Source organism: Stenotrophomonas sp. GD03930 (assembly GCF_029839665.1).
Lineage (GTDB): Bacteria > Pseudomonadota > Gammaproteobacteria > Xanthomonadales > Xanthomonadaceae > Stenotrophomonas > Stenotrophomonas forensis.
Window position 1 is genome coordinate 2,205,421 of record NZ_JAOCAV010000001.1, and the last position, 57,671, is coordinate 2,263,091.

At 68.4% G+C, this 57,671-nt stretch carries 41 protein-coding genes (1 of these 41 running past the window's edge); 4 read left to right on the forward strand and 37 right to left on the reverse strand.

The features are described from left to right. Positions 1-36: 36 nt before the first annotated feature. The 7 genes from nrdR to N5C18_RS10010 form a co-directional block, all read right to left on the reverse strand. On the reverse strand, positions 37-558 hold the full coding sequence (gene nrdR, locus N5C18_RS09980; protein WP_053509815.1) for a transcriptional regulator NrdR: 522 nt from the start codon (positions 556-558) through the stop codon (positions 37-39). Between the two features lie 94 nt (positions 559-652). Beyond that, positions 653-1,084: a hypothetical protein gene (locus N5C18_RS09985; protein WP_279944436.1), complete on the reverse strand. Its 432-nt coding sequence runs from the start codon at positions 1,082-1,084 to the stop codon at positions 653-655. A 113-nt stretch (positions 1,085-1,197) separates the two neighbouring features. Then, complete coding sequence (locus tag N5C18_RS09990; RefSeq protein ID WP_154582890.1) at positions 1,198-1,635, reverse strand: hypothetical protein; 438 nt, start codon at positions 1,633-1,635, stop codon at positions 1,198-1,200. 96 nt (positions 1,636-1,731) lie between these two features. Next, positions 1,732-2,154 carry a hypothetical protein gene (locus tag N5C18_RS09995; RefSeq protein ID WP_053509810.1) on the reverse strand — a complete coding sequence of 141 codons (423 nt, stop codon included), beginning with the start codon at positions 2,152-2,154 and terminating at the stop codon, positions 1,732-1,734. A 27-nt stretch (positions 2,155-2,181) separates the two neighbouring features. Then, on the reverse strand, positions 2,182-2,598 hold the full coding sequence (locus N5C18_RS10000; RefSeq protein ID WP_279944437.1) for a hypothetical protein: 417 nt from the start codon (positions 2,596-2,598) through the stop codon (positions 2,182-2,184). A gap of 67 nt (positions 2,599-2,665) precedes the next feature. After that, a complete protein-coding gene (gene glyA, locus N5C18_RS10005; RefSeq protein ID WP_053509807.1) occupies positions 2,666-3,919 on the reverse strand; it encodes a serine hydroxymethyltransferase in 1,254 nt (417 codons plus the stop codon). Positions 3,920-4,095: 176 nt separating this feature from the next. Continuing rightward, positions 4,096-4,572 carry an RcnB family protein gene (locus tag N5C18_RS10010; protein ID WP_053509805.1) on the reverse strand — a complete coding sequence of 159 codons (477 nt, stop codon included), beginning with the start codon at positions 4,570-4,572 and terminating at the stop codon, positions 4,096-4,098. Between the two features lie 254 nt (positions 4,573-4,826). Between N5C18_RS10010 and ettA the strand changes: the two genes are divergently transcribed. After that, on the forward strand, positions 4,827-6,491 hold the full coding sequence (ettA, locus tag N5C18_RS10015; RefSeq protein ID WP_005412220.1) for an energy-dependent translational throttle protein EttA: 1,665 nt from the start codon (positions 4,827-4,829) through the stop codon (positions 6,489-6,491). An 83-nt stretch (positions 6,492-6,574) separates the two neighbouring features. Further along, a complete protein-coding gene (locus N5C18_RS10020; protein WP_008268362.1) occupies positions 6,575-7,891 on the forward strand; it encodes an NCS2 family permease in 1,317 nt (438 codons plus the stop codon). 39 nt (positions 7,892-7,930) lie between these two features. Here the strand turns inward: N5C18_RS10020 and bcsZ are convergent, their stop codons facing one another. The 13 genes from bcsZ to N5C18_RS10085 form a co-directional block, all read right to left on the reverse strand. Continuing rightward, complete coding sequence (bcsZ, locus tag N5C18_RS10025; RefSeq protein WP_279944438.1) at positions 7,931-9,073, reverse strand: cellulose synthase complex periplasmic endoglucanase BcsZ; 1,143 nt, start codon at positions 9,071-9,073, stop codon at positions 7,931-7,933. Then, complete coding sequence (gene bcsC, locus N5C18_RS10030) at positions 9,057-12,638, reverse strand: cellulose synthase complex outer membrane protein BcsC (RefSeq protein ID WP_164242534.1); 3,582 nt, start codon at positions 12,636-12,638, stop codon at positions 9,057-9,059. The genes bcsZ and bcsC overlap by 17 nt, the downstream gene beginning before the upstream one ends. After that, positions 12,638-15,007, reverse strand: a complete 2,370-nt coding sequence (bcsB, locus tag N5C18_RS10035) for a cellulose biosynthesis cyclic di-GMP-binding regulatory protein BcsB (protein WP_053509799.1) — start codon at positions 15,005-15,007, stop codon at positions 12,638-12,640. The genes bcsC and bcsB overlap by 1 nt, the downstream gene beginning before the upstream one ends. Next, positions 15,004-17,628: a UDP-forming cellulose synthase catalytic subunit gene (bcsA, locus tag N5C18_RS10040; RefSeq protein ID WP_053509796.1), complete on the reverse strand. Its 2,625-nt coding sequence runs from the start codon at positions 17,626-17,628 to the stop codon at positions 15,004-15,006. The genes bcsB and bcsA overlap by 4 nt, the downstream gene beginning before the upstream one ends. Further along, the gene (gene bcsQ, locus N5C18_RS10045) at positions 17,628-18,383 is read right to left on the reverse strand and encodes a cellulose biosynthesis protein BcsQ (RefSeq protein ID WP_279944440.1); all 756 of its coding nucleotides are present in this window, start codon (positions 18,381-18,383) and stop codon (positions 17,628-17,630) included. The genes bcsA and bcsQ overlap by 1 nt, the downstream gene beginning before the upstream one ends. Beyond that, positions 18,380-18,559, reverse strand: a complete 180-nt coding sequence (gene bcsR, locus N5C18_RS10050) for a cellulose biosynthesis protein BcsR (protein ID WP_040008936.1) — start codon at positions 18,557-18,559, stop codon at positions 18,380-18,382. The genes bcsQ and bcsR overlap by 4 nt, the downstream gene beginning before the upstream one ends. Beyond that, on the reverse strand, positions 18,559-20,190 hold the full coding sequence (gene bcsG / locus N5C18_RS10055) for a cellulose biosynthesis protein BcsG (RefSeq protein WP_053509790.1): 1,632 nt from the start codon (positions 20,188-20,190) through the stop codon (positions 18,559-18,561). The genes bcsR and bcsG overlap by 1 nt, the downstream gene beginning before the upstream one ends. After that, entirely contained in the window at positions 20,187-20,366 is a 180-nt protein-coding gene (bcsF, locus tag N5C18_RS10060; RefSeq protein ID WP_040008940.1) for a cellulose biosynthesis protein BcsF, read from the reverse strand. The genes bcsG and bcsF overlap by 4 nt, the downstream gene beginning before the upstream one ends. Then, a complete protein-coding gene (gene bcsE / locus N5C18_RS10065; protein WP_154582889.1) occupies positions 20,363-21,901 on the reverse strand; it encodes a cellulose biosynthesis protein BcsE in 1,539 nt (512 codons plus the stop codon). Before bcsE ends, bcsF begins: the two co-directional genes overlap by 4 nt. A 214-nt stretch (positions 21,902-22,115) precedes the next feature. Then, positions 22,116-23,153 carry a fimbrial protein gene (locus N5C18_RS10070; RefSeq protein ID WP_053509786.1) on the reverse strand — a complete coding sequence of 346 codons (1,038 nt, stop codon included), beginning with the start codon at positions 23,151-23,153 and terminating at the stop codon, positions 22,116-22,118. Next, the gene (locus N5C18_RS10075) at positions 23,144-25,708 is read right to left on the reverse strand and encodes a fimbria/pilus outer membrane usher protein (RefSeq protein WP_053509784.1); all 2,565 of its coding nucleotides are present in this window, start codon (positions 25,706-25,708) and stop codon (positions 23,144-23,146) included. Before N5C18_RS10075 ends, N5C18_RS10070 begins: the two co-directional genes overlap by 10 nt. A 92-nt stretch (positions 25,709-25,800) precedes the next feature. Then, positions 25,801-26,532: a molecular chaperone gene (locus N5C18_RS10080; protein WP_053509782.1), complete on the reverse strand. Its 732-nt coding sequence runs from the start codon at positions 26,530-26,532 to the stop codon at positions 25,801-25,803. An 85-nt stretch (positions 26,533-26,617) separates the two neighbouring features. Continuing rightward, the gene (locus N5C18_RS10085) at positions 26,618-27,157 is read right to left on the reverse strand and encodes a fimbrial protein (RefSeq protein ID WP_004154162.1); all 540 of its coding nucleotides are present in this window, start codon (positions 27,155-27,157) and stop codon (positions 26,618-26,620) included. A 459-nt stretch (positions 27,158-27,616) separates the two neighbouring features. On the opposite strand from N5C18_RS10085, the gene N5C18_RS10090 reads away from it, so the two are divergent. Next, entirely contained in the window at positions 27,617-27,982 is a 366-nt protein-coding gene (locus N5C18_RS10090; RefSeq protein ID WP_004154160.1) for a hypothetical protein, read from the forward strand. 22 nt (positions 27,983-28,004) lie between these two features. Here the strand turns inward: N5C18_RS10090 and pncB are convergent, their stop codons facing one another. The 17 genes from pncB to purL all read right to left on the reverse strand — a co-directional run bounded on the left by pncB (position 28,005) and on the right by purL (position 55,923). Continuing rightward, a complete protein-coding gene (pncB, locus tag N5C18_RS10095) occupies positions 28,005-29,186 on the reverse strand; it encodes a nicotinate phosphoribosyltransferase (protein WP_053509780.1) in 1,182 nt (393 codons plus the stop codon). A 105-nt stretch (positions 29,187-29,291) separates the two neighbouring features. Next, positions 29,292-30,131: a glycosyltransferase family 2 protein gene (locus tag N5C18_RS10100; protein ID WP_279944445.1), complete on the reverse strand. Its 840-nt coding sequence runs from the start codon at positions 30,129-30,131 to the stop codon at positions 29,292-29,294. Beyond that, the gene (locus N5C18_RS10105; RefSeq protein ID WP_053509776.1) at positions 30,128-30,979 is read right to left on the reverse strand and encodes a glycosyltransferase; all 852 of its coding nucleotides are present in this window, start codon (positions 30,977-30,979) and stop codon (positions 30,128-30,130) included. The genes N5C18_RS10100 and N5C18_RS10105 overlap by 4 nt, the downstream gene beginning before the upstream one ends. A gap of 603 nt (positions 30,980-31,582) precedes the next feature. Further along, positions 31,583-33,787, reverse strand: a complete 2,205-nt coding sequence (gene gspD / locus N5C18_RS10110; RefSeq protein ID WP_279944447.1) for a type II secretion system secretin GspD — start codon at positions 33,785-33,787, stop codon at positions 31,583-31,585. Positions 33,788-33,796: 9 nt separating this feature from the next. Then, complete coding sequence (locus N5C18_RS10115) at positions 33,797-34,582, reverse strand: general secretion pathway protein GspN (RefSeq protein WP_279944448.1); 786 nt, start codon at positions 34,580-34,582, stop codon at positions 33,797-33,799. After that, positions 34,572-35,279, reverse strand: a complete 708-nt coding sequence (gspM, locus tag N5C18_RS10120; protein ID WP_279944522.1) for a type II secretion system protein GspM — start codon at positions 35,277-35,279, stop codon at positions 34,572-34,574. The genes N5C18_RS10115 and gspM overlap by 11 nt, the downstream gene beginning before the upstream one ends. Beyond that, the gene (locus tag N5C18_RS10125; protein ID WP_279944449.1) at positions 35,260-36,405 is read right to left on the reverse strand and encodes a PilN domain-containing protein; all 1,146 of its coding nucleotides are present in this window, start codon (positions 36,403-36,405) and stop codon (positions 35,260-35,262) included. Before N5C18_RS10125 ends, gspM begins: the two co-directional genes overlap by 20 nt. After that, on the reverse strand, positions 36,402-37,265 hold the full coding sequence (locus tag N5C18_RS10130) for a general secretion pathway protein GspK (RefSeq protein WP_279944450.1): 864 nt from the start codon (positions 37,263-37,265) through the stop codon (positions 36,402-36,404). Before N5C18_RS10130 ends, N5C18_RS10125 begins: the two co-directional genes overlap by 4 nt. After that, positions 37,262-37,894: a type II secretion system protein J gene (locus tag N5C18_RS10135; RefSeq protein ID WP_164087849.1), complete on the reverse strand. Its 633-nt coding sequence runs from the start codon at positions 37,892-37,894 to the stop codon at positions 37,262-37,264. Before N5C18_RS10135 ends, N5C18_RS10130 begins: the two co-directional genes overlap by 4 nt. Beyond that, positions 37,891-38,310, reverse strand: a complete 420-nt coding sequence (locus tag N5C18_RS10140) for a prepilin-type N-terminal cleavage/methylation domain-containing protein (protein WP_271260911.1) — start codon at positions 38,308-38,310, stop codon at positions 37,891-37,893. Before N5C18_RS10140 ends, N5C18_RS10135 begins: the two co-directional genes overlap by 4 nt. Continuing rightward, the gene (locus N5C18_RS10145; RefSeq protein ID WP_279944453.1) at positions 38,307-38,801 is read right to left on the reverse strand and encodes a GspH/FimT family pseudopilin; all 495 of its coding nucleotides are present in this window, start codon (positions 38,799-38,801) and stop codon (positions 38,307-38,309) included. The genes N5C18_RS10140 and N5C18_RS10145 overlap by 4 nt, the downstream gene beginning before the upstream one ends. A 6-nt stretch (positions 38,802-38,807) precedes the next feature. After that, entirely contained in the window at positions 38,808-39,251 is a 444-nt protein-coding gene (gene gspG / locus N5C18_RS10150) for a type II secretion system major pseudopilin GspG (RefSeq protein ID WP_004154150.1), read from the reverse strand. A 49-nt stretch (positions 39,252-39,300) separates the two neighbouring features. Next, positions 39,301-40,521, reverse strand: a complete 1,221-nt coding sequence (locus tag N5C18_RS10155) for a type II secretion system F family protein (protein WP_164242547.1) — start codon at positions 40,519-40,521, stop codon at positions 39,301-39,303. 24 nt (positions 40,522-40,545) lie between these two features. After that, positions 40,546-42,267: a type II secretion system ATPase GspE gene (gene gspE, locus N5C18_RS10160; protein WP_053448752.1), complete on the reverse strand. Its 1,722-nt coding sequence runs from the start codon at positions 42,265-42,267 to the stop codon at positions 40,546-40,548. A 136-nt stretch (positions 42,268-42,403) separates the two neighbouring features. Next, positions 42,404-44,257 (reverse strand): S8 family serine peptidase, encoded by a 1,854-nt coding sequence (locus N5C18_RS10165; RefSeq protein WP_279944523.1) that lies wholly within the window; start codon positions 44,255-44,257, stop codon positions 42,404-42,406. A 158-nt stretch (positions 44,258-44,415) separates the two neighbouring features. Continuing rightward, complete coding sequence (locus N5C18_RS10170) at positions 44,416-51,597, reverse strand: ESPR-type extended signal peptide-containing protein (RefSeq protein ID WP_279944454.1); 7,182 nt, start codon at positions 51,595-51,597, stop codon at positions 44,416-44,418. 441 nt (positions 51,598-52,038) lie between these two features. Further along, the gene (gene purL, locus N5C18_RS10175; RefSeq protein WP_279944455.1) at positions 52,039-55,923 is read right to left on the reverse strand and encodes a phosphoribosylformylglycinamidine synthase; all 3,885 of its coding nucleotides are present in this window, start codon (positions 55,921-55,923) and stop codon (positions 52,039-52,041) included. A gap of 839 nt (positions 55,924-56,762) precedes the next feature. On the opposite strand from purL, the gene N5C18_RS10180 reads away from it, so the two are divergent. Then, a protein-coding gene (locus N5C18_RS10180; protein ID WP_274511957.1) for a glycosyl hydrolase family 18 protein crosses the window boundary here: on the forward strand, positions 56,763-57,671 show its beginning. The gene runs 1,191 nt beyond the window's last position; the window shows 909 of its 2,100 coding nt (coding positions 1-909); the start codon lies at positions 56,763-56,765; its stop codon lies off the right edge, out of view.

The following is a 57,671-nucleotide window of genomic DNA, read 5'->3' on the forward strand; positions in this document are numbered from 1 at the left end:
TATCTGTACCAACCAAGGCTGGCACCCACCAGGGCGTCAGCCCTTCTTCTTCTTGGTCAGGGCAATCACATCGCCCAGCAGCTGCAGCTGTTCGGTGCTGGAAGGCAGCTCACGCTCCAGCTTCTCGATCTCCTCACGGAAATCGGCCACATCCTCGAAGCTGCGGTACACCGAGGCGAAACGCACGTAACCCACATGGTCGAGCTTGCGCAGTTCGTTCATCACGAACTCGCCGACCTTGATCGAGGGCACTTCGCGCTCGCCGCTGATGCGCAGCTGGTGAACCACCGCGCGCACTGCTGCTTCGATTTTCTCTTCGGGCACGGCGCGCTTCTGCAGCGCGCGGTCGAAGCCGGCGCGCACCTTGCGCTGGTCGAAGGCCTCGCGGGTGCCATCATTCTTGACGATGGCCGGCAGCTTCAGCTCGACCGTTTCCAAGGTGCTGAAGCGTTCGTTGCAGGCTTCGCACTCACGCCGACGACGGATCGTCGCGCCGTCTTCGGAGACGCGCGAGTCGATGACCCGGGTATCGGCATGCTGGCAGAAGGGGCAATACATGGAACGCCTGGCTCGCGAGAAGACCTGCGGCCACGGTCGTGGCAGCGTCGCAAAGGTACCTGAGAAGGGGCGCAGCAGCAATCTCCGCGCTTCTTCACTCAGGCCCGCCGCCCTTTGCCAGCCATCGCAAGTGGCAGGCGAGGCTGAGCCAGGGGGCCCCCCAACCCATTGCCAGCGCCAGCAGAATCGGGTCGCCTCCAAGGCCTGGAACCGTCAGGACCAGCGCGCACACAAGCTGAGCGGCAGACAGCAGAAACAGCGCCACCAGCATTGGCGCGGCCGCTTTCAATCCGTCCGGTCCACGCGTCTGCCATGTATTTGCCAGCCAGACAACAAGAATGCACGCTGCCACGGACAGCACACCCCAAGCCGCACCCCATGCGAGAAACGCTCCCTTACCGCTGCCATGTGCCCATCCCCACAGCAGCACTAGCAGGCCCGCCAGGCCAGCCAATGCGCAGGGAATGGAGAAAAACAAGCTATGAAGAAGCAGATAGAGGCCGTGTCGACGGCGCACGGTGCGCATTGGGGTGTCCATGCAGGAAACCTAGGCCGGCTTTCCCCAGCAAACCATGCAATTTCTTTGAAACCGCTGGTCGTGCCGTCCCAGCGGCAATGACGACATGTGCCCCGAAGGCTTTACTCTTCCTGCCTTGAAAGCCACCGCATATGCCAGCTCAAACTGGCCCACGGAGCGCAGATGGTCATCAGGAAGGGGGTATACAGCAGAGCTGCTGGCTCCCACCCAATGGCCGTGAACAGCATCGCCACCGCCGCAGCGGCCTGGAAGGCAGAAACGATGGGCAGCGCCTCCAACAAGCCTTCATGCGAATGTAGCCCTTCCATACCCGTAGTCCGCCAGCTGTCGCCCAGCACTACAGCGGCATAGGCGCTCCAGACCGACATCACCACCCAGTTGGCGGCAGCCATCAGGAACGCTTCGGATGGCTGCGGCCTGGCGAGCCACACCATGAAGAGCGCGCATGTGGCCAGCACGCCAACCAACGCGCACGGAATGGAAAACAGCAACAGATGCCACCGCAACCTGACGTGGGTAAAGCGACCCAGCGGATTCATGGGGTATCCCAACCGTGAAGACCGCTGGGAGCTTAGGCAGGGCGCGCGCCTACTACCATGCAACTTGTCTTAAAAATCAGCGCACGGATAACCGGCTCACGTCCCCCAGCGCAACCACGCCAGGTGTGCGGCAGGCAGCAGGAACGGCGGCCCCAGGCCCAGGTAGCTCAACAGCGCGAACTCGCCGTCCTTGAACACCAGATGCAGCGTGACGGCGACCACAGCCAGCGCGGCCAGGACGCCCAGCAGCAAGCCCACCCACGCCGCCGGCGACGATTGCCGCAGTCCATCACGGCCGCGCCGCAGGAATACACCGCTCAGCCACAGCCATGACAGCAGGCCGATGATCCCGCCCAGCGACCACAGCAGCAGCAACGTGGGTTCGTTGCCAGACAGGTACTTGCCGTCCATCGCGACCATCAGCCCCAGCACCGCGACGGTTCCGCCGGCAGCAAGTGCAGGCAGGCCAAGCACGAGACCGCCCACCGCAACCATCCGTTTGTGCAGGCCCTCATCCATGCATCCGGCTTCCTTCCATGGGCCGCGTCATGCGCGGCGTTTGAGCCACACCAGCATCGCGGCCGGCACCAGCAGCGACGGGCCCAGCATCAGCACTTCCAACGCCGAGCCGACCTCCTGCCATCCGATCCACGCGGCCAGCCAGATGACCGGTAGTGCGGCCAGGCCACCGGCCAGCAGCAGCCACCACCACACCGCGCGCACCTGCAGTCCGGCCCGCCCCTGCAGCAGATAGCCCGCGCTGAGCCACAGCCAGGCCAGGCAGCCGGCAATGCCCGCCAGGCCCCACAGCAGCGGCACAATGTCCGGCGCGCGGTTACCGCCGAAGGATTGCAGCCCCTCGGCCAGGAACAGCACCGAGACGGTGCCCCCCATCACCAGGCTGGGCAGGCCGAACACCACCGCAAGAGCGGCATACAGGTACTTGAGGCGGCGCTCGTCCATGCGCGGGTGCTCCGATGCCGGGGTCAGAGCCCTTCCCGCGGGAAGGGTTCCGACCCCGCAAAACCGGTCAGCCGTAGACCGGGTACTTGCGGCACTGCGCGCTGACCGCATCGCGCACGCGGGCGATGACCGCTTCATCGGCCGGTGCATCGAGCACGTCGGCGATCCAGTTGGCCAGGTCCACGCAATCCTGTTCGACGTAACCGCGGGTGGTCACCGCCGGGGTACCCAGGCGCAGGCCCGAGGTCACGAACGGCGAACGCGGATCGTTCGGCACCGAGTTCTTGTTGACGGTGATGTGGGCCTTGCCCAGCGCGGCTTCCGCGTCCTTGCCGGACACGTCCTTGCCGATCATGTCGACCAGCATCAGGTGGTTCTGGGTGCCGCCGGAAACGATCTTGTAGCCACGTGCGATGAGCGTGTTGGCCATCGCCTGGGCGTTCTTCACCACCTGCTGCTGGTAGGCCTTGAAGCCCGGCTCCAGCGCTTCCTTGAAGGCCACGGCCTTGCCTGCGATGACGTGCATCAGCGGACCGCCCTGGATGCCCGGGAACACGATCGACTGCAGCTTCTTGACCAGGTCTTCGTCGGCGCCCTTGGCCACGATGATGCCGCCGCGCGGGCCGCGCAGGGTCTTGTGGGTGGTCGAGGTGACCACGTGGGCATGTTCCAGCGGGCTCGGGTAGACGCCAGCGGCGACCAGGCCGGCCACGTGGGCCATGTCGACGAACAGGTAGGCACCGACCTTGTCGGCGATGGCGCGGAAGCGCGCCCAGTCGATCACCTGCGAGTAGGCCGAGAAGCCGGCCACGACCATCTTCGGCTTGTGCTCCAGCGCCAGGCGCTCGACTTCGTCGTAATCGATCAGGCCCTGGTCGTTCACTCCGTACTGCACGGCGTTGAACAGCTTGCCGGAAGCATTCACCTTGGCACCGTGGGTGAGGTGGCCGCCGTGGGCCAGGCTCATGCCGAGGATGGTGTCGCCCGGCTGCAGCAGGGCGAAGTACACGGCCTGGTTGGCCTGCGAGCCGCTGTGCGGCTGCACGTTGGCGTAGTCCGCACCGAACAGCTGCTTGAGGCGGTCAATGGCCAGCTGCTCGGCGATGTCCACGTATTCGCAGCCGCCGTAGTAGCGCTTGCCCGGGTAGCCTTCGGCGTACTTGTTGGTCAGCTGGCTGCCCTGGGCTTCCATCACCGCCGGGCTGGTGTAGTTCTCGCTGGCGATCAGCTCGACGTGGTCTTCCTGGCGCTGGGTCTCAGCGGCAATGGCCTTGGCCAGTTCGGGATCGTAGGATTCGATGCGGACGTCACGCGGGAACATCGGGTACTCCAGCAGGCAGGGAAAGGGGGGGGTACGACTCAGCCCTCGATTGTAGCCCCGCACCGGCCTGCTGGGGCCGAAACGGACGGGGCCGGCATCCCCGAAGGAATCCGGCCCCGTATGGTTTCGCCTGCCGTATCAGCCACGCCACGCCATGCGTGGACCAGACCGTCGGCTCAGCGCCCGCTGAGCACGTACTGGGCGATCACGCCGGTGGCGATGGCCACCAGCAGCATGTTGCCGCGGTCATCGCGGATCCAGTGGTGGCCATAGGGCGGGCGGCGCAGGTGGTAGCGCGGGTAGTCGTTCACCACGTAGACCGGGCCGGAGTAGTAGTTGCGGTAGGGCGAACCGACCCGCCAGCCGTAGCTGCCATAGCGCGGCGGCGGCGGGGCCGGACGGTAGACCACCCGCGGCGGTGCCGGGCGGTAGTAACGATCGTGGTCGCGGTGCCAGTCGCGGCGGTCACGCTCCCAGTCGCGCCGGGCCTCGCGGCGGTCGCGCTCCCAGTCACGGCGGTCCTGGCGCCACTCGCGGCGGTCTTCGCGCCACTCACGGCGGTCGCGGTGGTCGTTGTCGGCGAAGGCCGGGGTGACGGCACCCAACGCCAGCACAGAGGCCACGGCGCCGGCCATTACTCGATTGATGCGCATGTCAGACCTCTGTTCGGGTGGTAGGTGAGCCCATATTGCCCACTTGATCTGAACCGTTTCCGGCTGGAAACGCTTCCCGTTTCAGGACTGTGACCGGGTATTCAGGCGATAGCCAGCCCGGCGCCCCCTGCCCGGCGCGGCCCGGAACCGGTTCCGGCTATAATCGGGGGTACACCTTTTTCAGTCTGTGCCCGCTGCCGCACCGGGATGTTCCCGTGACGGACCGGGCGCAGGGCCGCGCCTACGGAGACCTCATGTCCTCGCAATACATCTACACCATGAACCGCGTGTCCAAGGTGGTCCCGCCCAAGCGGCAGATCATCAAGGACATCTCGCTGTCCTTCTTCCCGGGCGCGAAGATCGGCCTGCTGGGCCTGAACGGCGCCGGCAAGTCCACCGTGCTGAAGATCATGGCCGGCGTGGACACCGATTTCGAGGGCGAAGCGCGCCCGCAGCCGGGCATCAAGGTTGGCTACCTGGCGCAGGAACCGGAACTGGACCCGACCAAGACCGTGCGTGAAGCGGTCGAGGAAGGCGTGGGCGAAGTGCTGCAGGCCCAGGCCGCGCTGGACGCGGTGTACCTGGCCTATGCCGAGGAAGGCGCCGACTTCGACGCGCTGGCCAAGGAACAGGAGCGCCTGGAGGCGATCCTGGCCGCCGGCGACGCGCACACCCTGGAAAACCAGCTGGACGTGGCCGCCGATGCACTGCGCCTGCCGCCGTGGGATGCCGTGGTCGGAAAGCTGTCCGGTGGTGAGAAGCGCCGCGTGGCGCTGTGCCGCCTGCTGCTGCAGAAGCCGGACATGCTGCTGCTCGACGAACCGACCAACCACCTCGACGCCGAGTCGGTGGAGTGGCTGGAACAGTTCCTGGCGCGCTACACCGGCACCGTCGTGGCGGTCACCCATGATCGCTACTTCCTGGACAACGCCGCCGAGTGGATCCTGGAACTGGACCGCGGCCGCGGCATTCCGTGGAAGGGCAACTACACCGACTGGCTGACCCAGAAGGATGAGCGCCTGAAGCAGGAAGACAACCAGGAAAAGGCCCGCCAGAAGGCGATCCAGAAGGAACTGGAATGGTCGCGCCAGAACGCCAAGGGCGGCCGCACCAAGGGCAAGGCCCGCCTGGCCCGCCTGGAAGAGCTGCAGTCGGTCGATTACCAGAAGCGCAACGAGACCAATGAAATCTTCATCCCGCCGGGCGAGCGCCTGGGCAATGCGGTGATGGAGTTCAAGAACGTCTCCAAGAAGTTCGGCGACCGCCTGCTGTTCGACAACCTGAGCTTCCTGGTGCCGGCCGGCGCCATCGTCGGCATCATCGGCCCGAACGGTGCCGGTAAGTCGACCCTGTTCAAGATGATCACCGGCCAGGAAAAGCCGGACACCGGCGAGATCGTTGTCGGCCCGACCGTGAAGCTGTCCTACGTGGACCAGAGCCGCGACGCGCTGGAAGGCAACCACAACGTCTTCCAGGAAATCGCGGGCGGCCTGGACATCCTCAACATCAACGGCATCGAGATCCAGTCGCGCGCCTACATCGGCCGCTTCAACTTCAAGGGCCAGGACCAGCAGAAGATGGTCGGTTCGCTGTCCGGTGGTGAGCGTGGCCGCCTGCACATGGCCAAGACCCTGCTGCAGGGTGGCAACGTGCTGCTGCTCGACGAACCGTCCAACGACCTGGACATCGAAACCCTGCGTGCGCTGGAAGATGCGCTGCTGGAGTTCCCGGGCAACACCTTCGTCATCTCGCATGACCGCTGGTTCCTGGATCGCATCGCGACCCACATCCTGGCGTTCGAAGGCGACTCGCACGTGGAGTTCTTCCAGGGCAACTACCGCGAGTACGAAGAAGACAAGCGCCGCCGCATGGGCGACGACGCTGCACCGAAGCGCCTGCGCTTCAAGGCACTGAAGTAAGGCAGCAGGAAAGGCCGCGCTCGCGCGGCCTTTCTTCTTCTGTGGGCCGCCCGCTTGCTGGCGACACCTTCGCGAGAATCCCCATGTCCCTGTTCGAACGCCTGTTCCAGCTGCAGCAGCACGGCACCACCGTGCGCACCGAGCTGCTGGCCGGTGTCACCACCTTCCTGACGATGTCCTACATCGTCTTCGTGAACCCCGAGATCCTCGGCACCACCGGTATGGATGCCGGTGCGGTGTTCGTGGCGACCTGCCTGGCCGCCGCGCTGGGTTCGGCGGTGATGGCACTGGCCGCCAACTTCCCGGTCGGCATGGCGCCGGGCATGGGCCTGAACGCGTTCTTTGCCTTCACCGTGGTCGGCGCCGCTGGCCTGCCGTGGCAGCAGGCGCTGGGTGCGGTGTTCATCTCCGGCCTGGTGTTCCTGGTGCTGTCGCTGACCGGCGTGCGGGCATGGCTGGTATCGGGCATTCCGGCGTCGCTGCGTTCGGCCATCGTGGCCGGCATCGGCCTGTTCCTGGCGATCATCGCACTGCAGAAATCCGGCGTGATTGTCGGCAATGAAGACACGCTGGTGGCGCTGGGCCCGTTGAACACCGCGCCGCCGCTGCTGGCACTGGCCGGCTTCCTGCTGATCGCGGTACTGGAAGCACGCCGCATCCGTGGTGCGATCCTGATCGGCATCCTGGCAGTGACGGCCGCAGGCTGGGCCCTGGGTGATGTGCAGTACCAGGGCCTGGTGTCGCTGCCGCCGAGCCTGGCTCCGACCTTCCTGCAGCTGGACCTGCCGGGCCTGCTGCACCACGACGGCGGCGCGCCGATCGCGGTGCTGCTGCAGGTGGTGCTGGTGTTCGTGCTGGTGGAAGTGTTCGATGCCACCGGCACGTTGTATGGCGTGGTCGGCCGCGCCGGCCTGCTGAAGCTGCCGGGTGCGCAGAAGCGTTTCGGCCGCGCGTTGCTGGCCGACAGCACGGCGATCGTGGCCGGTTCGATGCTCGGCACCAGCAGCACCACCGCCTTCGCCGAAAGCGCCTCGGGCGTGCAGGTGGGCGGCCGTACCGGCCTGACAGCGCTGGTGGTGTCGGCGTTGTTCCTGGCCGCCCTACTCTTCTCGCCGCTGGCGGCGATGGTGCCCAGCTATGCCACTGCGCCGGCGCTGCTGTTCGTGGCCGGATTGATGCTGCGCGAACTGGTGGAAGTGGACTGGAGCGACCTGACCGAATCGGTACCGGCCGCGCTGTGTGCGCTGGCGATGCCGTTTACCTACTCGATTGCCAACGGCCTGGCGTTCGGTTTCATCGCCTACGCCGCGCTGAAGGCGGGCACCGGCCGCTGGCGCGAAGTGCACCCGGCGGTGTGGCTGGTGGCGGTGCTGTTCACCCTGCGCTACGCGCTGGAGTAAGCGGCGCCGGCATGCACCCGGCCCTGCAGCGCGCGCGGCTCACCAGCGCGGCTGCAGCCTGCCGTCGGCGTTGAAGCGCCAGCGCCCTTCGGCCCAGCCCAGCCCGAACAGGCTGAGCATCTGCGAGTAGTACGCCGGGGCATCGGCGCGCTGCTGCTCGGCGCTGGGCAGGCTGGCCTGCAGTGCACGGGCGCGCTCGTTTTCTCCCTGGGCCAGCAGATACGGCAGCAACGCCGCGCGGAAGCCGTAATTGCCTTCGCCCTGCCCCTGCCCGCTGCGGGTGTCGATCTTTTCCCACATGGCGGCGCCGCTGCGCAGGCGCTGCAGCGGGCCGGACAACGCAGCCAGCTGCGGCCGGAACAGCGGATCGCGCGGCGCCGTCATGCCGGCCCAGGTGTAACAGCGGATCGCGTCGTAGCTGCCGACCGCACCCTTCACCGGGTCGGCCACGAAACCGCCGGCCTGCCAGGCCGTCCAGTCCGGCGCGAATCCGTGCGGGCTGCTCTGCTGCAGCATCCGCACCGTGTTTGCCGCCAATGCCGGCCACGGTCCCTTGCGGTCAACCGATGCAAACCGTCGCAGCAGCGGCAACGGCAGATAGCTGGGGTTGATCCGGGTCGCATCGCCTTCGACGAAGCCCTGCGGGCCGGGCAGCAGCATCGGCCCCAGTTCCGGCAGCTGCACGATCTCTCGCGCGCGCACCTGCTGCAGCATGCCTTCGGCGATGGCCTGCAATGCCGGACGCCGCCACAGGCGCGCACCTTCCAGCAGCGCATAGGCCAGCCACAGATCCGAGTCAGAGGCGGGGTTGCTGTCCAGTACCTGCCAGCCCCCCTTGGCATCCCGCCCCCACAACCAGGCCGGCAGGCGCTGGCGCATGTCACCGCCGGCCAGGTTGTCCTGCGTCCAGGCCAGGATGCGATCGAACAGGGCCTGGTCATTGGCCACCAGCGCAAAGAACAGTGCATAGGACTGCCCTTCGGAGGTGCTGCGCTGATCGTCCTGGCTGCGATCGATCATGCGCCCGTCGCGGCTCAGGCTGCTGTCGAGCAGCACCTGCCACGCGGGCCAGCGCGATGCCGATGGCGCCGGTTGCGCCTGCGCGGCACCCCAGCCGAGCAACGGCACGGCCACGGCCGCCTGCAGCAGGCGCCGGCGGTGCAGGTCAGCGGAATTCGCCATAGGGCACCAACGGAGAGACCGGCAACGGCAGGTTGCCCTGCCAGGGTTTGAAGGTATAGCGCAGGTAGAGCTGGAACGAGTTCGGCGAGAAGTCGCGGCTGCGCTGCAGGGTACCGGCGGCGCCCAGCACGAAGTGGTCACCCAGCCGGCGCTCCACCGCACCGTACAGGCGGTAGCCGGTGCCGGTGCTCTTGCTGTCGCCGGTGTACAGGCCCGCCTGATCCAGTGTCAGCGGGCCGTACTGCGGTTCCAGCTGCGCGATCACGCGTTCGATCAGTGCCTGGTCCGGGTAACGGCTGATCGAGGACGTCCGCGCGCTGGACACGCTTACCGATCCGTCCAGGCGTACCGACCAGTTGTCGTTGCGCCAGGCGAAGCTCACCGGCAGGCTCAGCGATGCGTAGCGCTGCGGGCTGTAATAGCCGCCCTGGCCCAGCGAGTAACCGCCCAGATCCTTCTGGTAACGCCAGTACATCGCGGTGGTACCGACATCCAGGCGCATGTCGGTGCGCTGGATCAGCTTGTGGTACCAGCCAACCATCGCACGGGCACGCGTGTTGTCCACCACGTTCTCGCCGGTCAGGCGATGCCAGCTCCAGTTCGACCAGACGCCATTGCGGCCGCCCTGGTCGTAGCCCAGGCTGAAGGTCAGGCCATTGGCGGTGACACCGCCCCAGCGGATGCCGCTGCGCGGATCGTATGCACCGGCCTGCGACAGCAGCGAATTGGTCATCGGCCGCCGCGATACGGTGGCTCCCCAGCCGAATCGGCCCAGGTCTCCATTGAAGGTGAGGCCGCCGAGCCAGTTGCCGACCGCATAGTTGGACGGGGTGTGGCCGATATCGAAATTCCAGCGATCGTCCAGCGTGCGCCAGCCGACGGCGAAGCCGGCACCGGACGTGCGTTGCTGATGCACGAACCGGGTGCAGCCCGGTGCACGCAGGCGCGTGCCGTCGGCCTGGACCAGGTCCAGATCGCAGCTGCCGAAGTCCTCGTCGTAGGCGCCGTTGGCATCGGTCTGGAAGCGCCCGGCATCGAACTGCACCTGCTCGATGCGCGCCCAGCCCAGCCCACCGGCGAACGGCGCGTCGAGGTGCGCGATGCGGGTATCACGCGACAGCCGCGAGATGCCCGGCGTGCCATCGCTGCGGCGACCCGTATCCTGCATCACGGTCAGGGTGGGATTCTCCTGCTGGTACAGGGTTTCGACATCACTGCGCAGGCTGCGACGCAGCCAGTCGTCGCCTGCGGTCTCGCGGCTGGCCAGGGTCAGCGCGCGGTTGTCGCGCGGTGCTGCCTGTGCCGGTGCCAGCAGCCCGTTGTCAGCCATCGCCTGCGCATACATGTCCAGCGCCTGCTGCGGATCATCACGGCGAACCAGCCGTGCCGCGTCGCGCCAGGACTGTGCATCGGGCGCGGTCCTGCGTGCCAGCAGCGCACGCAGGATCGCGAGCGCCTTCGCGTCCTCGCGCAGGTCGGTCCAGATGGTGGCGAGCTGGCGCTGCTGCCCCGTCGCCTCATCGGCAACCTGGGGCGGTGCATCCTGCATCTGGCGGCGTGCGCTGGCCAGGTCGCCGCTGCCGATCCAGGCCTGGATCCGGCCCAGCTGCGCATCAACGTTGTCCGGCTGTGCGGCCAGCACGCGCTGGTAATAGTGCAGTGCCTGCGCGTGGTCACCGCGCAGGCGGGCCCACTCGGCCAGCAGCATGTCGTTGTCGGTGCTGGGCGGTTGCTGCAGCAGCAGGGCGATGGCCTCGGCCTCCCGGCCCTGCGCGCGCAGCTCCCACAGATGGTCGGTCAGCTGCTGCCGGTGCAGGCGCGCCGACAGCGCGCGGATGTCATCGTCCCATTGCGCCTGGGGAAGTGCATCGAGCACGGCCAGTGCCTGCGGCAGGCGATCGGACCCGGACAGGTACAGCGCCTGCGCATAACGCGCCTCTGCACTGCCGTTGCGCCGGGCCATGTCGGCCACCACGGCATCGGCATCCTGCTCCCGCCCCGCCGCACGCAGCTCGTTGCCGAGGGCATAGGCCAGCCAGGCATCTCCGGGCAGTTCCGCGCGCAGCTGCGTTCCCAGTTCGATGGCGGTGGCGGCGTCACCGGCGGCCAGCGCCTGCTCGCGGCGTTCGCGCAGCCGCGTGATCTGCAACTGGCGCAGGTCTTCGGCATACAGCTTGCGCTGTGCGGCAGGCAGCGCGTTGATGAAGGCCTCCAGCCGCTGCGGATCGGTGCGGCCATACAGCTGCACCAGCTTGCGCACCACGTTGGCATCGTTGGGCGCGATCCGCCGCGCGCTCTGCAGCTGGCGTTCGGCAGCCGCATCGTCACCGCGCGCGACGGCGACGTCGACCAGTCCCAGCGCGGCATTGACGTCGCGCGGCTGTTGCCGCCGTGCCTGCGCGTACAGGCGCTCGGCCTCGTCCAGGCGGCCCGCCGTCAGCGCGGCATCGGCCTGGTCCAGCTGCAGCCAGTAGCGGGTGCTGGCGATCAGGTCGCGCCATTTGTCATTGCTGTCGCCGGCCGGTGTCGCCTGCACCGCGCGCTGGAAGTAGGCGATGGCCTGCTCGCGGCGGCCCTGGCGCATCAACGCCATGCCCAACCCGCCAAGCAGGCCTGGCTCGCGTGGATAGCCTCGCAGCGCCTGCAGGAAGGCGCGCTCGGCGTCTTCATTGCGGCCCGCGTCCAGCAGCTGCTGGCCGCGCAGCCCGGCACGCCACGCCGGGTCACTGACCCGCTTGTGCTGGTCCGCGTAGCGCTCGCGCACCAGTGCGATGTCGGTAAACGTGGGATTGCGGGTGATGAAGTCCTGCAGGCGGCGCACGCTGCGTTCGTCGGCAGCCTGATCCTTCAGATAGGCCCATTCGGCGTCGGCGGCCATGCCGCGCGCTTCCGGGTTGCGCCCCATGCGTTGCAGCGCCGCCAGTGCCTCGCTGTCGCGGCCCGCAGCGAACAGCAGCTGCGACAGTGCCTGCAGCAGGGTGACATTGCCCGGGTAGCTGCGATCGAGCTCGGTGAGCGCACGGATCGCCGGTGCACGGCCTTCGGCCTGGGTACCGCGAAGCCGCCAGTATTCCAGGCCCAGCTGCAGGCCCGGCGGGTCGTCGTTGAACAGGCGCCGGTAGATCGCCAGTGCTTCCTCGCTGCGACCACCGGCGGCGAACAGGCGGGCCTGCTGCAGTTCCTGCTGAAGGTCGCCGCGATAGGCCTGCCACAGGCGTTCGCCGGCCGCCAGCTCGCGGCTGCCTGCGCCGATCTGGCGCAGCCGTGCCAGCGTGGCTTCGGCATCGTCCAGCTTCTGCTGCGACAACTGCACTTCCAGGATCGCCACCAGCGTGCCGCGATCATCCGGTGCCAGCATCCGCAGCCGCGCCAACGCGTCTTCGATCAGGCTCTGGCGGCCGGTGGCCTCGCCGATGCGCACCTGCTGCAGCAGCCATTGGCGTTGCTCGGCCACCGTGCCTCCCGGTGTGGCCGGCAACGCCTGCGCCGCGCACGGGCCGGCACCGGCCAGTCCCAGCAGGACCAGCCCCGACGCCGTCACCAGCGGGTGCCGCGTGCGCGCCATCAGTGCCCCGGATCCAGGCGCTTGGCGGCCACCCAGCGCAGCGTGCGCCACAGCAGGAAGGCGAACATCAGCACCACCAGTGTGGCCAGCACCGCCAGCAATGCGGGATGGTCGGCCAGGTGGTACCACAGCAGCAGCCACCACGGCAGCGCGCCAACGTAGTAGTGCTCACCCACGAACTGGCTGTGGATGCCGGACGTGCGCAGGATCGCCACCGAGCCGGCAATCGCCTCGCGCTTGCCGGTATCGCTGAGCGCGTCGTCGAGCAGGCCATAGTCCGCGGCATTGCTGGCGGCCAGCGAAACGATGCTGCGCTGGGCATGATGCGGCGACTGCATGCCGATGATCGCGGCAAACGGTGCCTGCGCGGTCACCGCAACCTCGGTCACCGCCGGGTCGCCATCACGGCTGCCACGCCGTGCCTGCTCCATCGCCTGCTGCGGCGAAGGCGACTGGCCGTTCAGCAGCCGAGTGCGCTGGTCATCGATCAGCAGCGAAAGCTGCTGGCTGCCGCGCAGCTCGGCCGGCAAGGCGCCCAGCATCAGCAGGTCCGCATCCAGTGCGCTGGCCTGCTTCCAGTCATCGGACAGGCGCAGGCCGTAGGCGGGGTAGCCGGTCTGCACGCCCAGGCCACCCACCAGGTTCAGCAGCAGGCTGACCTGCGCCTCGCTGGCAGCGGGCGGAACCAGCACGACGGTCTCGGACAGGTCGGCCATGCGCGTGAACGGGAAACCGCTCAGGGCGAATGCAGACAGGTCCGGCAGGCCCATGTAGTGATGGAAGCCGGAGAAGTCGATGGTTGAATCTTCCTCGATCGCCGCCTGCAGGTTCGGTGGCAGCACGGTCTGGCAATGATCGCGCTGCGCGCTGCCCATCACGCTGGCGAAGTTGAAGTCGAAGCGCAGCTGATTGCGGTCACCCAGCTTGAGTGCAGGAATCAACAGGCGTCCATCGTCGGCACCGGCATCACCGGCCAGCACCGGCAGACGGATCTCTTCCAGGCCCTGCTTGCCGGTGCGCCGCACCAGCGGGAAGCTGGAAATGAACTGATCGTTGATCGCAACGCCCAGCCGCGACTCGTCGCTGCCGAAGGGCGGCGTGTAGCGGTAGCGCAGGTTCAGCGGAATGCCCTGGTTGCGCCAGATGAACAGATCCGGCGGCAGGTTGAGGTTGACCGTGATCGGCTGCGGCGACACGCCGTTGGCATGCAGCTGCTGCGGATAGTCCAGCAGTTCGGCCAGGCGCACGGCGCGGTCGGTGCGCACCCAGTTCGGGGCGTCGTACGGTTTGCGCGGGGCCAGCGGCTTGATCTCGTCAATGCTGACCTGGTGTCCACGGAACAGCACGTTGCCGGCCGCCATCGCGGCCACTGCCTTCTGCAGGTCGTCATCGTTGCGGCCCAGCACCAGCAGCAGCTTGCGCTGCGGGTCGTCCGGCAGTGCCATCAACTCGATCACCGGGCCTTTCACCGGCGCGTGGTTGCCGATCACCGCCGGGAACTTACCGTTCACGGCCAGCACCACCGCGTGGCCCTTCTCGGGCAGCGCACCGAAGCTCACCGGGAACCGCGCCTGCCGCCACCAGCCGGCAAGGCTGCCGAAGTACGACGACATCACCGCCGCCGCGCGCTGCTGTGCCAGGCTCGGGGTGCCGGCGAACACCACCGGCAGTTCGAGCCGCGCGGTGTCGCGCGGATCGAAGAACGGCAGCGGGAAGTTCGCCAGGTCGTCCTGCATCGCCAGCGGCTGCCCACCCAGGCGCAGGGTGCTGTTGCTGGACAGGTTGACCCACAGCGAACTGTGCGTGGGTTCTTCGCAGATGTCGGTGTAGTGGCCGACGAACTCCAGCCGCACCTGGTTGAAGTCGGCGATCAGCCGCGCATCCAGTGGCAGCTTGGCCTGCACCGGGCGACCCAGCTGATCGTTGCTGATCGGCACCACGCCCATCATCGCGTCGTTGAGGTAGACACGCAGATGCGACAGGGTCGGCAGCAACGACGGCGAAGGCGTGAAGCTCAGGTCCAGTTCCGCATCGCGCACCAGGCGGTCGCGGCGGACCTGGAACTCGAACGTGGTGGCGTTGCGCACGCCGGACAGCAGGGTGTCCTGGCGGCGCCCCAGCTGGGCGAACGTGCTCTGCCGCTGCCAGGGCCAGGCGCTGCCGGCCCAGGTCTGGGTCAGCGCCGCAGCTTCGGCCGGAACCGCGGGGGTGGCCGAGGTCGCGGGCAGCGCAGGCGGTGCTGCCACCGGTGCGGCATTTGCCGGTGCGGGCGGCGGCAGCGGAACCGGAGCAGGTGCGCTGTTGCCGGATGCCACCGGCAGGGCCAGCAGGGGCAACAGCAGCCAGCGCAGAGAAGACGGAATGCTCATGGACGAAGCCCTGGATCAGCGGCTGGGTCAGCCGGGTGGGAAGGAAGCGGACGTTGCGGGGCAAAACTGGCGAGCCATCGCAGCAGGCGACGATTCCAGTGTGCGGGGCGGTCGAGGTCGAACGGAGTGAAATCGCCCATCCGGCGGTAACCGCGCCAGCCCAGGACCAGCACGCTCCATAGGCTGCGCGGCAGGCTCTTGGGTTGATAGCCGGCATGCCAGTCGAGCCACGCGTCCGCGCGCGCGAACGTGCACTGGGCGAACTCCACGCGCTGGCGCTCGTCCTCGAACAGCAGCAGCAGGCCCAGGCGGTGACCGACGGTGCGCTGCACGCGTGCCGGGAAAGCGAATTCACGCCGGCCGCGACCCAGCAGCACCTGTACCTGCTGGCCTTCGGCGAGCTGGGCATCTTCGCCCAGCTCAACGCCAACGCCATCGTTGGAGTAATCCTGCAGCACGCCGCGCAGGCGCCGGCCATCGGGAATCTCCAGCGCCATCGGCAGGCGGGTGGTGACGCGATGGGTGCGCCGCACCTGCTGCACTTCGGCGGCCACGGCCAGCGCTCCGCCGATGATCAGCAGGTTGTACAGCACCCACAGCGAGCTGACGACCACCGTGCCACGTTCATCGGCCGGCCCGTGCATGAACCGCCACACGGCAAAACACAGGCCCAGCACGTTCAGCAGTGCCAGCACCAGATAGGGCCGCGCCACCCGCCAGTCGAAGCGGTCACCGGCCTGGGTGCCGCCCTTGTCGGTGACGTTGAACTTGCCGCGCCCCGGGCTGAACAGTGCCACCGTGGTGGGACGCGCGATGTACCAGGCCAGCACGGTCTCATACACCTCGCCCCAGAACGGGCGGCGGTACTTGCCCTGGATGCGGGCATTGGTGAGGCTGGCATGGGCCATGTGCGGCACCACGAACAGCAGGATGGCCAGCGCCGGGGCGTAGATGATGTAGACGTGCAGCAGCAGGAACGCCAGCGGCGCGGTCAGGAACACCAGCCGCGGGATGCCGGCAAGGAAATGCAGCATGGCGTTGGCATAGCAGAAGCGCTGGAACAGGCTCAGCCCCTTGCCCAGCAATGGGTTGTCGATGCGGAAGATCTGCACCATGCCGCGCGCCCAGCGGATGCGCTGGTTGACGTGCGCGCCAAGGCTGTCGGTGGCCAGCCCGGCCGCCTGCGGGATGCGCAGGTAAGCCGAATTCCAGCCCTTGCGGTGCAGGCGCAGGGCGGTATGCGCATCTTCGGTGACGGTCTCGGTGGCGAAGCCGCCGATCGCATCGATCGCCTCGCGCCGCAGCACCGCGCAGGAGCCACAGAAGAACGCCGCGTTCCACAGGTCGTTGCCGTCCTGCACCAGCCCGTAGAACAGCTCGCCTTCGTTGGGATCGCTGCGGAACACCTGCAGGTTGCGCTCGAACGGGTCGGCGGAGAAGAAGTGATGCGGGGTCTGCACCAGCGCCAGCTTCGGGTCACGCAGGAACCAGCCACAGGTGATCTGCAGGAACGAGCGCACCGGCAGATGGTCGCTGTCGAAGATCGCCACCAGCTCGCCATCGATCAGGGTGAGCGCATGGTTGAGATTGCCGGCCTTGGCATGGCGGTTGTCGGTGCGGGTGATGTAGTTCACCCCGGCGCGCTCGGCGAAGGCACGGAACTCCTCGCGCTTGCCGTCATCGAGGATGTGGATGCGCAGTTTGTCCGCAGGCCAGTCCAGGCCCATCGCGGCGTACACGGTATGCCGTACCAGCGCCAGATCTTCGTTGTAGGTGGGAATCAGCACGTCCACCGTCGGCCATTGCCGCACGTCGGCCGGCAGCGGCGCAGGTCGCCGGCGCAACGGCCAGGCGACCTGCACGTAGCCCAGCATCAGCACCAGCCAGGAGTAGGTTTCCGCAGCCAGCAGGATCACGCCGCAGACCAGGTCGAAGGTGCTGTTCCAGTTCAGCGTGGCGGTGTAGCGCCACCACAGGTAGCGGCAGGAGACGGTGATCGACAGCACCACCAGCACCAGCGTGGCGTAGCGGCCCTGCATGCGCCGAACCAGCAGGGCGATGACCCACAGCAGCAGCACGAACACGAACTGCGCGAAGTAGGTGAACGGCTGGGTGATGCACAGCGCCGCCAGCCCGAGCGTGATCAAGCCGATCAGCAGCGTCAGCAGATGCCGCGAGCGCGGCGACAGGGCGCGGACGCGCTGCCCGAACCAGCCTGCGAAACGGCTGTTCCAGAACTCGCTGGGCGCATCGCTCATCGCCCGCAGATAGCGCAGGCGGCCTCGGCCTGCGGCGCCGCGAAGCTCGGCAATCCGCTGGCGGTTGGCTTCGGCCAGGCGCTGCCGCCGCTTCGACGCCTTCGGCACCAGCCGCACCAGTGACAGCCAGGCGGCCTGGATCAGCAGGCGCAGCGGATCACCCGGACGCCAGCGACGGTCACCCTGGATCTGCGGGAAGGCGTTGCGCAGGCGCGGCGCGATCGACTGCCAGGCCGGTCCCTCCAGGCGCAGGAAGGCCCACCCGGTCCATTGCAGCAACCACAGCAGCGCCCGCGTCGGCCAGGACGCATGCACCCGCTCGCGCAGGCGCCCCCAGCCCAGGTAGTAGACCCGGGCGCCCATCAGGGGCCGCCTTCGCGGTGCTGCCGCCGCGCCGCTTCAGCCAGGCACCACAGCACCAGGCCATCGACGTCGGCCGCGGCCAGCGAGTTCGCCGCGTAACGCCCCAGCGGTTGCTTGCTGGCGAGTGCGGCCGGCACCCGCGCATCCTCATGCAACGGCTGCGGCACCAGCCGCCTGGCATGGGTGTGCAGCCACAACTGCATCAGATCGCGCTGCACCGGAACGGCCGGGTCGTAGCGGTTGGCCAGCACCAGGCGCTCGTCGTCCGGCTGCCGTTGCAGGACCACATGACTGACCGGATCGACGCAGGCCAGGCGCAGCGGCAGGGTGCAGCGCGCGTGCTGGTTGATGGCTGCCGCATGTGCCGGCAGGCGCTGCGGCAGATCGAACAGCACCCAGTCGAACTGGGCCTGCAGCAGCGGCAGGCGATCGGCCCAGGTCGAAGGCGCCTGGCGCAGCTGCTGCTCGACCTGCATCGCGCCCTCGGCATCCACCCGGCCATAGGGCAGCACGGCCAAGCCGGGCGCGATGGCAAAGGCGGCATCGCGCCAGTCGCTGCCGTCCAGCTGTGCATGCGCCCAGCCACGTTCGACATCGGCGGGCAGGCCCAGATGCAGGCCGAGCATCTGGTCGGGACTGCATTCCACCAGCAGCACGCGCTGGCCCTGGGCATGCAGGCCCTGCCCCAGCGCGGCCAGCACCGTGGTCACGCCGGTGCCGCCATGGACGCCCTGCAGGGACAACACGTTGCTCATCCGCGCCGCTCCAGTTCCGCCAGCAGCGGCCAGCGCGCCAGCGCCTGGGCACGTTCATGCTGGGCCGAGAAATCCACGTAGGGCAGCTCCGGCATGTCCAGGCTGCGGCGCAGCAGATCGATGTCGTCCTCTTCCACGGACAGGGTGGCGGGCACGGCAAGAATGTCGGCAGGCATCAGCGCGCGTCCTCCGGGTAGGGGCTCCAGGTCTGGCTGCCCTGCAACTGCAGCCAAGGTTTGCCGCCGTAGTCGATGACCTTGGCGCCTTCGTTCTCCGACACCGAGGGCGTCTGCGGCAGGCCCTTGAGCAGGCTGTCCCAGTTGCGTTCGCTCGGCGGCGACTGCGCGTTGAGTGCGTAGACGCGCGAGACCAGCTCGGACACGGCCAGGTAGCTGCTCGGCTCGGGAATGTGGCGCGGGCCACCGGCCGCCGGTGCTCCCATCCCGACCAGCTTGACGCCCACCGGCACGTGGGTGATCGACGGGCTGGGAATCTCGCGCATGCCCGGAATCTGCATGCGGTCACCGTGCAGCGCGGCGCCATGTTCGGGGACCACCACGATCATCGCGCGCCGGCCGCTCTTTTCCACCGCATCGACAAAACCGGCCATGTCACCCAGCACCATTTCCGCGCGCGCCTTGTAGTCGGCGGCGTTGGAACGGCCATCGGCACCGACGATGCGGTTGCCGTCATGCAGCGAGATCGTGTTGTAGAACAGCGCCACCTGCTGCGGGGCTTCGGCCAGCCGTTGTTTCCACCAGGCCATCAGCACGTCGCCATCACGACGCAGTGGCGACTTGTCGAACGCCACCAGCGCCTTCGGGAAGGCGCTGATATCCATCGGCTGTGCCTGCAGCCCACCGTACTGGTGCAGCTCGCCGATGAAGTCGTCGAAGTGGCCATCGTGGTTCATCGCCAGCTCGCTCTGGAACCCCAGCCGCTGCAGGTTCGAGAACAGCTGGCACTCGGCAGGCACCGGGTCGAACAGCTTGGTATGCGAGGTCTGGCCACAGCTGGCGCGCAGCAGACGGATCGCCGCCGGGCCACTGTAGGCGGTGGCCGAATTGAAATCGTCGAACACCACGTCCATGTGGTCGAGCAGGTTGTTCTGGCGCAGACCGACTTCATCCAGGTCGCTCCACGCCAGCGAGCAGATGTTGAGGATGATGACGTCGAACGGAGCACCGCTGGCCGGCGCCGGGAAGCTGGTCTTCAGGCTGGCCTGCTGCTGGTAGAAACTGCTCAGCCACGCATTGAGCGTGTCGTTGTTGGCGGGCGGCAGTCCCCCTGTCGTCGCCCCGGCGGTCCCTGTGCTGGCGGCCGTGGCGGTGCCCTGCCCCCAGTTCCAGCCGGCCGGCATCGGTATCGCCATGACGGCCAGGCCGAGCATGCCCAGCACGCTCAGGGTGGTGATGCGCAGCCACGGCTTGAACAGGAAGTAGGCCACCAGCAGCAGCGCGAGCACCGCCACCATCTGCCAGTTGATGAAGCGCTGGGCCAGTTCGAGCCAGTAGTCGGCCGAGAAATCCAGCACGCCCGGTTGCACCAGCAGGCGCTGGAACGGTGGCCACCAGGTGTCCTGGTAATAGAGCGCCACGCCCACCGGCACGGCCACGACGGTGCGTGCGATGCGTGCCCAGCGCCAGCGCAGCGGAACCAGCAGCGCCCCCAGGAACAACAGGTTGGGCAGGATCTTCAGGTCCAGCGCGCCCATCCAGGACAGCACCACCTTGGACAGGAAATACAGGTTCCAGCCACGCAGGTCGGCCCATGCGAACGGAGATGCAGGAACGTTCTGCGGACTCATGCAGCGCTCCGCGGCGCACGCTGGCGCACGCCGGCGCGGCGCAGATGGCGGGGCGGCAACCAGCGCGTGGCACGGCGGCGCAGCCCGCGCCACAGGGTGCCCAGCATGGCCCCGAAGGGGATCATCACGACCGCGCAGGCGACGATCAGGGTCCAGAGTTGCTGGTCGGTGGTCATGCGGTATCTCCCAGCCGCAGCGGCTTCGGGGCAACGACGGCCGGCGCTTCCCGCACCGGAGCCACTGCGGGCAAGGCAACCGGCGCCTCGGGCAGCAGCTCGGCGTCCGGATCGCTGCCGCTCGGGTTCATGGCAGCGATGTCGTATTCGGCAAGACGCTGATAGCCATCAAACAGTTCGCGCCATGGCAGGCGGAACAGATTGCCCAGCGCCTGCTCGACCGCATCGCGACGGCAACCGAACAGGAACAGGCGGACCTGCCCGCGATAGATACAGGCAAGATCACCCTGGCGGCGGATGCGCAGCTGTTGCAGGGTCTGTTCGGCGCGCAGGCCGGCAACCGGCTGCAGGGCCAGCACCGCGCTTTCCACCGCGCTGCCGTCCTGGTCGATGCGTTCTGCGGCGATCTGGCGGAAACGTGCGGCATTGACCAGGCCGCTCAGCGATGGCGGCCGATGGGCGCGGATCAGCGGCTCCGGGTCATCGGCCAGCTGGCCCTGCCAGCGTTGCCGCTGCACGGTTTCCAGCAGCGTCAGCAGGCGTGGCAGCGGCGTGTCGGCCGGCACCACCAGGCTGCACCCGCACTGCATCAGCAGGCGTTCGTCGGCGTAACGCAGGCAGGGCTGAAGCTCGCGCACGACCAGCTTCAGCGCGGTGCCGCGCTCGCGGCGCAGGCGGTGCAGCAGCCGGGCCAGCGCGTCCACCTGGGCGTTCTCGTTGATGGCCAGCACCACGGTGGCCTCGCGCGCCTGCAATGCGGCCGGCAGCAGGCCGGCCCAGCCATCATAGAGGCGCCATGCGGCGGACAGCGGCGGCGCGCCCTCCAGCACGTCGGCCTGGGCGAGGAAGACGTCGCGATCACTTCCGCTGGCAAGGCTGGCAGCCTCGTCAGCGGTATCGGCCTCGGCCACGTGGCGCAGACCCGAGCCCTCCTGCACCACGCCAAAGGAACGCTGCGCGACCACGCCATGGCTGTTCGACCAGTAATGCAGCAGCAGCTGCAGGGCGCCGCGATGCGGGTGCAGCTGGGCCACGCCGGCACAGGCGCGGTTCAAGGGCAGCAGGCGTGGTGCCAGGGTGGCGACTTCACCATGGCAGAGCAGCAGCACGATCTGGCCGGTCTGCCCGGCCCAGCGTTGCAGCCGTTCGCACCAGCGCGCCAGGCGCGTGTCATCCCAGCCATCCAGCGCGGCAACCGGAAACTGCACCAGGCTGAGCCCGGTGGCGGCGGACGCCACGCGTGGCAGGTCCTCTGGCAAGCCGCGCAGCGCCTGCTGCATGCCGTGGTGGGAACGCTGGAACAGGCGCAGGCGTGCCGGCCCGTGGTCGTCCGCCAGCAGCGACAGCATCGGCTCGGCGCCACGGCCCAGCGTCACCAGAACGGCGTCCTGCAGTGCGGCGGCGGTGGACAGCACGCCGGCGCCGAGCAGGTCGGTCGGCGCACTGCCGGCCGCGACGACCCAGTACAGGCCGCCCCCGCGCATCTCAACGAACTCCGAAGGCAATCCGGCTATGGCAAGGTGGGCTGCTGTCACGCCGGGTCCTTTCAACGCCCCTCAACCGGGCGGAAGGCCCGATGGCGGAGACGCTGCGGTGAAGGGAAGGTCATTTCCATGACGCACATCACATTCATGTTTCTGTACGGTCATGATAGCTCCGATCTTCACGTTTGCGGCATCAAGACGCAGTCAACGCCGCCTGCGGAACAGGCGACGTGCAGGGCAGTACTCAGCGATGGAAAAAGCGGTGTTACTCGTACTGGATCGTGAACGTTGCCTGCCCGTTGGCGACACCGGCACCGACGGTCCCGGCCTGGGTCTGCACATAGCGGGCCCGCAGCGGCAGGCTCATGACACTGGTACCCGGCGCGGTGGTGCCGACATTGATGGCCTGGCCGAAGCGGACTTCGCGTTCGGTGCTGCCATCACGCTGCACCATCTGGATGCCGATGCGGGTCGCACTGTTGGTGGCCGCGCTCAGCTTCAGCACGCCGGGCATGTTCGAACTGTCCTGGTCGGCGTCGAGGCGGATGCCGATCTTGCTCTGGTAAGACGCAACGTTGCTGCCCTGGCAGTTCAGGCGGATCTCGAAGTCACGATCGACCGCGCGCGAACCGACGCCGGTGAAGCTGGTATTGGGCACGCTGCCGAAATCAACGGCGATGTTGCGGCTACCGGCCTGCACTTCGCAGGTCGGGCTGACCACGGTGGTGCCCGAACCGCGGAAGGTCGAGGTCAGCACTGGGCGGCTGGGGCCGTCGCCATCGAAGTAGTAGGTGGTGAAGCGGCCATTCGGCGCAATCACGCCCGAACCGGTCTGCGCGGCGGTCTTGATCAGCTGGATGCGGAACTGCCCACCGATCAGCGAGATGGTGGAGTTGGCGCCGAAGTTGATGGAATGCGGGTAATAGGTCTGGATCGCGCCGGAGTCGCGGAACAGGCGGATGCCCACACCGGCAACGCCGGTCTCGTAGACGTTGGCGAAGCCGGCCACCGGTCGCTTCTGCGGGGCATTGACGTACTCACCGGTCGAGCTGCCGCCATACCAGTAGTCACAACGGGCGACGCTGTTCTGCTGGTTGATCGGCACGCTGAGTTCCTTGATCACACCGCCCACCGGCGTGCTGGGCAGGATCACGATCTGGCCCATGTCCATCTGCACATCCTGGGCGACGAAACCGTTGATCTGGATGCGGCAGGCGGCGCTGGCCTGCTGCGCCAGCAGCGCGCCACCGAGCAGGGCCAGCGTGGCCAGCAGCCTGCGGCCACGGAAAGGAATCATCGGCATGCTGCCTCCAGCGGAATGAAGCCGGTCTTGGACGCATCGGCGCCCGCCGGAACCTGGTAATCAATCGTGCAGCGCTGATCGGCACCGGCGCCCCACTCCACCAGCAGGCGGCCCTGGTTCTGTTCGCTGCGCACGTACAGGCGGCCGCCCTGGCTGACCATGCCCACCGGCTGGCCCTGCTCATCCTTGACCTGCGCACCGAACGGCATGCTGCGGCCATCGGCGTTGCGCACCTGGATCAGCAGTGCATTGCCCTTGCGGGTGTCGAAGCGCAGGTAGCTGATGGCACCGGCGAACGGCGCGACCGACTGGCTGGTGCTTTCCAGTTCGACGTCGTGGGCCATGCCCTGCGGGTCGAGGGTGACGGTGTTGAGGCGGTACGGCGACACGTACGGCACCACCGCGTAGCCGCGGCCGTCCACGCGCAGGCCCGGGGCGTTGCTGACGATGGCATCGCGCGCGCCCGGCGCTTCGACCAGCACCATGGTGTCGCCGCGCTGCGGGGTGAAGGTGAAGCCGCCCGGATGCACGACCACGCTGCCGTTGGCACCGACCGAGGCCTGGCGGAAGTCACGCGAATGGCTGTAGGTCGCGTTCAGTGCCGAGTAGCGGCTGCGGTACTCGACATTGCCGACCGCGGTGGTGCCACCCTCGCGCGAATCGGACAGCGCCGCGCCATAGCTGAAGTTGTTGTCGACACCGGCAGAACCGGTGATGCCGACGCGGCTGTTGTCGTAGCCGCCGCGGTCACGCATGCCGAGGTCGGCACTGAACGACACCGGGTGGGTGCCACGGCCCAGCGGCACGCTCATCGACAGCAGGTACTGGGTGTCGGAACGACCGAGCACGCCTTCTTCGGTACGCAGTGCGGAGAAACCGAAGTTCACCGAACGCCAGGCGTTGTTGTAGCCGACCTGGTACTGCTTGGAGGTGCCGGCACGATCGTAGAAGTCACGCACCGAGCCGGTCACGTACAGCGCGCCGCCGCGACGGCCCAGCGGCTGGTTCAGGGTCAGCTGGAACTGGCTGCGCTGGCGGCCACGGGTGGTCGGATCGATGCCGCGCTTGTCCGAATCGCGGCCATACAGCGCGTCCTGCAGGCTGTAGAAGCCTTCGGTCGAATAGCGGTACGCGGCCAGGGTCAGGTTGGTCCCGGTCTCGCCGATCATGTTGCTGTAGCTCAAGCGCACGCTGGCACCGGTGTGGTTGCCGTAGTGATCGAACGAGGTACGCGCATGGGTGACGTCGGCCGCGAACGCACCGACCGGCGTGGACAGGCCAACGCCGTACAGCAGCGACAGGTAGCCATCGCTCAGCGCACTGCCGCCGTACAGGGTCAGCTGGTTGCCGATGCCGCGCTGGTAGGTACCCTGCACCAGCCACGGCTCATCGGCCAGCAGCTTGTTGCGGACCTGGCCGGCGGTCAGCGCGTAGCGCGACACGCCTTCGCGCAGCATCTGCGGCACCGAACCGAACGGCACCTTGAATTCGCGGCGGCGGCCATCGGCCTCGATCACGCTCACTTCGAGGTCGCCGCCGTAGCCGGTCGGGTACAGGTCGTCGATGACGAAGCTGCCCGGCGACACGGTGGAGGAATAGATCAGCTGCTGGTTCTGGCGCACTTCAACGCGTGCGTTGGTTTCGGCGATGCCGCGCACGACCGGCGCGTAGCCGCGCAGCGAGTCGGGCAGCATGCGGTCGTCGCTGGCCAGGCTGGCGCCGCGGTAACCGATCGAATCGAACAGCTCGCCGGTGGTGTAGGCCTCACCGATGGTGAGCATGCCGCGCACCTGCGGGATGCCGCGCTGTGCGTAGGTGGCAATGCTCTGCCAGTGACGGCCATCGCCCTCGGACCAGGTCAGGTTCGAGTCGTGGCGGAACTGCCAGCCGCCCAGGTTCAGGCCGGCATTGAGGCCGAGGTAGGCGCTGCGGTTGCGCTGGCCACCTTCAACGCGGCTGTCGCTGTCGATGGCATTGAAGCTGTAGCCGACAAAGCCGGCGTTGATGCCACGGTCCCACAGCGCCGGATTGACGTAGCCGCGTGCTTCGCGGCGCAGGAACACCTGCGGGATGCTGAGGTCGTAGCGCAGGTTGCCGCTGTCATAGATGCCGTAGGCATTGGCCATGCGCTGCTGCACCGGCACGCAGCTGGTCTTGTCGGTCGGCAGCGTCGGGTCCTGCTGCAGCAGCACGGCCTCGCTGTCCACGCCCATCTCTTCCAGCATCGGCAGCGGCAGGCACGCATCGACGTGGCCCTGCGCGTCGGCCTTGAACTGCAGGTCGCGACGGCCCTGCCAGCCGCCGTTGACGTAGACGTCGACGCGGTAGGTGCCGGCCACCATCGGGTTGCCATTGCTGAAGGCTGCCAGGTCAACCTGCTTGGCCTGGCCGGACAGGAAGCTGGAATTGAACTGGGCCGATTCCGGGGCACGCGCATTGGCTGCGCCGCTCTGCGCCATCAGCGCCTGCTCGCCCAGATTGGCCGGCGCTGCCAGTGCCCATCCTGGGCAGGCCACGCCAGCTGCCAACAGGCAGATCGCCTGGTGGATCGACAATGTCAATCTGTTTCCGATCACACTGACATTCCTTCAATTCGCCGCGCGGCGGCGGTGGCGGGATGCGCAGGCCCTGGGCCAGCGCGGCGCGTTCAGCCCCCGGTGCTGCCGAGGCGGATCGTGTGTTCCACCCGGCCGCCGTAATCGTTGATGGTGATGAAGCGCACCTGGTCGGTGCCCGCCGGTGCGGCGAACTCCAGGCTCTGCTTCGGCGCGACCATTGCGCCCTTGTCCTCGACGGCCTTTTCGCTGCTGCCGGTCATGGCATGCACTTCGGCCAGCGTGACGTGGAACGGACTGGGGTTTTCCACGCGCAGGCGGTCGCCGGTGCGGGTCCAGCGCAGCGCTGCCGGTGCGTCGTTGGCAACGCCCTTCAGGCCCTGCGGCCGGTAAAAGAGCTTCAGGCGCGAACGGAACGCGACCTGCAGGTAATTCTGTTCGCCCGTGTTGTCGGCGTTGTCCGGCGACGGCGGCACATCCAGCACGTTCAACCAGAACACCGACTCACGGTCGGCCGGCAGTTGCGCACCGGAGAAGATCACGCGCAGCGCCTGGCTGCGGCCCGGCTCGACGCGCGCGATCGGCGGCGTCAGCACGAACGGGGCATCGCTGGTATCGGCGGTCTGGTTGGCATCGCCACTGTCGATCCAGGCCTGGACCAGGGCCGGTGAGTCGCCCACGTTGTCGACCTGCACGGTGACTTCGCGCGCCTGCGCCGGGTAGATCACCCGCGTGCCATTGACCACCACGCCGGCCAGTGCGTCCTGGCAGAAGGGCAGCGTGAACGCTGCCAGCAGCAGCGCCCGGGGAAAGAATGCTTTCATCGGAAGTACTACGCTCGAGAGGTGTGGCCAGGGGCCGCGGAGCACTGGCCGGCGCGTACGCCGGCCAATGCGGGTACGGCGACGATCAGTTGTAGATGATCGTGTACTTGACGCTGCTGGTGACGTCGCCCGGGGTGGCGGCGGCAGTGGCGTAGTACTCAGCGTAGTAGTTCAGGTCGGCCGAGCCGTCGGTGCCGACGGTGACCCACTGCGAGTTGGTCTGGGCCAGGCCAGCGCCGGCAGCCTTGATCGGCAGGAACTGGTTGTTGGAGCCCAGCAGCTGCAGCTGCACGTTGGTGGCAGCGTTGGCCGAGGCCTGGTTGACCAGGCGGCCGCTGTTGAAGTCGACGGTCGAACCCGGCTCGAAGTAGGTGGCGACGTTGCCGGCGCTGCACTTGGTCAGGTTGATGGCGAACGGGGTACGGCCCGCAACGGCACCGGCGGTGGCCAGGGTGTTCTTGGACACGGTCGGCAGGTTGACGGCGAAGTCCTTGCCGCCCGGGGTCGAGATGGTGCAGGTCTTGTCGGTGACCTTGCCATTGAAGGTGATGGTGCCGTCGGCGGCATTGGCGGCCAGCGGAGCGGCGGCCAGCATCAGAGCGGCGATGAGAGTGTTCTTGTGCATTCGCTTTTACCTAACCCTACTGAAGAGATGAGAAGTAGAGGAGGAAGCAAGGAGCACTGCCGGGCTAACAAGACCCATCCTTGCGTCTCACCTGTGGCCGGACTCGGACATACCTTCCCCTGAATCCGTGACGCAAGTATAGGCACAAGTGTGATGAAAGTCTCATTATTTTTATGAACGCCAATTTATTGACGACACAAATGTGACGTGCTAAGCGAAATGGCGCCCAGCAGGGCGTGGGAGATTTGACGCGGGCCCTGGCGGGCCGCAAACGACGTTCGATGACGCATTGAGTGACGCACCCGGCATGCACGGAATCCGGCCTTTTTCAGGCGGAAATCAGCTTCTTTGATGCGCATCACTCTTTCTTGGTGATGGCCCTAGCAGATTCGAACTCGTCCTATTAAAGGCTGATCGAAGCTGTCGCTAACTAGGACACACCGAACCAGAGAACGTGTCATGAGGAACTCCATTCTGCTGTGCGTGGCCCTGATGTCCGTCAGTGCGCTGGCCCAGGCCAGCAGCGGCAACATCCGTTTCAGCGGCCGCATTGCCGAGCCGGGCTGCACGACGAACCTGTCCCAGGGCGAACTGAGCCTGGCGGCCTGCCCGCCGTCGGCCAAGGGCTCGACGGTGGAAGTGACGGCGTTGGCCGATGGCCAGGCTGCGACGCTGCGCGACGGCAAGCGCCAGGGCCAGAAGCTGTCGGTGTCGGCCAGCGCGATGCGCGCCGGCGATATCGCCTTCTCCGAACGCTACCGCGTCCAGGCCTCGCAGCAGCAGCCGCTGCAGGGCGCCTACCTGGTGGTCGTCGACTACCTGTAAGCGCCCGCCCCCGCCGGCGCGGTCATTCCGGCTGCGGCAGCTCGAAGACCTGGCGCAGGTAAGCCAGGTAACCCGGGTCGTCGCACATGCTCTTGCCCGGCGAATCGCTGAGCTTGGCCACCGGCTGGCCATTGCAGCGGACCATCTTGATGACGATGTTGAGCGGCGTCGGGCCCAGATCATTGGTCAGGTGGGTGCCGACGCCGAATGCGACCTGGCAGCGACCACGGAAGTAGTCGTACAGGCGCATCACCTTGGGAATGTCGAGCCCATCGCTGAACACCAGCACCTTGCTGCGCGGATCGACGCGGCGCTGCTGGAAGTGCGCCAGCATGCGGTCGCCCCAGTCGAACGGATCGCCCGAATCATGGCGGACGCCGTCGAACAGCTTGCAGAAGTACATGTCGAAGTCGCGCAGGAACGCGTCCAGGCCGACCACGTCGGACAGCGCGATGCCGAGGTCGCCGCGGTACTCGCGCGCCCACGATTCCAGTGCCGCCACCTGTGAGTCGCGCAGGCGCGGGCCCAGCGCCTGGAACGCCTGCAGGTACTCATGGGCCATGGTGCCGTGCGGGGTCATGCCGTACAGCCGGGCGAAGTGCACGTTGCTGGTGCCGACCAGCTGCGGGCCAAGGGCATCGCGCAGCAACGGCAGCAGGCGCGCGTGCCAGTCACGCGAGTAGCGGCGGCGGCTGCCGTAGTCGGCAATGCGGCATTGCTCGAAGCCGGGGGTATCGCGCAGCAGCGCGGCCTTGGCCTGCAACCGGCGCTCGCCCTCGGCGAAGTCGGCCGTGGTGGTGTTGCGGAACCAGACTTCGTTGATGATCGCCAGCAGTGGCACTTCGAAGAGGATGGTGTGCAGCCACGGGCCGGTGATGTCCAGCTCGATCTCGCCAGGCACCGCCTTCGACGCGCGCAGCTGGATGTACTTGCGGTCGAGATGGAACAGGCCGAGGAAATCGGCGAAGTCCGGCTTTACGAAACGCAGGCCCCGCATGTAGTCCAGCTCTGCGTCACTGAAGCGCAGGTTGCACAGGTGGTCGATTTCTTCGTCGATCTGGTCGATGTAACGGGCCAGGTCGATGCCGGGGGTACGGCACTTGAACCGGTACTGCACCTGGGCGCCGGGATGCTGATGGAGCACCGCCTGCATCATGGTGAACTTGTACAGGTCGGTGTCGAGCAGGGACTGGATGATAGGCATGGGGCGGATTATGCGCCCGCCGGGGTGAACCGGGGGCGCGCCCGCCTTTCGTAGAGCCGAGCCCACGCTCGGCTGGATCTGCCTGAGCCGAGCGTGGGCTCGGCTCTACAACGACCTGCGCAGCAGGCGCGGCACCAGCATCAGCGCATGCGCCCAGATCGCCGCCCATACCGCAGCGCGCACCGGTAGCGAGCGCTGCCTCGCCTCGAATTTCTGGAAGTAGCGCCACAGGCCCTTGTGCTTGTGCCACTCGACAAAGAACGGCCGCGAGCGGCTGGAGACGCCGCGCACGTGGGTCACCTGCAGATCGTTGGCGATCGCCACCACCGCGCCGGCCTCGCGCGCGCGGCGGCACAGGTCCAGGTCTTCGGCATGCAGGCGGTAGCCCGCATCCCAACCGCCGATGCGGTCGAACAGGACGCGCGGCATCATCAGCAACGCACCGGACAGCGCCGGTACCCGCTGCAGGGCCTGGTGCGGATCGCGCGGCACCGCCAGTTTCGACCCCCGGCCGGGCGATCGCAGCATCAACAGGAAATCGGGATCGCGACGGCGTACCGCCGCGTCGGCCTGGCCATGCTCGTCCAGCTGCTCGACGCCGAGCAGGCAATCGCCCAGCGCCTCGGCACGGCGGCGCAGCTCGGCCAGGGTATCCGCTTCGACCATCAGGTCCGGGTTGATGAAGGCCAGCCACGGGCTGGCCGAGTCGGCCACGCCCTGGTTGTTGGCGGCAGCAAAACCGGGATTGTCCGGATTGCCGACGAAACGCACGCGGGCATCATGGCTGGCATGCCGCTGCACGATGTCCAGCGTGCCATCCAGCGAACCATTGTCGATCACCCGGATCTCGGCCACATCCTGCGCCTGGCGCAGGCGCGAGAGGCATGCATCGATGGTGCTGCCACTCTGGTAGGTGACGACGATGGCGGCAATGGCAACATTCAAGCGGGTGGCTCCGGCGCGGGCGGGACGAACAGGTCGCCCTGTTCGCGCGGCATTATCGCCTGCTGCATGCGCTGTTGCAGATCGGCACGCAGTCCATGCAGCGGATCATGCATCAGGAAGTCGGCCAGCCGCGGCACCCAGCCCGGCCAGCGCGCGGCCAGCGCTTCAAGATCACCGTCGCGGCTGATCGCCTCCCCTGCCCGGCTGACGAAGGCGGTCTCGCACAGCACGTTGCGCCATCCCAGCCCGGCCATGCGCAGGCTGAGATCAACCAGTGCAGCGTTCCAGCCGGCGTAGCTGTCCACGTCCAGGCCACCGGCGCGACGGCGCGCATTGCCGCGCACCAGTACCGCATGGGTGACCGCCGAAGGCAGTTCCGGATGCAGCGTCGGCAGCGTGGCACAGGTGTGCGCCAGCATGGCCGGGTCCTGGGGTTCGGGATTGATCTCGCCCAGCCGTGGCCAGGCCGCCGTTTCCCCGGCGTTGCACCATGGCGTCGCGGTAGCGATGGCGGCATCGCGGGCGAAGGCGTCCTGCAGCTGCTGCAGCCAGCCCGGCGCCGGCACGCTGTCCGGTGCCAGCACTGCCACGTCCAGGCCATCGCAGGCCCGCAGCATTTCATCAAGGTGGGCGACTTCGCCCAGTGGCCGTGCGCGCCGGGTGTATTCGGCCTGCAGCGGCGTATGTGCCAACCAGTGCTCCACCACCGCCTGTGCACGCGGACCGGTCTGCGCATCGTCGGCCAGCCAGACCGCGGTACCCGGTGCGGTGCCGGCATCCAGCGCCGCCAGGCAGCGGTCGAGCGCAGCGTCGTCCACGCACAGCGGCAACAACACGATCGCCCCCATCCCGCCTCCGTGGTTGTCGGTGCCCACAGCCTAGCACTGGCAGGGTATCGGCCGGGTTGCACCCGGCACCCGCGGTAGTGCCGGCCGCTGGCCGGCAACCTCAACAGCAAAAGCGTGCATTCCGAGGGTTGGCGGGGTGGGTCCGGTTGCGGGGGACGCCGTAAACCCATCCATGGGGGCTTGGCCGCGGCATCCATGCCGCGGACACCCCCGCAACCGGACCCACCCCGCCCTCGACAGATTTCTGCGAGCTGTCGGGCCTTGCTTTCTGTAGAGCCGAGCCATGCTCGGCTCAGATCTCACAGATATCAAAATATTCGATTTCGATGGAGAGTCATCCACGCATCGCGTGGATCCAGCGTGTCGACCAAGGTCGACACCTACGGCCGCAGGAAATTGTCAGAGGCGGGGCGGTGTCGGATTGCGGGGTGTCCGCGGCATGGATGCCGCGGCCAAGCCCCCATGGATGGGTTTACGGCGTCCCCGCAATCCGACACCGCCCCGCCATCCCTCAGTAGCCCCGCTGTTGCTGTTGCTGTTGCTGTTGCTGTTGCTGTTGCCTTGGCCTCTGCGGGTGCCGGGCGCCGCCCGGCCGCAAACCCCTTACTTCTTCGCGCGCGGCTGGTTCAGCGGCTCCATCGCCCGGAAGCGCTGGCTGTACTCGTCGGTCAGGTTGCGCGATTCCTGGGCGTTGCGGACGATGGTCGGGGTCAGCAGCACGATCACCTCCGAACGACGGCTGGTGCGGGTCTTCTGCCCGAACAACGCACCAACCACCGGGATCTTGCTCAGGCCCGGGATGCCGCTGCTGCCATCGGTGGCCGAATCGGTGATCAGGCCGGCCAGCATGATGGTGTCGCCGCTCTGTACCGCCGCTTCGGTGGACAGCTTCTTGGTCGAGATGCGCGGGTTGCAGTTGCGCTCGGTCGGGTTGCAGGTCTCCGGCACATCCGACGCGCTGCTCACTTCCTGCACGATGTCCAGGAACACCGTGCCATCACGGGTCACGCGCGGGCGCACCTTGAGGATCACGCCGGTATCGATGTACTGCACCGAGCTATAGCTGCTGGTGCCCACGCCGGTGTTCACCGTGGTGGTGTTGATCGGCACCTTGTCGCCGACATTGAGCGTGGCCTCGGCGTTGTTGCGCACGAACACCGAAGGCGTCTGCAGCAGGCGCACATCGGTGACCTTGTCCAGCGCGCTCACCACCGCCGCGCCGTTGTGGCCGGTGAATGCCCAGCCGAGACCATCGGCGCCGGTCACCGCGCCCGCGAAACTGCTCCAGGAACCGCCTGCGGCGGCCGGCAGGGTCACTCCGCCCAATGCACCGGTCAGCTTCTGCCCGAGCACCGCATTGTCGAAGAACCAGTTGACGCCGTACTTCAGGTCGCCGGTCAGCGCGACCTCGGCCACCTGCGCTTCGATGTGCACCTGCAGCGGCATCACGTCCAGCTTCTCGATCACTTCGCGGATCGAGCGCCAGGCCTGCGGGGTCGAGCGCACCAGCAGGGTGTTGGTTTCCTCCACCGCCGACACGCCCACGCGGTCGCCTTCCACTTCCAGGCTGACGCTGACATTGCCGGACTGGCGCTGCGGCAGGTTCATGCTGCCGTTGTTGCTGCCCCCGGTGCTGCTGCCGGAGGTCGAGCCGAAGTTGCTGCTGCCGTTGCTGCTGTCCATGCCACGGTCGCCGTCGCTGCCCAGCTGGGACGGAATCGCGCCGGGTGCCAACGATGCCGGGCTGGAGCCGTCGCGGTTGCCGCTGCTGGCGAAGGCTTCACCGAGACGTTCGGCCAGGTCGCGCGCCTTGATGTAGCGCAGTTCATAGGAGAACAGGCGGGCGCTGCCACCGGCGGTGTCGATGCGGTCCAGCCACTGCTGGATCTGGTCCAGGTAGCGCACCTGCGGGGTGATCACCAGCACGGCATTGGCATTCTCCAGCGGCAGGAAGCGGAACATGCCCGCGCTGGGGGTCTTGCTCTCCTCGCCGAACACCTTTTCCAGGTCGGCGGCGACCTGCTCGGCCTTGCCCGACTGGATCGGGAACACGCCCACCGACATGCCCGACAGCCAGTCGACGTCGAAGATCTCGACCGTGCGCATATAGTTTTCCAGCTCGGCGCGGGTACCGCCGAGCGTGATCACGTTGCGGCCGCTGTCGACGTTGACGATGGCGTTGGGCCGCGCATACGGCTCCAGCACCTTCTTCATCTCGCTGGCGGAGATGAACTGCAGCGGGATCACCCGCACTTCGAAGCCGCGCGCGCTGGCCGCCGGCGCGGTGCTGGGCGCAACGGTTCCGGCCAGCGCCTGGTCGGCGGCGACGATGTTGTAGCGGCCGCCGCTGTACACCATGCGCGCGTTGTTCCAGCCCAGCACCATTTCCAGCAGGTTCAACGCCTGTGCCGGTGACACCGGCTTGGGCGTGGCCAGGGTGACCGTGCCCTGCACCCCCGGTGCGATCACGTAGTTCTGGCCCAGCATGTCACCCAGGATGGCCTTGACCACCGCATGCACCGACTCGCCTTCGAAGTTGAAGGTCGCCTCGCCGGTACTGGCCCCGTGCAGTGCCGGTGCCGGTGCGCGTGCCGCTTCGCGGTTGATCATGGTGCCGGTGCCGCGACGGATCACCGCCTGCGGGGCCCCCTGGGCATCACGGGCAGCATCGGCGGCGACCTCCGCGGCCTGTCCGGCCTCGGTGGTGGATGTCAGGTTGCCCTTGCGCTGCACGTGCGGCGCGGACACGGTGCTGCAGCCGACCAGCAGCGCGAGGGCAAAGGACCAGGGAAGAAAACGCAGGCTCATGCATTCACTCTATCGGTTGGTGCCATCGCCTGGGGGCGGCGACGGTTGTTGCTGCTGTTGTTGCTGCAGCTGGCGGCGACGGGCCTGGATGCGTTCGCGGATGGCCTGCATCTGCGCTTCGCTGGGGCCGTTGTTGTTGGCAGGCGGTGTAGCGGCCGCTGGCGGAACGTTGACGGCCGGCTGTGCCGCTGGCTGCGCACTTGCCGCAGCCGGGGGCGGCGCGGGCGGGGCACCGGCCGGCGGCGGTACCACGATCGCACCGGCCGGCGGCGCACCGTCGGCGCCACGCAGTACGGTCGGTGGTTCACCGCCCTGGCCGTTGAACACCGCCAGTTCCAGCACCTGGCTGCCACCGGGGCCGATCACCGTGGCCCGGCGCGGTTCCAGCGCCACCAGCTGCCAGCCATCCACGGCGTCACCGTTGAGGCGCAGCCGCACCGAGCGGTTCTGTTCGGTAGTGAAGGTGGCCATGCTGAAATTGCCGGTCATCAGCACGCCGGTCAGGCGCAGGGCCGCGCTGGCGGCTGGCTCGCTGCCACCGAGCAGGTAGGGCCGCGGCCTGCGGTCTTCGGCGAACAGCGGGCGTTCGCCGATCGCGCTGTAGCTGTCTGCGCTGGCCATGCGCTCGGCGGCCAGGGCGGGCAGTGCCGGCAACGACGGCGCTGCATCCGCATCGCCGTCGGCGCCGGGCAACTGGCTGCCAAGGCCGAAGCCGGTGGCCAGCCAGACCGCCGCCGCCCAACCCGCCAACGCCAGCAGGAAGCCGGTGCGCAGGCTGATCTGCTCAAGTTTCATCGGCCACCTCCTGCCCCTCGGCCGGCGCCGCCGGGGCGGGCGCCGCGGCCGCTGGCGACGGCTGCGGCTGCACGACCGGTTCGGCCGCCGGGGCCGGCGTGGCCGCGTCGGTCGCCGCACCCGGCAACAGGTAGCCCGCCAGCTCGAATGACACATCCAGGCCCAGGCCGGATTCGTTCGGTGACTGCTGGAAGCGCTGCGCGATCAGGTTGAGGTTGTCGACGAACAGGCGCGGGCTGCCGGTCTCCAGGCTGTGCAGCACCGTGGCCAGCTCGGCGACGCCACAGCGCAGGCGCACCTGCATGGCGACACGCACGAACTCGGCATCGCGCCGGTTGTCGGTCAGCGGCGTACGGTTGCTGATGGTGCAGCTGCGGTTGCCCGGGCTGGCCATCGCCACTGCATCCTGCAGCTTTGCACCCAGCGCGGCAGCGGCGGCTTCGGCAGTGGCTTCGCGCAGGAAACCGGGGCGCTGCTGCAACGCTTCGCGGGTGGCGCGCAGGCGCTGTTCGATCTGCGGCTGCTGCTGCAGCTGCGCCTGCACGCGCGCGTCGCGCTCGCGCAGCGCCGCGACATCGGCATCGATCTCGCGCAGGGGCTGGGTGAACCACGGGTGCACCAGCAACAGGTAGGCCAGGCCCAGCACTGCCAGCAGCAGTGCCAGCGCCAGCCAGCGGTCACGGCGTGCGCTTGGCATCGGCATCGGCCGCCTCCCGGGTCGGGGCAGCCGCCGGCAACGGCTGCAGTTCCGCGGTCATGGTGAAACGATCACGGCCACTGGCAGCGCCGTCGGCCTGCAATACACCGGTCAGATTGACCTTGCGCCACTGCGGTGCGTCCTGCAGCAGCTGCACCAGCTGCGAGGCCTCGCGGCTGAGCCCGATCAGCTGCAGGTTGTTGTTCTCGATGGCGAGCTTTTCCAGATAGGTGCCCTCCGGCAGGCGCCGGGTCAACTCGGTCCAGATGTCCACCGTGCCCGCGCGCTGGCTGCGCTGCTTTTCCAGGAACGCGGCACCGTCGATCAGCGCCTGCAGCTGCGCGCGTTCACTGGCCACGCTGCGCGCACTGCGCGCGCTGCGTTCCACCTGGGCACGCAGTTCGTCGGCCGCTGCGCGTCGGTTGTCCAGCAGTTGCAGGCCGGCAAGCACCAGCATCACCACGGCAGCCACGCCCAGCAGCAGGTTCCAGCGCCGCATCGGATCGGCCTGCAGCTGGCGCTGCGCGGGCGGCAGCAGGTTCACCTGCAGCGTGTTGCCCTGCGCGTCGATGGCATCGACACCGGCCAACGCATCGGCCCAGGGGCCCACGCTGCCGCGCCAGGCGTCCAGCTGGCGCAGCGGCCACGCCACCAGTTCGACCTGCAGCTGGCCCTCGCCGGCCGCTCCGACCTCGCGCACGTCATAGCTGACCTGGCTGGATTCGAACGGCGTCTGGCGGTCGATCTCGAAGCCGACCACCGCACGCAGGCGGTCGGCGGCGGCGGCCGGCAACCGCAGATGGCGACGCAGCACATCGCTGGCAGGCAGCAGCCACACGCGCGGCAGGCTGCGCAGGCGCGCTTCCAGGACCCGGTCCAGCTCGGCCGGCGACAGTGGCCACGGCAGCCGCGCCACGGACTCACGGCGCTCACCGGCCTCGCGCCAGACCTGCAGCTGGTCGCCCTCACGCTGCAGCAGCAGGCGTGCCTGCGCCCAACCCAGCGCCCACTGCCAACGAACCGGCACCCAGGCCAGCAACGACTGCCGCCACCAGCGCAGGAAACGGCCGGCGCCAGGACCGATCCGGCCCTGCACCTGTCGCAGACTGTCCTGCCACGCCGTCATTTTGCTGTCATTCCCTGCTCCCAGCGAAGCACTGTGTAGGTCCGCCCGGGAACCCCGCCCGAGCCATTGCGTACCACTGCCTGCAGCACTGACCGGCGTCCACTGCCGTCGGTGACACGGGACTCGATACTATAGGTGCCACTGCTGCTGGCAAGCGTTGACGCACCCGCAGCGGAATCGGCGTCACGCTCCTGCTGGGCGCGCTGGGCCAGCAGCGTGTCCGCATCCAGGCCCAATGCGGTAAGCACCGGCGCGCTGGCAAACTGCGGATCCGGCCGCGACTGGCGGCTGTACAGGGTCAGGTGCGGAAGCATGGCCCGGTACAGCGGACCGCGCATGCCCAGCACCCGCTGCAGCTCGCCCAGGGTCTCGAAACGTCTGTTGCGCGGGCCGTACGGCAGCCCCGCCGCGGCGTAGTCGGGCGCCTCGGCGCCGCCGCCGGGCTGCAGCAGGCTGTCTTCGTCACGCCAGTCGACGATGGCCCCGGCCAGCTGCCGGGCACTGCCGTCTTCCTCGCCCAGCGCCTTCAGGAACGCCTCCAGCAGTGCCACGTCGGCCAGGTTCAGATTGATCTTGCCGTTCTCGTCGAGCACCGTGATCTCGATGCTGGCGTCATCGAACTGCCAGCGATAGGTGCGGCCATCGGCGCGCCAGGGTGCCCGCTGCGGGTCGGCGGACAGGCGCATCAGCGCATATTCCATGCCCGCGCGTGCGCGTTCCTGGCCCCGCGCGTCGCCATCGAGTACCTGCTGCTGCAGGTGCTCGACACGCGCGCTCAGCGCGAACGCTCCCACCAGCGCCGTCATCAGTGCGATCAGCCACAGCACCAGCACCAGCGCCGCGCCCCGCACCCGGATCATCGCGCACCTCCGCTGCCACCGGCGCGCGGCGCCACCACCAGCGCCGGCCAGGGCGTGCCCTTGGCCGGCACGATCTGGATCTCCACCAGCATCGGCAGGCGCCGCGTGTCGTCCCAGCGTGGCATCCAGTCGGTCACCTGGCCGGTGCTGGCATCGATGCCGCGGTAGCGCAGCTGCACCGACTTCAGGTTGTCCACCAGCACCTCCGGCGGACGCGGCGGGTTTTCAGCGATGTGCTCGCCTTCCTGCAGCAGCACCAGGTCCAGCAGCAGGCGCTGCTGGCCGCTGCGGCCTTCCACCTGCAGCGCGTGCAGGTAGGCACCGCCGCGGCCGAGGTAGCCCGGCAGATCGGCCGCGAACAGCATGCGCTGCTCTTCGCCCTGGAAGAAGATCGGCTCGCGGGTGGGGTCCGGCGCTTCCAGCGGCGTACGCAGCGCCGCGGACAGCTGCCGCCGCAACAGCGTTTCCACCGCGCGCATGCGCTCGCTCTCGGCGGCGATCTGCTCGCCGCGCTGGCTGACCGCCATCGCCGAGCGCACGCTGGCGAACGCCAGCGCCAGGCCCCCGGCCAGCAGTACCGTAGCCAGCATCACTTCCACCAGGGTGAAGCCTGCGGCGCCGCGCTTCATCGCGCGTTCTCCAGGTCCGGCGGCAACAGGCGCAGGCTGCGCCAGCGAAGCTGCTCGCGTTCGCTGTCGCCCCAGCGCACCTGCAGCTGCAGTTCGGCCAGCCACGGCATCCCCGGTGCCTGCGTTTGTGCCTGGTTGCCGGCTCGCGGCTCCACCCAGGGCTGCACCTGCAGTTCCCAGTGGTAGCGCCCCTGCTCCCAGTCACCCTGCTGGCTGCCGACCTGCAACGGCGAGGTCACACCGGCTTCGGCCAGCAGCGACTGCGCATGCAGCACCGCACGCGTACGCACCTCGGCCTCGCGTACCTGCTTCGCACCACCGGAGAGACTTCCCAACAGCAGGGTCAGCGCCAACCCGAGCAGGGCGAAGGCGATGATCACTTCCAGCAAGGTGAAGCCACGTGCGCTGCGCTTCATTGTTCGCGCCAGGGGCCGGAACGGACTTCGCCGGTCAACCAGCCGACATCGATGCGCCATTCGGCGGCGTCGCGCTGCAGGCGGATGCGGCCACCGCTGGAACCGCCATCCGGATGGAACTCGATCACGCCCTGCCCCGGCGCCGTGGCCAGCTGCGCGGCGCCTTCGAACTGCACCTGCAGCTGTGGCGGCACTTCACCCACGCGCTGGTTGGCGCCTTCCCAGCGGCGTCGCGCCGGTTCGATGACGAAGCGCTGCGGCTCGCCGCGGGCGATCGCCTGCGCGCGCACCATGCGCAGCTGGTTGGCGATGTCCTTGCCGGCACTGCGCAGCTGCATGCCGGAGACCCCCCGCGACAGCCCGGCGGCGGTGATCAGCCCGATGGCCGCGATCAGCGCGATCACCAGCAGCATTTCCAGCAGCGACAGTCCCGCTGCGCGCCTGCCGTGCAGGCGCGGGCGTGGCAGCCGGCGCGGCAGGAAATACGTCATGCAGGATCAGGGCTGGTAGCGGATGTCGGCGTCGACGCTGCTGCCGCCGGCCTTGCCGTCCTTGCCCAGGCTGACCAGTTCGTAAGGCTGGCCTTCGCCCGGCGCGCGGTATTCCAGCGCATGGCCCCACGGGTCGTTCAGGTCGGCTGGCTTGGCGTACGGCCCCAGCCAGCCGCCGACGCCGGCCGGTGCGGTCACCAGATCGTTGAGCGATCCCGGCAGCTTGCCGGTGTCGATCTGGTAATTGTCGATCTTGGACGCGACGGTCTGCACCTGGGCCTTGGCGATGTTGGCCTTGCCGCGATCGGCGCCGCCCAGCACGCGGCTGGCGACCAGGGTCAGCACCGCGCCGATCAGCACGATGACGATGATGATTTCCAGCAGGCTCATGCCCGACTGGTTGCGCGCGGCGGTGAAGGAAAGGCGGATCGGTCGACGGGAAGCAATCATGGTCGGTCCTTTCGGTTGCGGAGTGTCGGGGTTGCGTAGGGATCCATCGTCAACCGATGGCATTGGTCAGGTCATACAGCGGCACCAGCACCGCCACGATCACCGCACCGACCACCGAGGCCAGCACCAGGGTGATCGCCGGCACCATCGCCGCCAGCAGCCGGTCGATGCGCCGGGCGCTGTCCTGTTCAAACGTATCGGCGGCCTTCAGCAGCATGGTATCGAGCGCACCGGATTCCTCGCCGACCTGGATCATCTGCAGGGCCAGGCGCGGGAAGCGCTTGCCGCGTGACAGCGCCAGCGACAGGCCGGCACCATTCTTCACTTCATCGGCCGCCGCTTCGACATCGGCGGCCAGCGCACGGTTGCCCAGCACGTTGCGGGCGATGCCCAGCGCACCCAGCAGCGGCACGCCATTGCGCAGCAGCGTGCCCAGCGTGCGCGCAAGCCGTGCGGTTTCCAGTTCACCCAGCAGGCGGCCGATGCCGCGCCGCTGCAGCAGCCAGCCATCCAAGGCCAGGCGGAAGGCCGGTTGCCGGGCCTTGCGTTCGAAGAACAGCGCGAGCACGGCCGGCACCACCAGCAGCAGCACCCACCAGTCGCGCACGAACAAGCCCAGTTGCAGCACCGCGTTGGTGAACCACGGCAGCGCCACGTCCAGGCTTTCGTACATCTGCGCGAACTGCGGCACCACGTAGCCGAGCAGGAACAACAGCGCGCCACCTACCACCACCAGCAGGATCGCCGGATAGACCAGCGCATTGATCACCTTGCCCTGCAGCGCGCGGCTGCGTTCCAGGTAATCGGCCAGGCGTTGCAGGGTTTCATGCAGGCTGCCGCCGGCTTCGCCGGCACGCACCATGTTCACGTACAGGCGCGAAAACAGGCCGTGCTGGCGTTCCAGCGCGGTGGACAGCGGCGCACCGCCGCGCACCACGTCGCGGATGTCGGTGATGGCGCGACGCGATCGTTCATCCTCGGGCAACCCGAGCAGGATCGACAGCGCGCGGTCCAACGGCTGGCCGGCACCGAGCAGGGTCGCCAGCTGCTGGGTGAACTGCAGCAGCGCGGCGCCCTGCAGCGGGCGCTGGCGCAGCAGGTTGCGCCAGCTGCTGCCACCGATCGCGCCACCATCGGCCAACTGCGTTTCCATCGGCAGGTGGCCCTGGTCCTGCAGGCGCGCGACCAGTTCGGCCTCGCTGGCCGCTTCCATCTGCCCGTCGAAGATCTCGCCGTGCGGATTGAGTGCCCTGTAGCGATAGGTCGGCATGTCAGCCCCGGCGTCCTGCGCGCATCAGCTTTCCTCGGTCACGCGCAGCACTTCCTCGATGGTGGTCTGCCCGCTCAGCGCCTTGGACAGGCCATCTTCGTACATGGTGCGCATGCCGGCTTCGCGCGCGATGCGCTCGATCTCGCCCATGCCGTCACGGCGCATCACCGCCCGCCGCAGCGCATCGTTCATCACCAGGAATTCCATGATGGTGGTGCGGCCGAGGTAACCGGTCGGCGCCAGCGCCGAGGGCCTGGGGCGGAACAGGTGGATCGGGCCTTCGGGCTGCAGGCGGCGCAGCTCGAAGCGTTCGATCTCTTCCGGCGAGGCTGCGTAGCGCTCGGCGTGGGTCGGCTCCAGCCGGCGCACCAGGCGCTGGGCCAGGATGCCGTTGATGGTGGAGGTGAGCAGGTAGTCTTCCACGCCCATGTCGAGCAGGCGGGTGATGCCGCCGGCCGCATTGTTGGTGTGCAGGGTGGACAGCACCAGGTGGCCGGTCAGCGCCGACTGGATGGCGATGCGCGCGGTTTCCAGATCGCGCATTTCACCGATCATGATGATGTCCGGGTCCTGGCGCACGATGCTGCGCAGGGCGTTGGCGAAATCCAGGCCGATCTGCGGCTTGGCCTGGATCTGGTTGATGCCCTCGATCTGGTATTCGACCGGGTCTTCGACGGTGATGATCTTGACGTCGGCGGTGTTGAGCTGGCTGAGCGCGGTATACAGCGTGGTGGTCTTGCCTGAACCGGTCGGGCCGGTGACCAGCAGGATGCCGTGCGGTTGTTCCAGCACCTTGCGGAACTGCGGCAGGAAGGCATCGGTAAAGCCGAGCCGATGGAAATCGAATACCACCGTTTCGCGGTCGAGCAGGCGCATCACCACGCTCTCGCCATGCGCGGTCGGTACGGTGCTTACGCGCAGGTCCAGTTCCTTGCCCTGCACGCGCAGCATGATCCGGCCGTCCTGCGGCAGGCGGCGTTCGGCGATGTTGAGCCGGGCCATGATCTTGATGCGGCTGATCACCGCCGCGGTCAGGTTGGCCGGCGGGCTTTCGCCCTCCACCAGCACGCCATCGACGCGGTAACGCACCTTGAGCCGGCTTTCGAAGGGTTCGACGTGGATGTCCGAAGCACGCAGTTCCACCGCACGCTGGATCACCAGGTTGACCAGGCGGATCACCGGCGCTTCCGAGGCAAGATCGCGCAGGTGCTCGATGTCGTCGACCGCGCCGCCCTCGCCGTCGGCGGTTTCCACGATCGCGCCCATCGCACTGCGGCCCTGGCCGAACCAGCGTTCGACCAGATCGTCGATCTCCGCGCGCATGCCCAGCACCGGCGTCACCGGAACCCCCAGCGCCAGCTGCACGGCCTGCTGCGGGTAGGCGTCGTGGGCGTCGGCCAGCCACAGCCGGACGCCCTGTTCATTCAATTCCAGCGGGCATACGTGGAACTGCTTCAGGAAACGCAGCGACAGCGGCAGGCCGTCGGCCAGCGCCTGCGGCGGGGCTTCGGGTACCTGCTTGCCCTCCAGCAGCGGCAGGCCCAGCACCTCGGCGCTGGCCTGCGCCTGGTCGCGCTCGGAAACCAGCCCCAACCGCACCAGCAGGCCGAGCAGGCTGCCGCCGGCTTCGGCATGCAGCGGCCGCGCGCGCGCCAGGTCTCCTTCCTTGAGCCGGCCACGCGCCAGCAGCGCATCCAGGATGCGGCCTTCGGCGTCGTCGGTAACGGTTGCGGCGAGCGCGTTCACGTGACTCTCCTGTCAATCGCTCCGACTTTAGCAGTTAAGCCGTGATTTCCGCCGCCCCTCGGCCACCTTTCGTAAAAAGACGAAGCCCGTCACACAGGATGACGGGCCTCGGCCATTCAACTACGTCGGCAGGTGTTTACTGCGTGGCAAGGATGCTCACGCCGTTGTACGCCGCCTCGCCTACCACCTTGATGTAGTAGGTGCCGGCGGCCGGTGCCGTCACCCGCACCGTTTCCGAGGTGCCCGGGCGGGTCGAACGCGCATCGTTGTCGGTGGCACTCGGCTCGCGGCCCTGCGCCAGGTAGACCGAGACGTTGCCGGTACCGCCGTAGGTGATCACGCTGAGCTGCTTGCCGGCCACGGCCTCGAAGCTGTACAGCCTGCTGCTGGCGGCAGCGCCGTTCAGGCCACCCACCGCCGCCTTGTTGGTCAAAGGCGTCGCCACCGGCCCGCAATTTTCGGTGCAGGGTTCTTCCAGTGCCTTGGCCAGCGCAGCCTTGGCGTCAAGGATGCCGGTACCGATCGGGGTCGCTGCCGGAATGGCGACCGGGAACGGACGCGCGGTTTCCTTCAGCAGGGTGCGCATCGCGGCCGGGGTCAGCGGATCCTTGCCTTTGGCGATCAGCGCGCTCTGCACCAGTGCGGCAACGGCTGCCACATGCGGCGAGGCCATCGAGGTACCGCCCATCCCCATGTAGCCCGGCGTGCCCGACTCCGGCGTGGTCGCTGCATTGGAACCGGTCTGCCAGATGTAGCCCCCCGGGTTGCCGTCGACACTGCCGCCGCCACCCGGACCGGACAGGTCCACGCGGGTGCCGTAGTTCGAGTAATAGGTGATGCCGCCGGTGATGCGGGTCGCGCCCACGGTCACCACGCCTTCGCAGCTGGCCGGCCGGTACTTGGATGCGTTGTCGGTCTCGTTGCCGGCGGCCACCACCACCGTGGTACCGCGCGAGATGGCGCCGTTGATCGCGTCCTGATAGGTGCTGCCGCAGGCGCCGCTGCCGCCCAGGCTCATGTTGATGATCTCGGCCGGGTTGGTGTTGGCCGGGATGCCCGATACGGTGCCGCCGGATGCCCACACCACGGCGTCGGCGATGTCGGACAGGTAACCGCCACACTTGCCCAGCACGCGCACCGGAAGCACCTTGGCCTTGAAGGCGACACCGGCCATGCCGACGCCGTTGTTGGTCTGCTCGGCCACGGTGCCGGCGACGTGCGTGCCGTGCCAGGAACTGTCCTCGGCCAGCGAGCCGTTGTAACACTCGTTATCGTTTTCGACCCAGTCGCCATAGTCCTGCGCACCGGGTACGCGATCATTGGTCGGGCGGCGCGAGGTCTCCGCGTCGCTGATGAAGTCGTAGCCTTCCAGCAGGTTGCCGACCAGGTCCGGATGCTGCGGCAGGATGCCGGTGTCGATCACCGCCACCACGATGCCCTCGCCCTGCGAAACGTCCCACGCCGCCGGTGCGTTGATGCCGCCGACCGCGTTGTGCAGGTGCCACTGGTTCTGCTGATAGAAGGGATCGTTCGGCACCAGTGCCGGCTGCACGTCGCCGGCACGCAGCTCGGTGCGGCGCAGCTTCACGTCCGCTTCGGCGTACTGCACCGACGGGTCGGCCTGCAGTTCCTTCAGCACGCGCTGCAGTTCGGCCGGGGCCAGGCGGCCCTGCACGCGGATCAGGTCCGCGCCGGTGGCGAGCCTGCGCACCACCTGCGGGCCGAGCGTGCTGGCGCGGGAGGTGCCGCCGGACAGGCTGGCACGGGTCAGCGCCGACTGCACTGTAGACAGCTTGGCCGAGCGGTCGCTGGCGGCGGCAGCCCCGGCCCGGTACTTGACGATGATGCGCTCGGCCCCCGGTTGGGCGGTGCTGGCCTGGCGCACCGGCTCATGGGTCGGCAACCCGGCGGCGTGGACGGCACCGACGGCCGTCATCGACAGCACGGCGGCGGCAAGCACATTGATGCGAAGGTTCTGCTTCTTGATCACGTCGAAATTCCTCTTCTGGGTCATGGATCGAACCAACACTGCGGCCATCATTCCTTGACGACTCCCGGCCGGCCCAGCCGGGATTGCCGTGACCTCCCCCCAGGCCCTCACTGCAGGTGCTGCGCCGGCGTGGGTGGCCGCCGGCGCAATGGACGGGCTTACCAGCCGAAGCCGGCACCGACGCCGACCGAGCTGTCATCGCTGCTGAAGGCACCGCCGAAGGTGACCGTGGCGCGATCGCTGATCGCACGCTGGTAACCCAGCGACAATGCCGATTCGCCACCCTGGAAGCCGATGCCGACACCGACCCGGTTCTGGGTGCGGATACCGGCGGCACTGGTGGCCATGTTGAGCATCGCGGCGCTCATCGCGCCCTGACGGTCGATGCGGCGGTCCATGTGACGCAGGCGCCCATCGATCTCGCCCTTGAACACATCGAAGCTGTCGGCGACGGCCTGGACACGGCTGTCGGTGTAGCTGTTGGCGGTGGCCATGCCACGATCGAGCTGGCCCTTGTTGACCGCGTCGGTGGCCGTGGTACCGGCCGCCACGTTGGTCACCTGGCGCTCATTGCCTTCGCTACCGACCGACACCGTGTTGGCGCGGTCGGCGACCGAGCCCTGGCCCAGCGCCACCGCGTTCGCTGCGCTGGCATTGGCACCCTGGCCGATGGCGGTGGACGAGGCGCCACTGGCAACGGCGCCGTCTCCCATGGCAACTGCATTGAAGCCGCTCGCCGGGGTACCCACCGGAATGCCGGCACCCGCCGCAGCCGCGGTCGGCGTACCCTGCACACGCGCGGTGCTGGCCGGTGCTGCGTCCGCCATCACCCGTGCATCGGCGACACTGGCCTGCGCACCGTCCTCCAGCGGCGCACTCATCGCGCGCAGGCTGGCGGTTCCGGCGCGCGTGCCACCGGCGGTACGACGGTCGATTTCGCTGACCTTGCGATCCAGCGCACCCAGCGCATCGCCGACATTGCTGTAGGTCGCCCCCTGGATCACGTAGTTCGGCGCCACGAACACCCCCTGCATGCCCACGCTGGCACCGCCACCGAGGAAGCTGGCGGCGTCGCTGAGCGACTGGAACAGCTGGCCACCATTGATGGCCTGGCGGCTGCCAGCGGCGATGCTGCCCGCGCCGACGTTGTCGAGCGTGGTGCCCTGGAAGCCGGACAGGGTCAGGCGGTCACGGCTGGCATCGTCGTAGCTGACCGCGCTGGCTGCGGTGGTTTCGACCGTGGCGATGCGCGAATCGAAATCGCCCACGCGGGTCTCCACCGCACCGACACGCTGGTTGGTGACGTTGAGCTGCGAGCCGGTGATTGCGTCGGTGCTGCCTGCACCGATGCGGCCATCAGCCACGTTGACGATGCGGCGCGTCGCCGGGCCATCGGTGCCATTGCCGCCGCCGACCGAGACCACGTTGGCATCAAGTGCACGTGACCCTGCGCCCAGCGCCACCGAGTTGGCACCGGATGCACCGGCGCTGTTACCCAGTGCCAGCGCGCCATTGCCGATCGCCATCGCGTTGGCGCCCACGGCGTTGCTGCGTGCGCCGCTGGCACTGGCCGCCGAACCGATGGCCGTGGCATCGCTGCCGCTGGCACTGGCGGTACCACTGCCGGTGGCCTTGAGGTAGCGCGCGGTGCCGTCGGCGGTCGCCGCCACTGCATCGAGCTGGCCGCGGTTGACCGCATCGGTACGCTCGGTACCCGCAGCGACCCGGGTGATCTGGCGGTCGGTGCTGGCACTGCCGACCGACACGGTGTTGGCACGATCGGCCACCGAGCCGGCACCAAGTGCAATGCTGCCGGCGGCCGAGGCGTTGGCACTGACACCCACCGCAGTGGCATTCGCGCCAGTGGCCTTGCTGCCGTAGCCGACTGCCGTACCGAGACGACCGCTGGCTTCGGCATAGCTGCCCAGTGCCGAGGCGCCATCGGCCGACGCATTGGCGCGGAAGCCGCTGGCCTGCGACTGCGTGCCACTGGCCGTGGCCTGCGCGCCGCTGGCGGTGCTGTAGGCGCCCTTGGCCTGGGCGCCGGCACCGCTGGCACTGGCGCCGAGTTCGCTGGCGCTGGCACCGCTGCCCACCGCCACGCTGTCGACGCCACTGGCCTGTGCAGCATTGCCCAGCGCCGCGGCGTTGTTGCCGGTGGCCAGTGCATCGAAGCCGACTGCGGTGGCATTGGCGGCCATCGCGTTGGCACCACTGCCCAGCGCGGTAGCGCCGTTGCCGATGGCGTTGGCCGCATTGCCGGCGGCCAGGGCGTTGTCACCGTCGACCAGTGCACCGGCCTCGCCATCGGCGTTGCCACTGGCCTGGAACTGGCGGCTGGTCTTGTCGGCAACCGTGGCCACTGCATCCAGCTGGCCCTTGTTCACCGCGTCGGTGGCTTCGGTGCCGGCGGCAACATGGGTCACCTGGCGTTCGCCACCGGCCTTGCCGACGGCAACGGTGTTGTCGCGGTCCGCCTTGGAGCCCGCACCGAGAGCGACGCTGTTGCTGCCGTTGGCGGTGGCATTGGCACCGAGTGCAGTGGCGCTGCTGCCAGCCGCCCACGAATTCCAGCCGATGGCGGTGGCGTAGTCTTCGGTGGCCCACGCACCTGCGCCGAATGCCGCGGCGCCAGTACCGCTGGCACGCGACGGGATCAGGCCGAAGAAGGTGCTGCCGCCAATGGCGACGCTCTCCTCGCCACTGGCTTCGCTGGACTGGCCCACGGCCACCGCACCGGTACCGGCCGCGGCCGCGCCGAAGCCGACCGCCGTGGTGTTGGCACCACTGGCCGCCGATCCATAGCCGAGCGCGGTACCGAGGCGGCCGCTGGCTTCGGCATAGCCGCCGACAGCGGTGGTGCCATCAGCGGACGCGGCGCTGCGGAAGCCACTGGCCAGTGCCTGCGTGCCGCTGGCGTTGGACTCGGTGCCGGTTGCGGTGCTGTAGGCACCACTGGCCTGAGCACGTGCGCCGGTGGCGCTGGCACCCAGCTCGCTGGCGCTGGCGCCACTGCCCAGGGCCAGGCTGTCTTCACCGGTGGCCTGTGCGGTACTGCCCAGCGCCGCTGCGTTGTTGCCGGTGGCCAGCGCATCGATACCGACGGCCGTGGCATTGGCAGCCAGCGCATTGGCACCGCTGCCGAGTGCGGTGGCACCGTTGCCGATGGCATTGGCCGCATCACCGGCCGCCAGTGCGTTGTCGCCCTCGACCAGTGCGCCGGTTTCGCCATCGGCATTGCCGCTGGCCTGGAACTGCCTGCTGGTTTTTTCCGCAGCAGCGGCAACCGCATCGAGCTGGTTCTTGTTGACCGCGTCGTTGCCCTGCGTACCGTCGGCTACGTTGGTGATCTGGCGGGTGTTGCCGCCCCCGCCCACCGAAACGGTGTTGTCACGGTCTGCAATCGAGTCCGCACCCAGCGCCACGCTGTTGGCGCCGCGCGATTCGGCGGCGTTGCCCAACGCGGTGCTGTTGATGCCACCCGACCAGGCGCCACCACCCACCGCGGTGGAGTAGTTGCCCGAGGCCTCGGTGGCCAGCACACCGAACAACGAGCCACCGACGGCGACGCTGTTGGTACCGGTGGCCAGGCTGCCCTGGCCGGTTGCCGTGCTGTAGGCACCGGACGCTTCCGAATCGCCGCCCAGTGCCACGCTGTTGGAGCCGGAGGCATTGGCGAAGTTGCCGAACGCGGTGGCATTGAAGGCCGAAGCCTGCGCGTAGCCACCGATGGCGGTGCTGTAGCCACCGGTGGCCTCGGCGCCGATGCCGAATGCCGCCGATGCGGTACCGCTGGCCACGCTTTCGCTGCCCACGGCAGTTGCCGCATCGCCACTGGCATTGCTGAAGTAGCCCACGGCCACGGCTTCTTCGCCGGACGCTTCGGACAGCACACCGTTGGCCGTGCTGCCGGCGCCGCTGGCGATGCTGGCGGCACCGAAAGCGGCGCTCTGCTCGCCGCTGGCCTCGCTTTCCGCACCGTGCGCGGTGGCGTACTCGCCGGTGGCCTGTGCGTTGGCACCCACCGCGCTGGCGTTGGCCGCGGTCGCCAATGCGTTGAAGCCAATCGCCTGCGCATTGTTGGCCAGCGCATTGGCACCGCTGCCCAGCGCGGTGGCGCCATTGCCGATGGCGTTGGCCGCGTCGCCCGCCGCCAGCGCGTTGTCCCCCTCCACCAACGCACCGGCCACATCGTCGCCGTTGCCGCTGGCCTGGAAGAAGCGGCTGGTGGTGCTGGCGGTGCTCGCCACCGCATCCAGCTGCGCCTTGTTCACTGCATCGGTGGCCTGCGTGCCAGCAGCCACGTTGGTGACCTGGCGTTCGTTGCCGGCGCTGCCGACCGACACCGTGCGGGCACGGTTGGCCACTGAACCTGCGCCCAGCGCGACGGCATTGCTGGCGCTGGCATTGCTGCCGGCGCCGAGCGCGATCGCGCTTTCACCACCGGCCACCGTGTTGGTGCCGATGGCGATGCTGTTGAGGCTGTTGCCCAGCGCCTGGAAGCCCAGCGCCACGCTGTTGTCGCCATAGCCGAAGGCGCCGCGCCCCACCGCAGTGGAACTGGCGCCGTTGGCCCAGCTGTTGTAACCGATGGAGGTTGCACCGCTGCCGCTGGCCCAGGCCGCGTTGCCGAAGGCCGAGGCGTTGGTGGCGGTGGCCCACGCGCCGGAACCGAAGGCGCTGGCGCCGCTGGCCGTGGCCCAGCTGTAGCCGCCGACAGCGGTGCTGTCGTCGCTGCTGGCAAACGCACTGTCACCCACCGCCACCGCATAGGCGCCGGTCGCGCGCGACTTGCCGCCCGCGGCGAAGCTGTTGTCACCGCTGGCCCTGGCGGCACTTCCGAAGGCGTTGCTGGCGGCTCCGGTGGCCTGTGCACCGCTGCCGACCGCCGTACCGTCGGCAACGGCGGTGGTACCCACCTGCTGCGCCGTGCCGTCGGCACCGATGATCGGCTGGTTGTACTCGTCGTAGGCCTGGCCGAGGCCACCGATCGCCACGCCGCCCTTGCCGGTGGCGTTGCTGTTGCGGCCGACCGCCACGCTGTCATCACCGATCGCCGAGGCGGCAGCGCCCTGTGCAACCGCGCCGGCACCGATCGCATTGCTCGACGAACCGGCGGCAACCGCGCCTTCACCTTCGGCCAGTGCGCCGGCATCGCTGCCCGCTTCCGGCTGCGCCTGGAAGAAGCGCGCGGTGCTGTCGGCGGTGCTGGCCACCGCGTCCAGCTGTGCCTTGTTCACCGCATCGGTGGCTTCGCTGCCGGCGGCAACGCTGGTGATCTGCCGTTCGTTGCCGGCACTGCCCACCGCCACGCTGTTGGCGCGCACCGCTTCGGAGTTCGCGCCGAGTGCAACACTGTTGGCGCCCCGCGCGGTGGCGTAGTAGCCCACCGCCGTGCTCTGCGCGCCGCTGGCCCAGGTCTGCGCACCGAGCGCGCTGGCGTTCTCGCCCGGTGCGTAGGCGAAGTAGCCGACCGCAGTCGCTTCGGCGCCGGAGGCTTCGGTCAGGCTGCCGTTGGCCACCGCGCGGTCGCCGCTGGCGATGGCGCCGGCACCGACCGCGGTTGCGGCTTCGCCACTGGCCTGGGTCTGCACGAAGAAGCCCAGGCCGGGAATCAGGTCGGCCGGGCCACCGATGGCCACGCTGCTGGTACCGGTGGCGTTGCTCTGCGTGCCCAGCGCGGTGGAGTAGTCACCGATGGCATTGGCGACCGCGCCGAACGCGGACGACTGCGCACCGGCGGCATACGCGCCCACGCCATAGGCCGACGCGGCGAAACCACCGGCATCGGCACTGGCGCCCACGGCGGTGCCACCGACACCGGCACTGGTGGCGCCGGTTTCCACCGGCACACCGCCACTGGTGATCAGCGGATTGCCATCGGCATCGACCGCAGCACCGCCAACGGCGACGCTGCCCGGGCCGTTGGCCTGCGCATTGTTGCCGAACGCCGCGCTGTTCTGGCCCGAGGCCAGTGCGTTGTTGCCGACGGCGGTGGCGTTCTGCGCGACGGCGGTGGCACCGGCACCCACGGCGGTGGCGCCCTTGCCGATCGCGTTGGCCGCTTCGCCTGCAGCCAGCGCCTCATCACCCTCGGCCAGCGCACCGGCATCGCTGTTGCTGCTGCCGTTGGCCTGGAAGCGCTTGGCGGTGGCATCGGCCACGGCGGCCACGTCCTTCAGCTGGCCCACGTTGACGGCATCGGTGTCTTCGGTACCGGCAGCCACGCTGGTGATCTGCCGGGTCAGGCCATACGCGGCAGCACCGACCGACACGGTATCGACACGGTCGGCCAGCGAGCCGGCGCCCAGCGCCACGCTGCCGGTGGCCACCGCCGCCGAATTGGAGCCCAGCGCGGTGCTGTATTCACCCACGGCGGTGCTGAACGCGCCGACCGCAATCGAAGCTTCGTTGGCGGCGGTCGCGCCGCGACCCAGTGCGGTGCTGCCCGGGCCCATCGCCACGGCGCCGCCACCGACAGCGGTGGCACCATCAGCGGTGGCTTCGGACAACGCGCCGAGCGCGGTGGCCGCGCCGTTCTCGCTGGCCGCATAGGCACTGGCACCCACGGCGGTGTCGCCCAGGCCGAAGGCCGCAGCACTCTGCCCGACCACGACGCTGGCATCGCCAATGGCCAATGCGCCCTGGCCGAACGCGCTGGCGCCGATGCCGGCGGCGATGGCCTGGGTACCGATGGCAGTGGTGGCATTGGCCAGCGACTGCGCACCGGCACCGGCCGCCAATGCGCCCTGCCCGTCGATCCTCGCCGCGTCGCTGTCATCGCCTGCGCCGTCGGCCTTGAAATAGCGGCTGCCGTCTGCTGCAACGTCGGCAATCGCGGCCTGCGTGGCCCGTGCCTGCGCATCGAGCTGCGCCTTGTTCACCGCATCGGTCGCCTGGGCGCCCGCCGCGACGTTGGTAATCTGCCGTTCCTTGCCAGCATCACCGACGGACACGGTGTTGGCCCGCGTGGCCTTGGAACCGGCGCCCAGCGCCACGCTGTTGGCGGCACTGGCATTGCTGTTGCTGCCAATCGCAACGGCGTTGCTGCCCTTGGCCGTGGCCGAGCCCTCGATCAGGCACTTTTCCAGCAGCTTGCCGCTGAAAGCGACGCAGGTGGCGCTGCCGCCGATCTGCACCGACTGTGCCGCGGCGGTGCCGCTCATGCCCAATCCCAATACCAGGCCCAGCGCCACTGCCAGCAATGCGGGCGTGGCTCGTGTCGCATCGCGGCGCTGGTCGACGACCCCACCGCTGCTGCTGTCGGAGGAGGCCAGTTCCGAAGCCACCACCCACTGACCCAATGCTTTGTTCCAGACCTTGCGATAAATCCGATTCATCGGTACGGCTCCTGATTGGACTGGTTTTGGGCAAAGCAACGCCACCGCTGGGCTTTCCGGCCCAACGTCCCCTGGGGGCGTTTATTCGCGTGATTTACTGCGGGGTATTGCCGAACGGCGCGCAGCGACAGAAAACCGAGCGCGTGCGCCAACCGGTTACTGCGAAATGAATGATTCTGTAACGGGCTTCAAGTGTTAACGGCAACTTTCCAGATCGTCAAGACTTTGACACGGCAAATCCTATTGCCGTGAAGCAGTTCACTATTTCACCTGTTTATAAAGTGATTTTGTTAGGGCTGGGTGACGAACCACCGGCGCCCTGTAAACGCATGTAACTGATGGTTGCGGCAGGTATTTCTGCCCATCCAAAGAAAAACCCGACTGTCGCCTGCCGGGTTTTCCGTACCTCATCGCATTGTGGCGTGCGCGACGGTTGCGCCGTCAGCCGCACCACACCCGCGCGTTGCGGAACATGCGCATCCACGGCGAATCACCCTGCCATTCGGCCGGCGCCCAGCTCAGGTTGAGCGCGCGCGGGGTGCGCTCCGGGTGCGGCATCATGATGGTGACGCGGCCATCGCTGCTGGTCAGGCCGGTGATGCCGTCCGGCGAGCCGTTCGGGTTCAGCGGGTACTGGCTGGCAACGTTGCCGTGGCCATCGATGTAGCGCAGCGAGACACGGGCCGCGGCCTGGTCGACGGCGTTGTCAAACACCGCCTGGCCTTCGCCATGCGCCACCGCCACCTGCAGGCGCGAACCGGCCATGCCGCGCAACAGGATCGACGGCGACTCCACCACCTCCAGCAGCGCGGTGCGGGCTTCGAACTGCTCGCTGGCATTGCGGCGGAACTGCGGCCAGTGCTCGGCACCGGGGATGATGTTCTTCAGCTGGCTCATCATCTGGCAGCCGTTGCACACGCCCAGCGCGAAGCTGTCTTCGCGGGCGAAGAACGCAGCGAACGCATCACGCAGCGCGCTGCGCTCCAGGATCGAGGTCGCCCAGCCACGGCCGGCACCGAGCACGTCGCCATAGCTGAAGCCGCCGCAGGCGACCAGGCCGGTGAAGTCCTGCAGCGCCACGCGGCCTTCGATCAGGTCGCTCATATGCACATCGAACGCGCGGAAGCCGGCACGTTCGAAGATGTTGGCCATTTCGATCTGGCCGTTGACACCCTGTTCGCGCAGCACCGCCACGCGCGGACGCGCACCGGTACTGATGAACGGCGCGGCGACATCTTCGTTGAGGTCGAAGCTGAGCTTGGGCTTCAGGCCCGGTGCGTTGAAGGCGCGGGCGACTTCACGCTCGGCATCGGCATTGGCCGGGTTGTCGCGGCGCTTCTGCATCGCGTGGGTGACCGACCACCAGGCATCGAACAGCGCATCCCACCGCCATTCGGCCAGGTTCTCGCCACCCAGCGACACGCGCACCACCGGCGCGGTGGTCGGCTTGGCGATGCGCTGCGCGCACTCGGTCAGTGCGTGGCGCTCGACCAGATCGGCGAACGCGGCGCGGTCCTCGCGCGCGATCTGCACCACTGCGCCCAGTTCTTCATTGAACAGGCTGCGGAACGGATCATCGCCCCAGGCATCGAGGGTGATGTCCAGGCCCAGGCGCGAGGTGAAGGCCATTTCGCACAGTGCGGCGAAGGCACCACCGTCGCTGCGGTCGTGGTAGGCCAGCAGCAGGCCGGACTGGCGCGCATCGCGGATCAGTTCGAAGAAGCCACGCAGGCGCTGTGGGTCGTCCAGGTCCGGGGCGGCACCGGCAAAGGCCGGCAGATCGCCGTGGTCGGCATGTACCTGGGCCAGGATCGAACCGCCCAGGCGCTGCTTGCCGGCACCGAGGCCGATCAGCCACAGCTCGCTCTCCACCTCACGGTCGAGCAGCGGGGTCAGCTGCTGGCGCACGTCGGCGACCGGCGCGAACGCCGAGATCACCAGCGACACCGGCGACACGCTCTTGTGTGCTTCGCCCTGGTCGTGCCACTGCGCCTGCATCGACAGCGAATCCTTGCCCACCGGGATGCTGATATCCAGCTGCGGGCACAGCTCCATGCCCACGGCCTTGACCGCGTCGTACAGCAGCGCGTCCTCGCCCGGGTGGCCGGCGGCGGCCATCCAGTTCGCCGACAGCTTGATCTCATCCAGTGCGTCGACCGGCGCCGCGCACAGGTTGGTCAGTGCTTCGCCCACCGCCATGCGCGCCGAAGCGGCCGCATCGAGCAGGGCCAGCGGGGTGCGCTCACCGATCGACATCGCTTCGCCGGACACGCCATCGAAGTCGGCCAGGGTGATCGCCACATCGGCCACCGGCAGCTGCCACGGGCCGACCATCTGTTCGCGCGCGGTCAGGCCGCCGACGCTGCGGTCACCGATGGTGACCAGGAAGTTCTTCGAGGCCACGGTCGGGTGCGCCAGCACGCGCAGGCCGGCCTCGTGCAGGTCCAGGCCACCGGTCTTCAGCGCCGGCCAGCGCGGCGCCGGCGGGTGCGCGGTGTCGCGGTGCATCTTCGGCGGCTTGCCGAACAGCACGTCCATGGGCAGGTCGATCGGCGCATCGGCCGGGGTGTGGCCCGGCACCGCACCGTAGGCCACCACCAGGTGTTCCTCGGCGGTGGCTACGCCGACTGCAGCGAACGGGCAGCGCTCGCGCGCGCACAGCGCGGCGAATTCGGCCAGGCGCTCCTGCGCGACACCAAGCACGTAGCGCTCCTGCGACTCGTTGCACCACAGCTGCATCGGCGACAGCGACGGATCATCGGTGGGTACCTTGCCCAGGTCGATGACGCCGCCGACCTTGGAGTCGTGCAGCAGTTCGGGAATGGCATTGGACAGGCCACCGGCACCGACGTCGTGGAAGAACTTGATCGGGTTGTTGGCACCCATCGCCACGCAGCGGTCGATGACCTCCTGGCAGCGACGTTCCATTTCCGGGTTGTCGCGCTGCACGCTGGCGAAGTCCAGGTCCTCGGCGCTTTCGCCGGAGGCCACCGAACTGGCGGCGCCGCCGCCCAGGCCGATCAGCATCGCCGGGCCACCCAGCACGATGACCGCATCACCGGCCTGCAGCGGGATCTTCTCGACCTGGATGCGGTCGATGGCGCCGAGGCCACCGGCCAGCATGATCGGCTTGTCGTAGGCGCGCACCAGATCAGCACCTTCGGGCAGCTCGAAGCTGCGGAAGTAGCCGAGCAGGTTCGGGCGGCCGAATTCGTTGTTGAACGCGGCGCCACCAAGCGGGCCGTCGGTCATGATTTCCAGTGCCGGTGCCATGCGCGGGTTCAGCGCGCGCGGCGCTTCCCACGGCTGCGGCAGCTCGGGAATGCGCAGGTGCGAGACCGAGAAACCGGACAGGCCGGCCTTCGGCTTGCCGCCGCGGCCGGTCGCACCTTCGTCGCGGATCTCGCCACCGTTGCCGGTCGATGCGCCCGGGAACGGCGCGATCGCGGTCGGATGGTTGTGCGTTTCCACCTTGATCTGGAACGCGCTGGGCACCTGCGGCTCGCGTCGGTATTCGCCGCTGGCCGGATCCGGGCGGTAGCGCGAGGCCGGATGGCCTTCGATCACCGCAGCATTATCGCTGTACGCGCTGAGCGTGTGCTGCGGGGTCTGCTGGTGGGTGTTCTTGATCATCCGGAACAGCGAGCGGTCCTGTTCCTGGCCGTCGATGGTCCAGCTGGCGTTGAAGATCTTGTGGCGGCAGTGCTCGGAATTGGCCTGCGCGAACATCATCAGTTCGACGTCCGACGGCGAGCGGCCGAGCGCGGTGAAGCGTTCGCGCAGGTAGTCGATCTCGTCCTGGGCCATGGCCAGGCCGAGGCGCTGGTTGGCGGCCTCCAGCTGGTCCACCGGCACGCGTTCCAGTTCACCGCGGGCCGGTGCCGAGAACAGCGCCTGGCCCTCTGCCACGGTCTCCAGCACCGACTGCGTCATCGGGTCGTGCAACGCCTTGACCAGCGCCTGCTGGGCGGCAGCATCGGCCGGCCAGCCCTGCACATCGATGCGCAGGCCACGCTCGACCCGGCTGACCGGCTGGCCCGCACCGCGGACCAGTTCGGTGGCCTTGCTCGACCACGGCGACAGCGTGCCCAGGCGCGGCACCACAATGCGGCTGACCGCGCCCTCGGCCACGGCGTCGGCCTGCGGCGCGGCTTCGAGGATGCGGCACAGGGTGGCCAGGTCGGGGACGGCGCTGCCTTCGGGCTGCACGAAGTAGACGTGCCAGGCACCGCTGATGCGCAGGGAGGGAGCGATGGACTGCAGGCGGGATTCAAGACGTTCGCGGCGGAACGGCGACAGGGCGGGCGCGCCCTCGAGGACCATCATGTCCGGGGAACCGTAGTTGGGAAACGGGCCCGACATTGTACCGGAAGCGGGGGAAGGGCTCTGGCCGGGCGGCGCCCGGCACCCGCCGAAGCCAGGGCAACGGCAACGGCAACAGCAACAGCAACAGCAACTGCCAAAGCAAAAGCTGGGTTCCCGTGGGATGGCGGGGTGGATCCGGTGGCGGGGGACGCCGTAAACCCGTCCCTGGGGGCTTGGCCGCGGCATCCATGCCGCGGACACCCCCGCCACCGGACCCACCCCGCCTTCGACAGATTTCTGCGATCTGCAGTAGATCCACGCCATGCGTGGATGCCCTGCGGTAGTGCCGGCCGCAGGCCGGCAACCAGGGAACATCGGAAATCAGGCAATGAAGAACGAAGCGACCGGCTTCTGCCTTTGATTTCTTGTTCTGCCTTTCGTGGCTGGCCGCGCAGGAACCTGTCAGGGGCCGGGTGGGTGGGCTGCGCAGGGGCGTGAGCCGCATGGATGCGGCGATCGAGCTTACATGGACGTACTTGCAGCGTCCCCTGCGCAGCCCACCCACCCGGCCAACCCCCAGAAACCCGCTCTACGCGACCCACCCCAGCCACGAGGGGGCTCCGCCGATGGCCGCCGACCGCGCGCAGCGCCGCCTTCAGCCCGAATCCCCGAACCATGCGCTTGCTCACGGATTGACCACACGATTGATGACAACGTTGTCCCCACCTGGTGCCGGACTCTCTCCCCGGCCTCCCAGGTACCTCCGTCCGCCCCCTCCGTCGCCTTCCCGGGCGACGCCCGGACCTGCGTCACGCGCGGCGCCATCGGGGCCCGCGCGCCCTTTGATCGGAGACTTACCCATGTACGACCCGATTGTGCGCAGTGCCGAACGTTCGACCCGTAGCTGTCGTCCCCGCCGCCTGGCCTGGCTGCTTGCCCTGGCCGCCGGCAGCGTCGCCCTGCCCGGCCTGGCGCAGGCCGCCAGCTGTGCCGGGGTGGCCCAGTGGGACCAGGCCAAGATCTACCGGGCCGGCGATACCCTGCAGAAAGGAGGCGTCCTCTATCGGGCGAACCAGGACATCTGGAACGCGCCGCCGGACCATCCGGCCGGTGCGCCCTACTACACCAACCTGGGTGCCTGCGATGGCAGTGGCAGCAACCAGCCGCCGGTGGTCAGCCTGACCTCGCCGGCCAACGGTGCCACCTTCAGCGCCGGCAGCACGGTGAACGTGACCGCCAACGCCAGCGATCCGGACGGCAGCGTCGCCAAGGTCGAGTTCTTCCGCGACGGCAGCTCGCTGGGCATCGCCACCAACGCGCCGTATGCGGCCAGCTGGGCCAATGCCAGCGCCGGCAGCCACACGCTGCGTGCGGTGGCCACCGACAACAACAATGCCACCACCAGCACGCCCACCATCACCATCACCGTCAACGCGGCCGGGGGCGACACCACCGCGCCGAGCGTGCCGGGCGGGCTGGCAGTCGGCACCCGTACCGCCAACAGCATCGCGCTCAGCTGGAGCCCGTCCACCGACAACACCGGCGGCAGCGGCGTGGCCGGCTATGACGTGTACCGCAACGGCAGCCTGGTCGGCTCGCCGTCCAGCGCCAGCTATGTCGATGGCGGGCTGACCGCATCGACCACCTACCGCTACCGCGTGCGTGCCCGCGACAACGCCGGCAATGCGTCGGCACAGGGCACCGAGATCAGTGCCACCACGCTGGCCGGCGACGGCGGCACTACCGGCAAGCGGGTCATCGGTTACTTC

What these genes read in the sequence shown, in the direction of transcription:
- nrdR (WP_053509815.1), bottom strand. Translation starts at nt 558, where the DNA reads ATGTATTGCCCCTTCTGCCAGCATGCCGATACCCGGGTCATCGACTCG.
- N5C18_RS09985 (WP_279944436.1), bottom strand. Translation starts at nt 1,084, where the DNA reads ATGCGCACCGTGCGCCGTCGACACGGCCTCTATCTGCTTCTTCATAGC.
- N5C18_RS09990 (WP_154582890.1), bottom strand. Translation starts at nt 1,635, where the DNA reads ATGAATCCGCTGGGTCGCTTTACCCACGTCAGGTTGCGGTGGCATCTG.
- N5C18_RS09995 (WP_053509810.1), bottom strand. Translation starts at nt 2,154, where the DNA reads ATGGATGAGGGCCTGCACAAACGGATGGTTGCGGTGGGCGGTCTCGTG.
- N5C18_RS10000 (WP_279944437.1), bottom strand. Translation starts at nt 2,598, where the DNA reads ATGGACGAGCGCCGCCTCAAGTACCTGTATGCCGCTCTTGCGGTGGTG.
- glyA (WP_053509807.1), bottom strand. Translation starts at nt 3,919, where the DNA reads ATGTTCCCGCGTGACGTCCGCATCGAATCCTACGATCCCGAACTGGCC.
- N5C18_RS10010 (WP_053509805.1), bottom strand. Translation starts at nt 4,572, where the DNA reads ATGCGCATCAATCGAGTAATGGCCGGCGCCGTGGCCTCTGTGCTGGCG.
- ettA (WP_005412220.1), top strand. Translation starts at nt 4,827, where the DNA reads ATGTCCTCGCAATACATCTACACCATGAACCGCGTGTCCAAGGTGGTC.
- N5C18_RS10020 (WP_008268362.1), top strand. Translation starts at nt 6,575, where the DNA reads ATGTCCCTGTTCGAACGCCTGTTCCAGCTGCAGCAGCACGGCACCACC.
- bcsZ (WP_279944438.1), bottom strand. Translation starts at nt 9,073, where the DNA reads ATGGCGAATTCCGCTGACCTGCACCGCCGGCGCCTGCTGCAGGCGGCC.
- bcsC (WP_164242534.1), bottom strand. Translation starts at nt 12,638, where the DNA reads ATGGCGCGCACGCGGCACCCGCTGGTGACGGCGTCGGGGCTGGTCCTG.
- bcsB (WP_053509799.1), bottom strand. Translation starts at nt 15,007, where the DNA reads ATGAGCATTCCGTCTTCTCTGCGCTGGCTGCTGTTGCCCCTGCTGGCC.
- bcsA (WP_053509796.1), bottom strand. Translation starts at nt 17,628, where the DNA reads ATGGGCGCCCGGGTCTACTACCTGGGCTGGGGGCGCCTGCGCGAGCGG.
- bcsQ (WP_279944440.1), bottom strand. Translation starts at nt 18,383, where the DNA reads ATGAGCAACGTGTTGTCCCTGCAGGGCGTCCATGGCGGCACCGGCGTG.
- bcsR (WP_040008936.1), bottom strand. Translation starts at nt 18,559, where the DNA reads ATGCCTGCCGACATTCTTGCCGTGCCCGCCACCCTGTCCGTGGAAGAG.
- bcsG (WP_053509790.1), bottom strand. Translation starts at nt 20,190, where the DNA reads ATGAGTCCGCAGAACGTTCCTGCATCTCCGTTCGCATGGGCCGACCTG.
- bcsF (WP_040008940.1), bottom strand. Translation starts at nt 20,366, where the DNA reads ATGACCACCGACCAGCAACTCTGGACCCTGATCGTCGCCTGCGCGGTC.
- N5C18_RS10070 (WP_053509786.1), bottom strand. Translation starts at nt 23,153, where the DNA reads ATGCCGATGATTCCTTTCCGTGGCCGCAGGCTGCTGGCCACGCTGGCC.
- N5C18_RS10080 (WP_053509782.1), bottom strand. Translation starts at nt 26,532, where the DNA reads ATGAAAGCATTCTTTCCCCGGGCGCTGCTGCTGGCAGCGTTCACGCTG.
- N5C18_RS10085 (WP_004154162.1), bottom strand. Translation starts at nt 27,157, where the DNA reads ATGCACAAGAACACTCTCATCGCCGCTCTGATGCTGGCCGCCGCTCCG.
- N5C18_RS10090 (WP_004154160.1), top strand. Translation starts at nt 27,617, where the DNA reads ATGAGGAACTCCATTCTGCTGTGCGTGGCCCTGATGTCCGTCAGTGCG.
- pncB (WP_053509780.1), bottom strand. Translation starts at nt 29,186, where the DNA reads ATGCCTATCATCCAGTCCCTGCTCGACACCGACCTGTACAAGTTCACC.
- N5C18_RS10105 (WP_053509776.1), bottom strand. Translation starts at nt 30,979, where the DNA reads ATGGGGGCGATCGTGTTGTTGCCGCTGTGCGTGGACGACGCTGCGCTC.
- gspD (WP_279944447.1), bottom strand. Translation starts at nt 33,787, where the DNA reads ATGAGCCTGCGTTTTCTTCCCTGGTCCTTTGCCCTCGCGCTGCTGGTC.
- N5C18_RS10115 (WP_279944448.1), bottom strand. Translation starts at nt 34,582, where the DNA reads ATGAAACTTGAGCAGATCAGCCTGCGCACCGGCTTCCTGCTGGCGTTG.
- gspM (WP_279944522.1), bottom strand. Translation starts at nt 35,279, where the DNA reads ATGCCAAGCGCACGCCGTGACCGCTGGCTGGCGCTGGCACTGCTGCTG.
- N5C18_RS10125 (WP_279944449.1), bottom strand. Translation starts at nt 36,405, where the DNA reads ATGACGGCGTGGCAGGACAGTCTGCGACAGGTGCAGGGCCGGATCGGT.
- N5C18_RS10130 (WP_279944450.1), bottom strand. Translation starts at nt 37,265, where the DNA reads ATGATCCGGGTGCGGGGCGCGGCGCTGGTGCTGGTGCTGTGGCTGATC.
- N5C18_RS10135 (WP_164087849.1), bottom strand. Translation starts at nt 37,894, where the DNA reads ATGAAGCGCGGCGCCGCAGGCTTCACCCTGGTGGAAGTGATGCTGGCT.
- N5C18_RS10140 (WP_271260911.1), bottom strand. Translation starts at nt 38,310, where the DNA reads ATGAAGCGCAGCGCACGTGGCTTCACCTTGCTGGAAGTGATCATCGCC.
- N5C18_RS10145 (WP_279944453.1), bottom strand. Translation starts at nt 38,801, where the DNA reads ATGACGTATTTCCTGCCGCGCCGGCTGCCACGCCCGCGCCTGCACGGC.
- gspG (WP_004154150.1), bottom strand. Translation starts at nt 39,251, where the DNA reads ATGATTGCTTCCCGTCGACCGATCCGCCTTTCCTTCACCGCCGCGCGC.
- N5C18_RS10155 (WP_164242547.1), bottom strand. Translation starts at nt 40,521, where the DNA reads ATGCCGACCTATCGCTACAGGGCACTCAATCCGCACGGCGAGATCTTC.
- N5C18_RS10170 (WP_279944454.1), bottom strand. Translation starts at nt 51,597, where the DNA reads ATGAATCGGATTTATCGCAAGGTCTGGAACAAAGCATTGGGTCAGTGG.
- purL (WP_279944455.1), bottom strand. Translation starts at nt 55,923, where the DNA reads ATGATGGTCCTCGAGGGCGCGCCCGCCCTGTCGCCGTTCCGCCGCGAA.